At 43.7% G+C, this 57,671-nt stretch carries 59 protein-coding genes and 1 pseudogene (2 of these 60 running past the window's edge); 56 read left to right on the top strand and 4 right to left on the bottom strand.

Features of this window, described 5'->3' with window-relative positions; genetic code table 11:
* A pseudogene (locus I2F76_RS09415) lies at positions 1-426 on the bottom strand (IS30 family transposase) (its annotated part extends 88 nt beyond the left edge of the window); the annotation flags it as partial.
* Positions 427-639: 213 nt separating this feature from the next.
* Here I2F76_RS09415 and abpA point away from each other — a divergent pair.
* The 12 genes from abpA to purH all read left to right on the top strand — a co-directional run bounded on the left by abpA (position 640) and on the right by purH (position 15,278).
* A complete protein-coding gene (gene abpA, locus I2F76_RS09410; RefSeq protein ID WP_118398219.1) occupies positions 640-1,248 on the top strand; it encodes an amylase-binding adhesin AbpA in 609 nt (202 codons plus the stop codon).
* 88 nt (positions 1,249-1,336) lie between these two features.
* Positions 1,337-2,185 carry a class B sortase, LPKTxAVK-specific gene (gene srtB / locus I2F76_RS09405; protein ID WP_049490639.1) on the top strand — a complete coding sequence of 283 codons (849 nt, stop codon included), beginning with the start codon at positions 1,337-1,339 and terminating at the stop codon, positions 2,183-2,185.
* Positions 2,186-2,339: 154 nt separating this feature from the next.
* The gene (locus I2F76_RS09400; RefSeq protein ID WP_150904989.1) at positions 2,340-3,521 is read left to right on the top strand and encodes a pyridoxal phosphate-dependent aminotransferase; all 1,182 of its coding nucleotides are present in this window, start codon (positions 2,340-2,342) and stop codon (positions 3,519-3,521) included.
* Complete coding sequence (recO, locus tag I2F76_RS09395) at positions 3,505-4,284, top strand: DNA repair protein RecO (protein WP_049486261.1); 780 nt, start codon at positions 3,505-3,507, stop codon at positions 4,282-4,284. The genes I2F76_RS09400 and recO overlap by 17 nt, the downstream gene beginning before the upstream one ends.
* Positions 4,281-5,276 (top strand): phosphate acyltransferase PlsX, encoded by a 996-nt coding sequence (plsX, locus tag I2F76_RS09390; protein WP_021154191.1) that lies wholly within the window; start codon positions 4,281-4,283, stop codon positions 5,274-5,276. Before recO ends, plsX begins: the two co-directional genes overlap by 4 nt.
* Before the next feature lie 3 nt (positions 5,277-5,279).
* The gene (locus I2F76_RS09385; RefSeq protein WP_021154192.1) at positions 5,280-5,528 is read left to right on the top strand and encodes an acyl carrier protein; all 249 of its coding nucleotides are present in this window, start codon (positions 5,280-5,282) and stop codon (positions 5,526-5,528) included.
* Between the two features lie 150 nt (positions 5,529-5,678).
* Positions 5,679-6,386 (top strand): phosphoribosylaminoimidazolesuccinocarboxamide synthase, encoded by a 708-nt coding sequence (gene purC / locus I2F76_RS09380; protein ID WP_070675986.1) that lies wholly within the window; start codon positions 5,679-5,681, stop codon positions 6,384-6,386.
* 124 nt (positions 6,387-6,510) lie between these two features.
* Positions 6,511-10,236, top strand: coding sequence for a phosphoribosylformylglycinamidine synthase (locus I2F76_RS09375; RefSeq protein ID WP_195487734.1), 3,726 nt, complete (start codon positions 6,511-6,513; stop codon positions 10,234-10,236).
* Between the two features lie 12 nt (positions 10,237-10,248).
* Positions 10,249-11,688: an amidophosphoribosyltransferase gene (purF, locus tag I2F76_RS09370; protein WP_195487733.1), complete on the top strand. Its 1,440-nt coding sequence runs from the start codon at positions 10,249-10,251 to the stop codon at positions 11,686-11,688.
* Positions 11,689-11,898: 210 nt separating this feature from the next.
* The gene (gene purM, locus I2F76_RS09365) at positions 11,899-12,921 is read left to right on the top strand and encodes a phosphoribosylformylglycinamidine cyclo-ligase (RefSeq protein ID WP_031574112.1); all 1,023 of its coding nucleotides are present in this window, start codon (positions 11,899-11,901) and stop codon (positions 12,919-12,921) included.
* A gap of 184 nt (positions 12,922-13,105) precedes the next feature.
* Positions 13,106-13,654, top strand: coding sequence for a phosphoribosylglycinamide formyltransferase (purN, locus tag I2F76_RS09360; protein ID WP_195487732.1), 549 nt, complete (start codon positions 13,106-13,108; stop codon positions 13,652-13,654).
* A 76-nt stretch (positions 13,655-13,730) separates the two neighbouring features.
* Positions 13,731-15,278, top strand: coding sequence for a bifunctional phosphoribosylaminoimidazolecarboxamide formyltransferase/IMP cyclohydrolase (gene purH, locus I2F76_RS09355; RefSeq protein WP_195487731.1), 1,548 nt, complete (start codon positions 13,731-13,733; stop codon positions 15,276-15,278).
* A 53-nt stretch (positions 15,279-15,331) separates the two neighbouring features.
* Here purH and I2F76_RS09350 read toward each other — a convergent pair whose 3' ends face one another.
* Positions 15,332-16,351 carry a GBS Bsp-like repeat-containing protein gene (locus I2F76_RS09350; RefSeq protein ID WP_195487730.1) on the bottom strand — a complete coding sequence of 340 codons (1,020 nt, stop codon included), beginning with the start codon at positions 16,349-16,351 and terminating at the stop codon, positions 15,332-15,334.
* A gap of 182 nt (positions 16,352-16,533) precedes the next feature.
* Here I2F76_RS09350 and purD point away from each other — a divergent pair, with 182 nt between their 5' ends.
* The 7 genes from purD to purB all read left to right on the top strand — a co-directional run bounded on the left by purD (position 16,534) and on the right by purB (position 22,570).
* On the top strand, positions 16,534-17,796 hold the full coding sequence (gene purD, locus I2F76_RS09345) for a phosphoribosylamine--glycine ligase (RefSeq protein WP_195487729.1): 1,263 nt from the start codon (positions 16,534-16,536) through the stop codon (positions 17,794-17,796).
* A gap of 298 nt (positions 17,797-18,094) precedes the next feature.
* Positions 18,095-18,586 carry a 5-(carboxyamino)imidazole ribonucleotide mutase gene (purE, locus tag I2F76_RS09340; protein ID WP_195487728.1) on the top strand — a complete coding sequence of 164 codons (492 nt, stop codon included), beginning with the start codon at positions 18,095-18,097 and terminating at the stop codon, positions 18,584-18,586.
* On the top strand, positions 18,573-19,664 hold the full coding sequence (gene purK, locus I2F76_RS09335; RefSeq protein WP_045760091.1) for a 5-(carboxyamino)imidazole ribonucleotide synthase: 1,092 nt from the start codon (positions 18,573-18,575) through the stop codon (positions 19,662-19,664). The genes purE and purK overlap by 14 nt, the downstream gene beginning before the upstream one ends.
* 1 nt (position 19,665) lies before the next feature.
* Positions 19,666-19,923, top strand: a complete 258-nt coding sequence (locus I2F76_RS09330) for a hypothetical protein (RefSeq protein ID WP_195487738.1) — start codon at positions 19,666-19,668, stop codon at positions 19,921-19,923.
* Positions 19,924-20,026: 103 nt separating this feature from the next.
* On the top strand, positions 20,027-20,977 hold the full coding sequence (locus I2F76_RS09325; RefSeq protein WP_000684302.1) for a ketopantoate reductase family protein: 951 nt from the start codon (positions 20,027-20,029) through the stop codon (positions 20,975-20,977).
* A gap of 8 nt (positions 20,978-20,985) precedes the next feature.
* Complete coding sequence (locus I2F76_RS09320; protein ID WP_000615432.1) at positions 20,986-21,213, top strand: hypothetical protein; 228 nt, start codon at positions 20,986-20,988, stop codon at positions 21,211-21,213.
* Positions 21,214-21,271: 58 nt separating this feature from the next.
* Complete coding sequence (gene purB, locus I2F76_RS09315; RefSeq protein WP_195487727.1) at positions 21,272-22,570, top strand: adenylosuccinate lyase; 1,299 nt, start codon at positions 21,272-21,274, stop codon at positions 22,568-22,570.
* A gap of 338 nt (positions 22,571-22,908) precedes the next feature.
* Here purB and I2F76_RS09310 read toward each other — a convergent pair whose 3' ends face one another.
* Positions 22,909-23,625, bottom strand: a complete 717-nt coding sequence (locus I2F76_RS09310) for a GntR family transcriptional regulator (protein WP_195487726.1) — start codon at positions 23,623-23,625, stop codon at positions 22,909-22,911.
* A 132-nt stretch (positions 23,626-23,757) separates the two neighbouring features.
* On the opposite strand from I2F76_RS09310, the gene I2F76_RS09305 reads away from it, so the two are divergent.
* The 29 genes from I2F76_RS09305 to I2F76_RS09165 all read left to right on the top strand — a co-directional run bounded on the left by I2F76_RS09305 (position 23,758) and on the right by I2F76_RS09165 (position 50,871).
* The gene (locus I2F76_RS09305) at positions 23,758-25,545 is read left to right on the top strand and encodes a glycoside hydrolase family 35 protein (RefSeq protein ID WP_049490663.1); all 1,788 of its coding nucleotides are present in this window, start codon (positions 23,758-23,760) and stop codon (positions 25,543-25,545) included.
* The gene (locus I2F76_RS09300) at positions 25,542-26,018 is read left to right on the top strand and encodes a PTS system mannose/fructose/N-acetylgalactosamine-transporter subunit IIB (protein WP_003009322.1); all 477 of its coding nucleotides are present in this window, start codon (positions 25,542-25,544) and stop codon (positions 26,016-26,018) included. Before I2F76_RS09305 ends, I2F76_RS09300 begins: the two co-directional genes overlap by 4 nt.
* A 26-nt stretch (positions 26,019-26,044) precedes the next feature.
* Positions 26,045-26,959 carry a PTS mannose/fructose/sorbose/N-acetylgalactosamine transporter subunit IIC gene (locus I2F76_RS09295; protein WP_003013827.1) on the top strand — a complete coding sequence of 305 codons (915 nt, stop codon included), beginning with the start codon at positions 26,045-26,047 and terminating at the stop codon, positions 26,957-26,959.
* Complete coding sequence (locus I2F76_RS09290; protein ID WP_003002374.1) at positions 26,946-27,767, top strand: PTS system mannose/fructose/sorbose family transporter subunit IID; 822 nt, start codon at positions 26,946-26,948, stop codon at positions 27,765-27,767. Before I2F76_RS09295 ends, I2F76_RS09290 begins: the two co-directional genes overlap by 14 nt.
* Positions 27,768-27,778: 11 nt before the next feature.
* Positions 27,779-28,183 carry a PTS sugar transporter subunit IIA gene (locus I2F76_RS09285; RefSeq protein ID WP_003002366.1) on the top strand — a complete coding sequence of 135 codons (405 nt, stop codon included), beginning with the start codon at positions 27,779-27,781 and terminating at the stop codon, positions 28,181-28,183.
* Between the two features lie 83 nt (positions 28,184-28,266).
* Positions 28,267-29,436, top strand: a complete 1,170-nt coding sequence (locus tag I2F76_RS09280; RefSeq protein ID WP_195487725.1) for an SIS domain-containing protein — start codon at positions 28,267-28,269, stop codon at positions 29,434-29,436.
* A gap of 81 nt (positions 29,437-29,517) precedes the next feature.
* Positions 29,518-30,558 (top strand): aldose epimerase family protein, encoded by a 1,041-nt coding sequence (locus I2F76_RS09275; RefSeq protein ID WP_195487724.1) that lies wholly within the window; start codon positions 29,518-29,520, stop codon positions 30,556-30,558.
* A gap of 355 nt (positions 30,559-30,913) precedes the next feature.
* Complete coding sequence (gene ruvB / locus I2F76_RS09270) at positions 30,914-31,912, top strand: Holliday junction branch migration DNA helicase RuvB (protein WP_021154208.1); 999 nt, start codon at positions 30,914-30,916, stop codon at positions 31,910-31,912.
* 6 nt (positions 31,913-31,918) lie between these two features.
* Positions 31,919-32,485 carry a nucleotidyltransferase family protein gene (locus tag I2F76_RS09265; RefSeq protein WP_195487723.1) on the top strand — a complete coding sequence of 189 codons (567 nt, stop codon included), beginning with the start codon at positions 31,919-31,921 and terminating at the stop codon, positions 32,483-32,485.
* Between the two features lie 173 nt (positions 32,486-32,658).
* Entirely contained in the window at positions 32,659-33,084 is a 426-nt protein-coding gene (locus tag I2F76_RS09260; RefSeq protein WP_003009377.1) for a low molecular weight protein-tyrosine-phosphatase, read from the top strand.
* Between the two features lie 28 nt (positions 33,085-33,112).
* Positions 33,113-33,517 carry a membrane protein gene (locus I2F76_RS09255; protein ID WP_049498138.1) on the top strand — a complete coding sequence of 135 codons (405 nt, stop codon included), beginning with the start codon at positions 33,113-33,115 and terminating at the stop codon, positions 33,515-33,517.
* On the top strand, positions 33,507-35,309 hold the full coding sequence (locus tag I2F76_RS09250) for an acyltransferase family protein (protein ID WP_070675946.1): 1,803 nt from the start codon (positions 33,507-33,509) through the stop codon (positions 35,307-35,309). Before I2F76_RS09255 ends, I2F76_RS09250 begins: the two co-directional genes overlap by 11 nt.
* Positions 35,310-35,711: 402 nt before the next feature.
* The gene (adhE, locus tag I2F76_RS09245) at positions 35,712-38,363 is read left to right on the top strand and encodes a bifunctional acetaldehyde-CoA/alcohol dehydrogenase (protein ID WP_070464599.1); all 2,652 of its coding nucleotides are present in this window, start codon (positions 35,712-35,714) and stop codon (positions 38,361-38,363) included.
* Positions 38,364-38,615: 252 nt separating this feature from the next.
* On the top strand, positions 38,616-39,173 hold the full coding sequence (locus I2F76_RS09240) for a hypothetical protein (protein ID WP_195487722.1): 558 nt from the start codon (positions 38,616-38,618) through the stop codon (positions 39,171-39,173).
* A gap of 13 nt (positions 39,174-39,186) precedes the next feature.
* A complete protein-coding gene (locus tag I2F76_RS09235; RefSeq protein ID WP_049472664.1) occupies positions 39,187-39,492 on the top strand; it encodes a hypothetical protein in 306 nt (101 codons plus the stop codon).
* Positions 39,492-39,815 carry a hypothetical protein gene (locus I2F76_RS09230; RefSeq protein ID WP_195487721.1) on the top strand — a complete coding sequence of 108 codons (324 nt, stop codon included), beginning with the start codon at positions 39,492-39,494 and terminating at the stop codon, positions 39,813-39,815. Before I2F76_RS09235 ends, I2F76_RS09230 begins: the two co-directional genes overlap by 1 nt.
* A gap of 163 nt (positions 39,816-39,978) precedes the next feature.
* A complete protein-coding gene (locus I2F76_RS09225) occupies positions 39,979-41,031 on the top strand; it encodes a zinc-dependent alcohol dehydrogenase family protein (RefSeq protein WP_195487720.1) in 1,053 nt (350 codons plus the stop codon).
* 79 nt (positions 41,032-41,110) lie between these two features.
* Positions 41,111-42,022: a helix-turn-helix domain-containing protein gene (locus I2F76_RS09220; RefSeq protein WP_195487719.1), complete on the top strand. Its 912-nt coding sequence runs from the start codon at positions 41,111-41,113 to the stop codon at positions 42,020-42,022.
* A 163-nt stretch (positions 42,023-42,185) separates the two neighbouring features.
* Entirely contained in the window at positions 42,186-42,509 is a 324-nt protein-coding gene (locus I2F76_RS09215) for a hypothetical protein (RefSeq protein ID WP_195487718.1), read from the top strand.
* A gap of 74 nt (positions 42,510-42,583) precedes the next feature.
* On the top strand, positions 42,584-43,078 hold the full coding sequence (locus I2F76_RS09210) for a hypothetical protein (protein WP_205012044.1): 495 nt from the start codon (positions 42,584-42,586) through the stop codon (positions 43,076-43,078).
* A gap of 108 nt (positions 43,079-43,186) precedes the next feature.
* A complete protein-coding gene (locus I2F76_RS09205; protein ID WP_195487716.1) occupies positions 43,187-43,573 on the top strand; it encodes an ABC transporter permease in 387 nt (128 codons plus the stop codon).
* 170 nt (positions 43,574-43,743) lie between these two features.
* Positions 43,744-44,442 (top strand): N-acetylmannosamine-6-phosphate 2-epimerase, encoded by a 699-nt coding sequence (locus I2F76_RS09200; protein ID WP_003015341.1) that lies wholly within the window; start codon positions 43,744-43,746, stop codon positions 44,440-44,442.
* Between the two features lie 139 nt (positions 44,443-44,581).
* On the top strand, positions 44,582-45,898 hold the full coding sequence (locus tag I2F76_RS09195; protein WP_031572788.1) for an extracellular solute-binding protein: 1,317 nt from the start codon (positions 44,582-44,584) through the stop codon (positions 45,896-45,898).
* Between the two features lie 182 nt (positions 45,899-46,080).
* On the top strand, positions 46,081-46,968 hold the full coding sequence (locus tag I2F76_RS09190; protein WP_003009412.1) for a carbohydrate ABC transporter permease: 888 nt from the start codon (positions 46,081-46,083) through the stop codon (positions 46,966-46,968).
* A 15-nt stretch (positions 46,969-46,983) separates the two neighbouring features.
* Complete coding sequence (locus I2F76_RS09185) at positions 46,984-47,823, top strand: carbohydrate ABC transporter permease (RefSeq protein ID WP_009731989.1); 840 nt, start codon at positions 46,984-46,986, stop codon at positions 47,821-47,823.
* A 74-nt stretch (positions 47,824-47,897) separates the two neighbouring features.
* The gene (locus I2F76_RS09180) at positions 47,898-48,350 is read left to right on the top strand and encodes a YhcH/YjgK/YiaL family protein (protein ID WP_003015325.1); all 453 of its coding nucleotides are present in this window, start codon (positions 47,898-47,900) and stop codon (positions 48,348-48,350) included.
* Positions 48,351-48,371: 21 nt separating this feature from the next.
* Positions 48,372-49,019 carry a YesL family protein gene (locus tag I2F76_RS09175; RefSeq protein WP_003009419.1) on the top strand — a complete coding sequence of 216 codons (648 nt, stop codon included), beginning with the start codon at positions 48,372-48,374 and terminating at the stop codon, positions 49,017-49,019.
* 31 nt (positions 49,020-49,050) lie between these two features.
* Entirely contained in the window at positions 49,051-49,968 is a 918-nt protein-coding gene (locus I2F76_RS09170; protein ID WP_195487715.1) for a dihydrodipicolinate synthase family protein, read from the top strand.
* 15 nt (positions 49,969-49,983) lie between these two features.
* Positions 49,984-50,871: an ROK family protein gene (locus I2F76_RS09165; protein WP_195487714.1), complete on the top strand. Its 888-nt coding sequence runs from the start codon at positions 49,984-49,986 to the stop codon at positions 50,869-50,871.
* Positions 50,872-50,968: 97 nt separating this feature from the next.
* Here I2F76_RS09165 and I2F76_RS09160 read toward each other — a convergent pair whose 3' ends face one another.
* The gene (locus tag I2F76_RS09160) at positions 50,969-51,808 is read right to left on the bottom strand and encodes a MurR/RpiR family transcriptional regulator (protein WP_195487713.1); all 840 of its coding nucleotides are present in this window, start codon (positions 51,806-51,808) and stop codon (positions 50,969-50,971) included.
* A 293-nt stretch (positions 51,809-52,101) separates the two neighbouring features.
* Between I2F76_RS09160 and I2F76_RS09155 the strand changes: the two genes are divergently transcribed.
* From I2F76_RS09155 to I2F76_RS09120, 8 genes are all read left to right on the top strand, one after another.
* Positions 52,102-52,425 (top strand): hypothetical protein, encoded by a 324-nt coding sequence (locus I2F76_RS09155; protein ID WP_003009429.1) that lies wholly within the window; start codon positions 52,102-52,104, stop codon positions 52,423-52,425.
* The gene (locus I2F76_RS09150) at positions 52,415-54,376 is read left to right on the top strand and encodes a V-type ATP synthase subunit I (RefSeq protein WP_195487712.1); all 1,962 of its coding nucleotides are present in this window, start codon (positions 52,415-52,417) and stop codon (positions 54,374-54,376) included. The genes I2F76_RS09155 and I2F76_RS09150 overlap by 11 nt, the downstream gene beginning before the upstream one ends.
* Before the next feature lie 30 nt (positions 54,377-54,406).
* Positions 54,407-54,886 (top strand): V-type ATP synthase subunit K, encoded by a 480-nt coding sequence (locus I2F76_RS09145; RefSeq protein ID WP_003009435.1) that lies wholly within the window; start codon positions 54,407-54,409, stop codon positions 54,884-54,886.
* A gap of 70 nt (positions 54,887-54,956) precedes the next feature.
* On the top strand, positions 54,957-55,547 hold the full coding sequence (locus I2F76_RS09140) for a hypothetical protein (protein WP_070675926.1): 591 nt from the start codon (positions 54,957-54,959) through the stop codon (positions 55,545-55,547).
* A gap of 9 nt (positions 55,548-55,556) precedes the next feature.
* On the top strand, positions 55,557-56,576 hold the full coding sequence (locus I2F76_RS09135) for a V-type ATPase subunit (protein ID WP_195487711.1): 1,020 nt from the start codon (positions 55,557-55,559) through the stop codon (positions 56,574-56,576).
* Complete coding sequence (locus I2F76_RS09130) at positions 56,557-56,877, top strand: V-type ATP synthase subunit F (RefSeq protein ID WP_003009443.1); 321 nt, start codon at positions 56,557-56,559, stop codon at positions 56,875-56,877. Before I2F76_RS09135 ends, I2F76_RS09130 begins: the two co-directional genes overlap by 20 nt.
* Positions 56,874-57,578 (top strand): GNAT family N-acetyltransferase, encoded by a 705-nt coding sequence (locus tag I2F76_RS09125; protein WP_195487710.1) that lies wholly within the window; start codon positions 56,874-56,876, stop codon positions 57,576-57,578. Before I2F76_RS09130 ends, I2F76_RS09125 begins: the two co-directional genes overlap by 4 nt.
* A gap of 33 nt (positions 57,579-57,611) precedes the next feature.
* On the top strand, positions 57,612-57,671 hold the start of the coding sequence (locus I2F76_RS09120) for a V-type ATP synthase subunit A (RefSeq protein ID WP_195487709.1). The gene runs 1,731 nt beyond the window's last position; the window shows 60 of its 1,791 coding nt (coding positions 1-60); the start codon lies at positions 57,612-57,614; the stop codon falls past the right edge of the window.

Raw genomic sequence — 57,671 nt, 5'->3', positions numbered from 1 at the left:
ATAGCCTTTGTATAGTCCTCTAAAAGATTCTGATTTAGTTCTTTTAACGAAGCCCTCTTCGGAATGAACTCTCTTAGTAGTCCATTGTCGTTCATAAGATGAATAGGCATGTGCAAAATAAACATCTAACCCTCTATCTTACTCAATGATGAAAATTCGTTTCTATTATCTGCAGTTATGGACTTAATGGGATAAAGTTTCATACACTCTAAGACTGCTTGATTGACATACTCTGCTTTCTTTTTCACGAGTTTCTTTGTGACAACATAGCGTGTCTTTCGTTCTACTAAGGTCAGAATAGAAGGTTCTCCTATTGTCTTTCCACCCAGAATCGATTCCCCAATCTCCAAAACGGGAACGATTATTGCTTTCTTCTGGTCTTTCTTCAATTGTCTTTCCTAGATGTTTCTTGGTAGAGGGGAGCTTGCCCTCTTTTTACGGTTTTAGAACCATGAATTAAAGTAGAAATACAATAAAATTTTATATCTGTAAAGAAATATTCATTTGAAACAGGAAAAAAATCGATAGTTTTTTTCAAAAAAAATAAGAAAAGTCTTGACATAGGCAGAATATCCTAGTATACTAGTTTTAGTTACGAAGTAACGAATAATTTTTGAAAAGAAAAAAGGAGATAAAACAATGAAAAAAGTTTTATTATCATCAGTAGCAGCTCTTGCAGTATTTGCAGCAGCAGCACCAGCATTTGCATCTGACAACTACTACAGCTCAAATGCTTTGATCCAAAAACACTATGTTTCTGAACGCGATATCGCTGACGAAGCAAACACACAAGTAGCAGCACACGAAGCTGATATCCAAGCTGAAGTTAATGCTTACCCAACAGTTGTTGCAGCACAACAAGCTCTTGATGCATACGGATCAGGACATGAATACGAAGCTTACAAAGCTAAAGTTGATGCAGCTCGCGCTGAAGCATACAACATCATCCGTAACAAATATGTAGCTAACCTTCAAGATACTTACCGTAAAGCAGCTATCGCATCAGGTAAATACTGGAACGATCCAACTGGTGTTCAAGATAACAAAACAAAAGATATGCGTGATGCAGAAGATAAAGCTCTTAACCATGGTGGTTCTGCTGATGCAGCTAATGCAGCTGGTGCTAACGGTCAAGCTACAAGCGAAGCTAAATCTAACGAAAACAAAGGTGGAGACGCAGCTAAAGCTGGTAAAGCTGATTCAAAACAAGCTGGTAAAGCTCTTCCAAAAACAAGCGCAGTTAAATAATTTGATTATTAATTAGCTCGTAAAATATCACTGGACCTTCGGGTTCAGTGTTATTTTTTAGAAAAAATCATCAAGAGGAGATCGATCAATGAAAAGAGCTGGGGAAAAAAGTTCAAATAAATTGGGTCTTGTGATTGCTGCTCTTGTTGCAGTTGTTGTTCTTGTTGCTGGATTTATTTTCTTTAATCCATTTGGAGGAACTAAGTCATCTAGCACGGCTAAAAAAACAACTGGAACAAGTTCAACCAAGCAAGAAACTAAATATGAACCAAGTCAAGAAGAAAAAGATTACTTGAAAAATCGTTTTGCTCAGTTAACAGCTGTTAACCCTGAGGCAATCGCTTATGTCTATGCACCGGGTACTGAGTTGGATGAACCTGTTGTACAAACCACTGACAATGAAACTTATTTGAATAAGACGTTTGATGGTGGAAATGAACCATACATGGGGACAGTCTTCATGGATATGGACAACAAGAAAGACTTCAGTGATCGTTTGACTTGGTTGTTTGGTCATGCTCGTGGTAGTAAGGTCGGCGATCATCGCATGTTTAATGATGTCAACTACTATGACAAACAAGAGTATTTAGACCAACATCCGTATGTTGTGATTGAGACACCAGAGCGGAAATATTATTATGAAGTAATGGGATTGGTCATTGTCCCAGAGGACACCGCTTTCTACCGTACAAGCTTTACTGATGACAATGATTTTACGACACAATTGAAGAATATCTATGAGTCAGCTCGTACGAAGAATCCTAATATCAAGATCAAAGCATCTGATAAGTATTTAGTATTGTCAACTTGTCGTGAAGAGGATGAAACCATTCGTTCTAACCTCTACCTTCGTCAAATTCCTGATTCAGAAATGAAGGATTTTGTGGCAAAACATGCGGATCAATTGAAATATGTGGCAACACGTGGTCAACAATAATGGCTTGAAAGACTTAGCATTGCTAAGTCTTTTTTTCATGGAAGGATTTTTGAAATGTCCTTTGGTGGTCAGCAAAAGGTGGGGATCTGGCTTGTTCTTTTGCGATGGGGTCCTATTTATAGTATAATGAATATAAGTGTTTTGGAGGTGTTCTATGGATTTAACGAAACGTTTTAATAAAAATCTGAATCGGATCGAAGTTTCTTTGATTCGTCAGTTCGATCAATCAATTTCTTCCATTCCTGGTGTCTTGCGTTTGACTTTGGGGGAACCGGATTTTACAACTCCTGAACATGTAAAAGAAGCAGGAAAGGCTGCCATTGATGCGAATTTTAGCCATTACACTGGGATGAGTGGTTTGCTGGCTTTGCGTGAGGCTGCGAGTCAGTTTGTGGCTGATAAATATGGTATTTACTACCGTCCTGAAGATGAGATATTGGTGACGATCGGTGCGACTGAAGCCCTATCTGCAACCTTGACAGCAATCTTGGAACCTGGAGATGTAGTGCTTCTTCCGGCACCAGCTTATCCTGGTTATGAACCGATTGTGAATTTGGTTGGGGCGGAGATTATTGAAATTGATACGACAGCAGATCGTTTTGTCTTGACTCCTGAAAAGTTGGAAAAGGCCATTCTAGAGCAGGGTGAAAAATTGAAGGCTGTTATTCTTAATTATCCAGCTAATCCAACGGGTGTCACTTATTCGTGCGAACAGATGGCAGAATTAGCTGCTGTCTTAAAAAAATATGAAGTCTTTGTGATTTGTGATGAAGTCTATTCAGAGTTGACTTATACTGGAGAAGCGCATGTCTCTATGGCCTCCTTTATTCCTGAGCAGACTATTGTCATTAATGGCTTGTCCAAATCTCATGCCATGACAGGCTGGCGGCTTGGCTTTATCTTTGCGCCTGCTGCATTGACGGCCCAACTCATCAAGAGCCATCAGTATTTGGTAACGGCTGCTGGAACCATGAACCAGTATGCTGCGATCGAAGCTTTGACGGAAGGTCGGGATGATGCGGAGCCAATGAAGAAGGAATATGTGAAGCGTCGGGATTATATTATCGAACAGATGTCCGCGCTTGGGTTTGAGATTATTAAGCCAGATGGAGCTTTTTATATTTTTGCTAAAATCCCAGCTGGTTATAATCAAGACTCCTTTGCTTTCTTGCAGGATTTTGCGCGTGAAAAAGCAGTTGCTTTTATTCCTGGTGCTGCTTTTGGTCAATATGGTGAAGGCTATGTGCGTTTGTCGTATGCAGCCAGCATGGAGGTTATCAAGGAAGCAATGAAACGCTTGAAGGAGTATATGGAAGAACATGCTGGAGTCAATTGAGACCCGGGGAATTGTCCTGTATAATCGGGAGTTTCGTGAAGATGACAAGCTGGTCAAAATTTTCACGGAGAAGTCAGGGAAGCGGATGTTTTTTGTGAAACATGCGGGAAAATCACGGTTGAATCCCATGTTGCAACCTTTGGTAACGGCAGATATGTTGTTGAAAATCAATGATGATGGGTTGAGTTATATTGATGATTTTCAAGATGTGCAGGTTTATAAAAAAATCAATGCAGATCTTTTTGCCCTTTCTTATGCGACCTATGTTCTGGCGCTTGCAGATGCAAGTATTCAGGATAATCAGGTGGATCCAGCCCTGTTTGCTTTTTTGGAAAAGACCTTGTCTTTGATGGAAGAGGGACTGGATTATGAGGTTTTGACCAATATTTTTGAGATTCAGATTCTATCACGATTTGGAGTTATCTTGAATCTGCATGAATGCTGTTTCTGTCATCGGGTTGGACTTCCTTTTGATTACTCTTTTCGCTATAGTGGGGTCCTTTGTCCGGATCATTATGATCAGGATGAGAGACGCGCTCACTGGCATCCGAATGTTCTCTATTTATTGGATCAGTTTCAAGCAGTACGATTCAATGAGTTAGAGACGATTTCTCTACAAGCAGAGATGAAAGCAGCTCTGCGTCAGGCAATTGATCAGTTGTATGAGGAGTATGTAGGGATCCATTTAAAAGCTAAAAAGTTTATCGATTCCTTGAGTGATTGGGGAGCGATTATGAAAGATTCATCTGGAGGTGAAACATGAAAAAAATTGCAGTAGATGCAATGGGGGGCGATAATGCACCTCAAGCCTTGGTAGAAGGTGTGAATCAAGCCATTCGTGATTTTGATGATATTGAGATTGTCTTGTATGGCGATGAGGCAAAAATCAAAGACTATTTAACCGCAACAGAACGTGTATCGATTGTGCATACGGAAGAAAAAATCGATTCAGATGATGAGCCAACGCGGGCCATTCGTCGGAAGAAACAGGCTTCGATGGTCTTAGCTGCCAAGGATGTGAAGGATGGTGAGGTCGATGCCATGCTATCTGCGGGGAATACAGGTGCCTTGTTGGCAGCAGGTTTCTTTATTGTTGGCCGCATCAAGGGCGTGGAACGTCCAGGTTTGATGTCGACACTTCCGACGGTTGATGGTCGTGGGTATGACATGTTAGATTTGGGTGCTAATGCGGAAAATACACCGGAGCACTTGCATCAGTATGCTGTGATGGGGTCCTATTATGCTGAAAATGTTCGTGGGATTCAAAAACCGCGCGTGGGTCTATTGAACAATGGGACAGAAGCTAGTAAGGGAGATCCTTTGCGCAAGGAAACCTACCAATTGTTATCTGAGGATGAGTCGATTCATTTTGTTGGAAACGTGGAAGCGCGTGACTTGATGGATGGCGTTGCTGATGTCGTTGTGGCGGATGGTTTCACGGGAAACGCTGTCTTGAAAACGATGGAAGGAACGGCTTTTGGGATCTTGAAGCAATTGAAACAAGCAATTGCCACAGGAAACTGGAAGGCGAAATTAGGAGCTTTTCTGCTCAAGGACCGTTTGAAATCATTGAAGCAAACCTTGGATTTCTCAGATGTTGGAGGAGCGGTCTTGTTTGGTCTTCAAGCACCTGTTGTTAAAACGCATGGTTCGAGTGATGCCAAAGCTGTCTATAGCACGATTCGTCAGATTCGGACCATGTTAGAGACAGATGTTGTTGGAAAATCAGTGAAGGAATTATCGAAGGAAGGGTAATGTATGAGTAAACAAAACGAAATTTTAGTTACAATTGAGGAATTTCTCAAAGATCGCAAGGGTCCAGACTTTCAAGTATCTTTGGAATCTGACTTACGTAAGGATTTACAGGCGGATTCTGTTGAATTGATGGAATTTATTATCAATCTTGAGGATGAATACCAAATTGAGATTCCGGACAAGGCTATTGATGAATTTAACACAGTAGGGGATGTTGTCGACTATATCGAAAAACGAACTGCTGGTCACTAATGAAAAAGGGATCGTTCAGAGATTATTCTGGATGGTCTTTTTTTCTGTTCTTTTTATTCGGATTCTGCTTATATTGTACGGAATTTTATTGAAAATACACTTTGTATGTGATAGAATGAAGGTGATAAAATACGAAAGGCGAACAAAGTCATGACCAATCAACTTATTTATACTGGAAAAGCTAAGGATATCTATACTACTGAGGACGAACATGTGATTAAGTCGGTCTATAAGGACCAGGCAACCATGCTAAATGGGGCTCGTAAAGAGACTATTAAAGGAAAAGGTGTGCTAAATAATCAGATTTCGTCTCTTATTTTTGAAAAATTGAATGCTGCGGGTGTAGCTACTCACTTTATCGAACGTATTTCTGACACAGAACAACTCAACAAGAAAGTAAAAATTATTCCTTTGGAAGTTGTTCTTCGTAACGTGACTGCGGGTTCCTTTTCTAAACGTTTTGGCGTGGAAGAAGGTTTGGAATTGAAAACTCCAATCGTTGAATTTTACTACAAGAACGATGAGTTGGATGACCCATTCATCAATGATGAGCATGTGAAGTTTTTGGATATTGCCAATGATGAACAAATTGCTTATATTAAGGAAGAAACGCGTCGTATCAATGAATTGCTGAAGGATTGGTTTGCACAAATTGGTCTTCGCTTGATTGACTTCAAATTGGAATTTGGTTTTGATAAGGATGGCAAGATCATCTTGGCGGATGAATTCTCTCCAGATAACTGCCGCCTTTGGGATGCTGAAGGGCACCATATGGACAAGGATGTTTTCCGTAGAGATTTGGGCAGTTTAACGGATGTATATCAGGTTGTGTTGGAGAAATTACAGGGCTTGAAGTAATCTTGGTAGCTTGATAGATGTTTATGAAGTTGTATTGGAAAAATTGCAAGGTTTGAAGTGATCTTTTTGAAATAGAAAACCTTCGTCTTCGATAACATGTTTGAATAGAAATAAAGGAAATAAAATGGATAAACGTATTTTCGTTGAGAAAAAAGCTGATTTTCGTGTAAAATCGGACTCTTTAGTAAAAGAATTGCAGCATAATCTTCAGTTGAAAACCTTGAATGATCTTCGTATTGTTCAAGTTTACGATGTCTTTGGTTTGGCAGAGGACTTGTTTGCGCGTGCGGAAAAACATATCTTCTCTGAGCAAGTGACCGATACTGTTCTGGATGAAGCTGCGGTTCAGGCTGATTTTGAGAAATATGCTTTCTTTGCGATTGAAAGTTTGCCGGGTCAATTTGACCAACGTGCGGCATCTTCACAAGAAGCTTTGCTTTTGCTTGGTAGTTCAAATGACGTAACAGTGAATACAGCGCAATTGTACTTGGTTAACAAGGATATCGATGCGAATGAGTTGGAAGCTGTTAAAAACTACCTTTTGAACCCAGTGGATTCTCGTTTCAAAGATATCACTGTTGGTATTGCGAAACAGGATTTCTCTGAGTCTGACAAGACCATTCCAAGCTTGGATTTCTTTGAAACTTATACGGCAGAAGATTTTGCACAGTATAAGGCTGAGCAAGGATTGGCAATGGAAGTGGATGACCTTCTCTTCATTCAAGATTACTTCAAATCCATTGGACGTGTACCAACTGAGACTGAGCTTAAGGTTTTGGATACTTATTGGTCTGACCACTGCCGTCACACAACTTTCGAAACTGAGTTAAAAAACATCGATTTCTCAGCTTCTAAATTTGAAAAACAATTGCAAGCGACTTATGACAAGTATATTGCCATGCGTGATGAGTTGGGACGTACAGAAAAACCTCAAACCTTGATGGATATGGCGACTATTTTTGGCCGTTATGAGCGTGCTAATGGTCGTTTGGATGACATGGAAGTGTCTGATGAAATCAATGCCTGCTCAGTTGAAATTGAAGTGGATGTCAATGGTGTCAAAGAACCATGGCTTCTTATGTTCAAGAATGAAACACACAACCACCCAACGGAGATTGAACCATTTGGTGGTGCGGCTACTTGTATCGGTGGTGCCATTCGTGACCCATTGTCAGGTCGTTCCTACGTTTACCAAGCTATGCGTATCTCAGGTGCTGGTGATATTACAGCTCCAATTTCAGCGACTCGCGCTGGTAAATTGCCACAACAAGTGATTTCTAAAACAGCGGCTCATGGTTATTCTTCATACGGTAACCAAATTGGTCTTGCAACAACTTATGTTCGTGAATACTTCCACCCAGGTTTCGTTGCTAAGCGTATGGAGCTAGGTGCAGTTGTCGGTGCGGCTCCTAAAGAAAATGTTGTCCGTGAAAAACCTGAAGCAGGTGATGTCGTGATTCTTCTCGGTGGGAAAACTGGACGTGACGGTGTCGGTGGTGCGACAGGTTCTTCTAAAGTTCAAACAGTTGAATCTGTTGAGACAGCTGGTGCTGAGGTTCAAAAAGGGAATGCCATCGAAGAACGTAAGATTCAACGTCTTTTCCGTAATGGGGAAGTGACACGTTTGATCAAGAAATCAAATGACTTTGGTGCTGGTGGTGTCTGTGTGGCGATCGGTGAATTAGCAGATGGACTTGAAATTGATCTAGACAAAGTGCCATTGAAATACCAAGGTTTGAACGGTACAGAAATTGCTATCTCAGAATCTCAAGAACGGATGGCTGTAGTGGTTCGTCCAGAAGATGTAGATGCCTTCGTTGCAGCATGTAACAAAGAAAATATTGATGCTGTTGTCGTTGCGACAGTGACGGAGAAACCAAATCTTGTCATGCACTGGAATGGTGAAACCATCGTTGATTTGGAACGTCGTTTCCTTGATACAAACGGTGTACGTGTGGTTGTGGATGCTAAGGTGGTTGACAAGGATGTCAAGCTTCCAGAAGAACGTCAAACATCTGCTGAAACCCTTGAAGCGGATACTCTTGAAGTCTTGGCTGACCTGAACCATGCCAGTCAAAAAGGGTTACAAACCATCTTTGATAGCTCAGTTGGTCGTTCAACAGTCAATCACCCACTTGGTGGTCGCTACCAAATCACACCAACGGAAGCTTCTGTACAGAAATTGCCAGTTCAACACGGCGTGACAACAACTGCTTCTGTTATGGCGCAAGGGTTTAACCCTTATATCGCCGAATGGTCTCCATATCATGGTGCGGCTTATGCGGTCATCGAAGCAACCGCTCGTTTGGTTGCTGCTGGTGCAAACTGGTCTAAGGCTCGTTTCTCTTACCAAGAGTATTTCGAGCGGATGGATAAACAAGCAGAGCGCTTTGGCCAACCAGTATCAGCTCTTCTTGGATCCATTGAAGCTCAGATTCAACTTGGCTTGCCATCTATCGGTGGTAAGGACTCTATGTCTGGAACCTTTGAAGAATTAACAGTTCCACCAACCTTGGTTGCTTTTGGGGTGACAACTGCAGATAGCCGTAAGGTTCTTTCTCCAGAATTCAAAGCTGCTGGTGAAAATATTTACTACATCCCAGGTCAAGCATTGGCACAAGAAATTGACTTCGATCTTATTAAATCTAACTTTACTCAATTTGAAGCCATCCAAGCTGACCACAAAGTGACAGCAGCATCAGCTGTTAAATATGGTGGTGTGGTTGAAGCTCTTGCCCTTGCAACATTTGGTAACCATATCGGAGCTAACGTTGAATTAGATGATCTTGACACTAGCTTGACAGCCCAATTGGGTGGATTCGTCTTCACATCGCCTGAAGAAATTGAAGGTGTTGCCAAGATTGGACAAACAGTGACTGACTTTACACTTACTGTCAACGGTGTAACGATTGATGGACACAAACTTGACAGTGCCTTCCAAGGTAAATTGGAAGAGGTTTACCCAACGGAATTTGCACAGGCAACTGAGTTGGAAGAAGTACCTGCTGTAGCATCAGATGCTGTGATCAAAGCTAAAGAAACAGTTGATACACCAGTGGTTTACATCCCAGTATTCCCAGGTACTAACTCTGAGTACGATTCAGCTAAGGCCTTTGAAAAAGAAGGTGCAAAAGTCAACTTGGTACCATTTGTCACACTGAATGAAGAAGCTATTGTCAAGTCTGTTGACACTATGGTTGACAATATCGAAAAAGCTAACATTATCTTCTTTGCAGGTGGCTTCTCAGCAGCGGATGAACCAGATGGATCAGCTAAATTTATCGTGAACATCTTGCTCAATGAAAAAGTACGTGCAGCCATTGATAGCTTCATCGAACGTGGTGGTTTGATTATTGGTATCTGTAACGGATTCCAAGCCCTTGTTAAATCAGGTCTTCTTCCATACGGTAACTTTGAAGATGCAAGCAGCACGAGTCCAACCCTCTTCTACAATGATGCCAACCAACACGTGGCTAAGATGGTTGAAACACGGATTGCCAACACCAACTCACCATGGCTTGTCGGAGTAGAAGTTGGTGACATCCATGCCATTCCAGTATCACACGGTGAAGGTAAATTTGTCGTGACAGCTGAGGAATTCGCAGAGCTTCGTGACAATGGTCAAATCTTTACCCAATATGTTGACTTCGAAGGGAAACCAAGCATGGATTCAAAATACAATCCAAATGGTTCTGTCCATGCGATCGAAGGTATTACCAGCAAGAACGGTCAAATCATCGGGAAAATGGGTCACTCAGAACGTTTCGAAGATGGTCTCTTCCAAAATATTCCAGGAAATAAAGACCAACATCTCTTTGCATCAGCGGTTCAATACTTTACTGGAAAATAAAAGGTATACAAAATGACATACGAAGTTAAATCTCTTAATGAAGAATGTGGTATTTTTGGGATCTGGGGACACCCAGATGCTGCAAAACTGACTTATTTCGGATTACACAGTCTTCAACACCGTGGTCAAGAAGGGGCGGGGATCCTTTCGAATGATGCGGGTCAACTAAAACGGTATCGTGATACGGGTCTTCTCTCAGAAGTATTTCGAAATCCTGCTAACTTGGATAAGTTAACAGGAACGGGAGCGATTGGCCATGTTCGCTATGCAACAGCTGGGGAAGCTTCGGTGGATAACATCCAGCCCTTCCTCTTTCGCTTTCATGATACCCAGTTTGGACTAGCCCACAACGGGAATTTGACCAATGCCAAGTCCCTCAAACGGGAGTTGGAAAATAACGGAGCGATCTTTAGCTCAACTTCTGATTCAGAAATCTTGGCCCACTTGATTCGTCGGAGCCACAACCCTTCTTTCATGGGTAAGGTGAAAGAAGCCTTGAATACGGTGAAAGGTGGATTTGCTTACCTTCTCATGCTGGAAGATAAGCTGATTGCGGCCTTGGATCCAAATGGTTTCCGTCCTCTTTCGATTGGGAAAATGGCCAATGGCGCTATCGTAGTTTCCTCTGAAACCTGTGCCTTTGAAGTGGTTGGTGCTGAGTGGATCCGCGATGTGAATCCAGGTGAAGTCGTGATCATCGATGATAACGGCATCACTTACGATAACTATACAACGGACACCCAATTGGCTGTTTGCTCGATGGAGTATATCTACTTTGCCCGTCCGGACTCCAATATCCAAGGGGTCAATGTCCATACAGCACGTAAACGTATGGGCGCTCAATTGGCACGTGAATTCAAACATGAAGCAGATATTGTGGTCGGTGTACCTAATTCATCACTTAGCGCAGCCATGGGATTTGCGGAAGAATCTGGCCTACCAAATGAAATGGGCTTGATTAAAAACCAATATACCCAACGGACCTTTATTCAACCAACACAAGAACTACGGGAGCAAGGGGTTCGGATGAAGCTCTCTGCCGTATCCGGTGTCGTGAAAGGCAAACGGGTTGTCATGATTGATGATTCTATCGTACGTGGGACAACATCACGTCGAATTGTGAAGTTATTGAAAGAAGCAGGAGCTACAGAGGTCCACGTAGCAATCGGTAGCCCAGGCCTTGCCTACCCATGTTTCTACGGGATCGATATTCAAACACGTAAGGAATTGATTGCTGCCAATCACACAGTAGAGGAAACACGCGATATTATTGGTGCAGATAGCTTGACGTATTTGTCAATCGATGGCTTGATTGATTCTATTGGAATTGATACAGATGCTCCAAATGGCGGTCTTTGTGTGGCTTACTTTGATGGAAAATATCCAACGCCTTTATATGACTACGAAGAACGCTATGTGGAAAGTTTGAAAGAACATACTTCTTTCTATTAAGAGCAGTGCAAAAGAAAAGGAATGAAACAAATGACAAATAAAAATGCTGATGCTCCACGTCTCACTACTGACTAAAAGCTAAAGCATTTGTCAGTAGACGCTTTGCCCTATTGGACCAAAGCTAGAGACCTGACTAGTATTTTTAGATAAAATAATTGTTTATCTAAAAATACGTCGCACTCTTTCTCAAAAAAAGAAAAGGATTAAAAAATGACAAATAAGAATGCATACGCTCAATCTGGTGTAGACGTTGAAGCGGGTTATGAAGTTGTTGAACGGATCAAAAAACACGTTGCTCGTACGGAACGTGCGGGTGTCATGGGAGCTCTTGGTGGTTTCGGAGGCATGTTTGATCTTTCAAAAACAGGTGTCAAAGAGCCTGTTTTGATCTCAGGTACAGATGGTGTTGGTACTAAGCTGATGCTTGCCATCAAGTACGACAAACACGATACGATCGGTCAAGACTGTGTGGCCATGTGTGTTAACGATATCATCGCTGCAGGTGCGGAGCCCCTTTACTTCCTTGACTATATCGCAACTGGTAAAAATGAACCTGCTAAATTAGAGCAAGTCGTTGCTGGTGTTGCAGAAGGTTGTGTGCAGGCTGGTGCAGCCCTTATCGGTGGAGAAACGGCTGAAATGCCTGGTATGTATGGTGAAGATGACTATGATTTGGCTGGGTTTGCTGTCGGTGTTGCAGAAAAATCTCAAATCATTGACGGTTCAAAAGTAGCTGAAGGGGATGTGATTCTTGGACTTGCTTCAAGCGGTATCCACTCAAATGGTTACTCACTTGTTCGTCGTGTCTTTGCGGATTACACAGGTGAAGAAGTTCTCCCAGAATTGGAAGGGAAGAAACTTAAAGACGTTCTTTTGGAGCCAACTCGTATCTACGTCAAAGCAGCATTACCACTCATCAAAGAAGAATTGGTCAACGGAATTGCCCACATTACAGGTGGTGGTTTCATCGAAAATGTACCACGGATGTTCTCAGATGACTTGGCTGCTGAAATTGACGAAAGCAAAGTCCCAGTTCTTCCAATTTTCAAAGCTCTTGAAAAATATGGCCAAATTAAACATGAAGAAATGTTTGAAATCTTTAACATGGGGATTGGTCTCATGCTTGCAGTGAAACCAGAAAATGTGGAACGTGTCAAAGAACTTCTTGACGAACCTGTTTATGAAATTGGTCGGATTGTGAAGAAAGATGGCGCAAGTGTGGTGATTAAATAATGGTGCTATCACCATTTTATACGGAGAAATTGTAGAAAGGAGTGTTTAGTTAGCTAGCCTAACTGAACACGGGACTTATTTTCTAGGAAAAAAGAGAAATCATTTTGTGTGCAAGCACCCAGCAATGATTTCCTATTTTTCTACGAAACTGTTCGGCTAGCCGAAACGTCCCTTTGTATCGAATATGAAAATTGCTGTTTTTGCCTCTGGCAACGGCTCAAACTTTCAGGTGATTGCGGAACAATTTCCAGTAGAATTTGTCTTTTCCGATCACCGGGATGCCTATGTCTTAGAACGTGCCAAAAACCTTGGCGTGGTGAGCCATGCCTTTGAACTCAAGGAATTTGATAATAAAGCAGCTTATGAAGAAGCTATCGTTAAACTCTTGGATGAGCACCAGATTGACCTAGTTTGTTTGGCCGGCTATATGAAAATCGTCGGTCCAACCTTGCTAGCAGCTTATGAAGGCCGTATCATCAATATTCACCCGGCTTATCTCCCTGAATTCCCTGGTGCTCATGGTATTGAGGATGCTTGGAATGCAGGCGTTGCTGAGAGCGGTGTGACCATTCACTGGGTGGATTCTGGTGTGGACACTGGTAAGGTCATCAAACAAGTCCGTGTGCCACGTCTAGAAAGTGATACCCTTGATACTTTCGAAACTCGCATCCACGAAACAGAGTACAAGCTCTATCCAGAAGTCTTGGAACGTTTGGGAGTAGCACGAAAATAAGGAAGCCATTGATTGGAAAGAACATTTTCGACTGTAGCAGATAAAGAACTTTTTAAAAAAGGAAAAGAAAGAAAAAATGACTAAACGCGCACTAATTAGTGTTTCAGACAAAGCGGGTATTGTTGAATTTGCCCAAGAACTCAAAAAACTCGGTTGGGACATCATCTCAACAGGTGGGACTAAAGTTGCCCTTGACAATGCTGGGGTAGATACCATTGCCATCGACGATGTGACTGGTTTCCCAGAAATGATGGACGGTCGTGTGAAGACTCTTCATCCAAATATCCATGGTGGTCTGCTCGCTCGTCGTGACCTCGATAGTCACCTAGAGGCTGCTAAGGACAATAATATCGAGTTGATCGACCTTGTTGTGGTCAACCTTTACCCATTCAAGGAAACGATTCTCAAACCGGACGTGACTTACGCTGACGCGGTGGAGAACATCGATATTGGTGGACCATCTATGCTTCGTTCAGCAGCTAAAAACCACGCTAGCGTAACAGTTGTGGTAGATCCTGCTGACTATGCTGTGGTTTTGGACGAATTGGCAGCCAACGGCGAAACAAGTTACGAAACTCGCCAACGCTTGGCAGCGAAAGTCTTCCGCCACACAGCAGCCTATGATGCTTTGATCGCAGAATACTTCACTGCTCAAGTGGGTGAAGAAAAACCTGAAAAACTCACTCTGACTTATGATCTCAAGCAACCAATGCGTTATGGGGAAAACCCTCAACAAGACGCAGACTTCTATCAAAAAGCTTTGCCAACGGATTACTCTATTGCTTCCGCTAAACAGTTGAATGGGAAAGAATTGTCCTTCAACAATATCCGTGATGCGGATGCCGCTATCCGGATCATCCGTGATTTCAAAGACCGTCCAACCGTTGTGGCTCTTAAACACATGAACCCATGTGGGATTGGTCAAGCTGACGACATCGAAACTGCTTGGGACTACGCTTATGAGTCTGACCCAGTATCCATCTTCGGTGGTATCGTCGTTCTCAACCGCGAGGTAGATGTTGCGACAGCTAAGAAGATGCATGGTGTTTTCCTTGAAATCATCATTGCACCAAGCTACACAGACGAAGCGCTTGAAATCTTGACTACCAAGAAGAAAAACTTGCGGATTCTTGAGCTACCATTTGACGCTCAAGATGCTAGTGAAGTGGAAGCAGAATACACTGGTGTTGTTGGTGGTCTCCTCGTTCAAAACCAAGACGTGGTGAAAGAAAGTCCAGCTGACTGGCAAGTGGTGACGAAACGCCAACCAACTGAGACAGAAGCGACAGCTCTTGAGTTTGCTTGGAAGGCGATCAAGTACGTCAAATCAAATGGGATCATCGTGACCAATGACCACATGACCCTTGGGGTTGGCCCAGGTCAAACCAATCGTGTGGCATCTGTCCGCATCGCTATTGACCAAGCCAAAGACCGTCTTGATGGTGCTGTTCTTGCTTCAGATGCCTTCTTCCCATTTGCAGATAATGTGGAAGAAATCGCTAAAGCAGGGATTAAAGCGATCATCCAGCCAGGTGGATCAGTTCGTGACCAAGAGTCAATCGAAGCGGCTGATAAATACGGCTTGACCATGATCTTCACAGGAGTGAGACATTTTAGACATTAATCAAAAAAGGCACGCATCAATGGATGGTGCCTTTTTTGTTGGTTAAGAAGACCTTAATCTGGGTAGATGTAGGTGACGGTTCCCCAGATAGGGTTGGTCGGATCGAACCAACCGCGGAAGTTGTCGATATAGCGATGGCCGTTGTAGTTAGCCTCTTGGATCTGAATTTTTTGGTCATGTTCGACGTCCGTAACCAAGGCGACATGGCCATATCCTCCATTGTCCCAACAGGCGATAGCGCCGACCTCTGGAGTGTCTCCTGTCCGGAATCCAGCAGCGCGTGCACTAGTTGCCCACATGCCGCCATTTCCCCACCAGTTGTGGGCCCAAGGGGCTAATTCTTTGGCTCCCCAGGTGCACTCACCAATGGGATAGGTGTTTCCCGGATGTGTTGCGAGTGGAGTGAGCTTTAGCTTTGCCTTTTCTACTTGAAATGTAGTGGGGAATAGCCCTTTTAATTGTCCCTGGCTTTTCTGGTATACGTGGAGATGAAATAGACCACTTCCCTTGTGTTTTTGAGCCTGAAAGCGAAGTTGGAAATGTCCAGGTGCAATCTTCTTTGCGGGGTACCAGACCAGATCATCCTGCCCATTTTCTTCAGACCAGATGGGGAAGACAATTTCGTCAACGTCTTCGAATAACTTCAGGTCTACCTCAAATTCTTGTGAGGAGATGGGTGTGATCGTGATTTTGGGCTGGGAAGAAGCCAGGTCTTTTTGCTGGACGCTGGTCGTGAGAGGGTAAAGACTGGTTAACTGTTCATTTGCCTCCACCCCATAGACATGGACATGATAAAGTCCGGCTTGATCAGAATGGTTGGTCAATGGCACTTGTAGGTCAAATCCCTTGTCACTGCGTTGCACAGGATACCAAATCAGGTCATCTTGACCATTTTGGTCAGACCAGACGGGAACTTGGATCTTTTGATATTTATCCGGGACGTTTCCAAGATGAATCATCAGCTGCCCTTTTTCGGCATAGATAGCATTGGTCGCTTGATCTGCATGAGCAATAGAGGCTTGCATCCCCCATGTCGCACAAGTCAGTACGACAAATTTTTTGATTGTTTGCATAATACTCCTTTTCGTCAATTAGTAGGTCTCACCTATACTATTCGGAAAAAAATGAGAAATAGGAGAAAATAGCAAAAAATGTTTGGATTCTACTGAAAATAGGAGACTTTTGCTGAAATCATTAGAATAAAACGAACGATTATGATATAATTTAATAAAATAATTCGCAAAAGAGGTTCGAGATGAAACTTTTGGTTGTTGGATCTGGCGGTCGTGAGCATGCGATTGCTAAGAAATTGTTGGAGTCTACAGACGTTGAGCAGGTTTTTGTGGCTCCTGGTAATGATGGGATGCGATTAGACGGTCTGGATTTGATCAATATCGGAATTTCCGAACATTCTAAGCTGATTGATTTCGCAAAAGTCAACGATATTGCTTGGACCTTTATTGGTCCAGATGATGCCCTTGCAGCTGGAATTGTGGATGACTTCAATGCAGCTGGTCTCAAAGCCTTTGGTCCGACCAAGGCTGCGGCTGAGCTGGAGTGGTCCAAGGATTTTGCTAAGGAAATCATGGTCAAATACGACGTTCCGACAGCAGCCTATGGCACATTTTCAGATTTCGAAGAAGCCAAGGCCTACATCGAAGAAAAAGGAGCTCCAATCGTCGTCAAGGCAGACGGCTTGGCCCTAGGGAAAGGTGTCGTCGTTGCGGAGACAGTTGAGCAAGCCATCGAAGCCGCTCACGAGATGCTTTTAGACAATAAATTCGGTGATTCAGGTGCGCGTGTGGTCATCGAGGAATTTCTTGACGGGGAAGAGTTTTCTCTCTTTGCCTTTGTCAATGGAGATAAATTCTACATTATGCCAACGGCTCAGGACCACAAACGTGCTTATGATGGGGACAAGGGCCCTAACACTGGTGGGATGGGTGCCTATGCGCCAGTTCCTCACTTGCCACAGAGCGTGGTTGACACAGCGGTTGACACCATTGTCAAGCCAGTTCTTGAAGGCATGATCAAAGAAGGGCGTCCGTACCTAGGTGTCCTTTACGCGGGGCTTATCTTGACAGCTGATGGACCGAAAGTCATCGAGTTCAACGCTCGTTTTGGAGATCCTGAAACGCAAATCATCTTGCCTCGTTTGACATCTGACTTTGCACAAAATATCACTGATATTTTGGATGGCAAAGAGCCAGCCATCACGTGGACGAACAAGGGTGTGACACTAGGCGTGGTTGTGGCCTCAAACGGCTACCCACTCGCTTATGAGAAGGGTGTCAAACTTCCAGCCAAGACAGATGGTGACATCATCACTTACTATGCTGGTGCCAAATTCGCTGAAAATGGTCAAGACCTTCTCTCAAACGGCGGACGCGTCTACATGCTGGTTACCACAGCAGACACCGTCAAAGACGGCCAAAACATCATCTACAACCAACTCGACAAACAAAACACAGAAGGCCTCTTCTATCGTACGGATATCGGTAGCAAGGCTAACAAATAAAACTCTTTGAAAACCTTCGATTGCCTGTGTTAAAGCTCCTTGCTGAACGTTAGTTCTATCTTCGTCGCTTTGCCTTGTCACTCTGTGGTTTTCTTCGAGTTTTTGAATATTAGTGCTATATTAGGCGACGAAGTCGCCAAACACGATAATGGTCGCCGTGGTGAAAAGACCAGAACAGCATCTGTTCTGGTCGGGGGAAACTTTGAGACCTTAGGCTCAAAGTTTAGGAATGAAACCGAAGGTTTGCTTCCGTCCCCACCACCTAAGACCATTATCAAAAAAAGAAAAAGGAAAAATTATGACTAAACCAGTAATTTCCATCATCATGGGCTCAAAATCTGACTGGGCAACCATGCAAAAAGCAGCTGAAGTCCTCGATAACTTCGGTGTCGCTTACGAAAAGAAAGTTGTTTCCGCCCATCGGACGCCTGACCTCATGTTCAAACATGCCGAAGAAGCACGTAGCCGTGGCATCAAGGCCATCATCGCGGGTGCAGGTGGCGCAGCTCACTTGCCAGGGATGGTCGCAGCCAAGACTACCCTTCCGGTTATTGGGGTACCCGTCAAGTCTCGTGCCCTTAGTGGTGTGGATTCGCTCTACTCTATCGTTCAGATGCCAGGTGGGGTACCTGTTGCAACCATGGCGATTGGTGAAGCTGGTGCGACTAACGCCGCCCTCTTTGCCCTCCGTCTTCTTTCGGTAGAGGACCAGGCTATTGCGACAGCGTTAGCGGATTTCGCAGAAGAACAAGGAAAAATCGCAGAGGAGTCTACAAATGAGCTCAACTAAAACCATTGGGATTATCGGTGGTGGCCAGCTCGGTCAGATGATGGCAATCTCAGCTATCTACATGGGGCACAAGGTTATCGCACTGGATCCAGCAGCTGATTGCCCAGCCTCTCGTGTGGCGGAAATCATCGTAGCTCCTTACGACGACGTGGATGCCCTTCGTCAGTTGGCAGATCGCTGTGATGTTCTCACTTATGAATTTGAAAATGTGGATGCTGATGGTTTGGATGCCGTTATCAAAGATGGACAACTCCCACAAGGGACAGACCTGCTTCGCATCTCCCAAAATCGCATTTTTGAGAAGGACTTTCTTTCCAAGAAGGCACAAGTCACTGTGGCTCCTTACAAGGTCGTGACCTCAAGCAAAGACTTGTCAGATATCGACCTCTCGAAAAACTATGTTCTCAAGACGGCGACCGGTGGTTACGATGGCCATGGTCAGAAGGTCATTCGTTCAGAAGAAGATTTGGAAGAAGCCTATGCGCTAGCTGACTCGGCAGACTGTGTCTTGGAAGAATTTGTCAACTTTGATCTTGAAATTTCGGTCATCGTGTCTGGAAATGGCAAGGACGTGACGGTTTTCCCCGTTCAGGAAAATATCCACCGCAACAACATTCTTTCAAAAACCATTGTGCCTGCTCGCATTTCAGAAAGTCTAGCTGAAAAAGCCAAGGCCATGGCAGTGCGAATCGCAGAACAACTGAACTTGTCTGGAACTCTTTGTGTAGAAATGTTTGCGACAGCTGATGATATCATCGTCAACGAAATCGCGCCACGTCCACACAATTCAGGGCACTACTCAATTGAAGCATGCGACTTCTCTCAGTTTGATACCCACATCTTGGGTGTTCTCGGAGCACCACTCCCAGCAATCCACCTTCATGCGCCTGCTGTCATGCTTAATGTACTCGGCCAACACGTCGAAGCTGCTGAAACATATGTGACAGAAAATCCAAGCGCTCACCTCCACTTATATGGTAAACTAGAAGCAAAGCACAACCGCAAAATGGGACATGTGACTTTGTTTAGTGATGAGCCTGATGAAGTTGAGGAATTTGGGAAAGGGATTGATTTTTAAAATGGTAGAAGAATTCGATGATGTATTCGAAGATGATATTACTACTCTAACATTTACTTATGCGGACGATGTAGGGATTCCAGAAATTCCTGATGCAGAAGGGATCCATGTTGTAGAGATAACAAATAATCAATTAGTTATAAAGCATATCCGCGATGATGATGAGGTCTATGATTATATAAAGAGTTTTGGATTAACAAGTCGCCCTATAAAACTTTCGATTGAATTTTGTGTTTACGAAGATTCTGAGGAAGAATAGTATTTAAATTGAATGGGGAGAATTTAGGATTCAACTCATCGTCAACTCATTTGTTAAACAAGAGAAGCCAGACAACTACTGAAGGAAAGGAATTGATTTTTAAGTGAAAATAGCGATTTTAGGACTTGGAGTGATCGGGACGACGTATGCCTACGCCTTCCAAAAAGCAGGTCATCAGGTGGAACACGTACTGAGAGATAGTAGGAAAACCACTGCTACGAAGGAGTTGTCAGTTGATCTGCTAGATGGTCGCTATCATTCCAAGGGTGAAAATAAGCACGACACCTATGAGGTTCGTGTGGCAGAAGTCGATTCGGAATATGATTTTATTTTTCTCAGTGTGCGCCATGGATTTGTCAAAGAAGCTGTGGAGACCTTGCAAAAGAATAATATCAAAGGCACTCTCGTTTTCTTCTGCAATTTCTGGGATACTCGAAAAGAGGTCCAAGAGTGGGCAGGGGATTACGACTATATTTTGGCCTTTCCGACAGCGGGCGGTCACATGCAAGAGGACCATTTGGATGGTGTCCTATTTGATCATTTAATGTTAGAAGGTGAGCAAAAAGCACACATTTCTAACTATGGTGATCTGACGACTTTACTGACTTCTGCAGATTTGAAGTGGGAAGTGCCTCATGATATGGTCGAGTGGATTTGGATTCACATGGCGATTAATGCAGGTGTCACTTCGACAGCTGCGCGTTCGGGGAATTTGGAAAATCCAGAACAGCTGGCTCTGAACTTGATGAATAGTTCTTCGGAATTATCATTGGCCATCAAGGTCATTCGAGAGGCTTTGAAAGTCGTAGAAGCACGTGGTGTAAATTTGAAGCTTTATAAAGCTGAACTTTTACCTTACAAAATTCCCGCTTGGATTGCAGGAAAAGCCATGAAAATCATGTTTGCGAAAAATGAGCTGACACGAAAAATCATGACCTTACACAATGATAAACAGGATATTTTCTACTGTTGTCAAAGTGTCTATCAGACTGGTAAGGAGTTAGGTGTCAAGATGCCTATTCTGGAAGCAAATATGAAGGGCATTTCGATTTAGGAGGTTTTATGATACAACTCATCGTCAACGCATTTGTCGAAAAAGAGAAGACTGGAGCAGTCGTCGAAGTTTTGTATGCTAGTAGCAATCACGAAAAAGTGAAAGCGAAGTATGAAGAGCTAGTTGCACAATATCCTGATAACTATTTAGCTATCTATGATGCCCCGCTGGATACGGATTTGAATACACTAGATCATTATCCATCTGTGTGGATTGGGAAAGAAGAATTTGAATAAGATTTCCATCGGTTGCTTAGCTGATGTGAAATATCAACAGAAAGGAAAATAAAACAACATGATCGAACGTTACTCTCGCCCCGAGATGGCGAATATTTGGACTGAAGAAAATAAATACCGTGCTTGGCTTGAGGTGGAAATCTTGGCTGACGAGGCATGGGCTGAGTTGGGGGAAATCCCTAATGAAGATGTGGCTTTGATTCGCGAGAAAGCGGACTTTGACATCGACCGTATTTTGGAGATTGAGCAAGAGACTCGCCACGATGTGGTGGCCTTCACACGTGCGGTTTCTGAGACTCTTGGTGAAGAGCGCAAGTGGGTCCACTATGGGTTGACTTCTACCGACGTGGTGGATACGGCCTACGGTTACCTCTACAAGCAGGCTAACGACATCATTCGTCGTGACCTTGAAAACTTCCTTAATATCATCGCTGACAAGGCCAAGGAGCACAAGTTCACCATCATGATGGGGCGTACCCACGGTGTGCATGCGGAGCCGACAACTTTTGGTCTTAAATTGGCCACTTGGTATAGCGAAATGAAACGTAACATCGAGCGTTTCGAGCATGCGGCTGCTGGTGTGGAAGCTGGTAAGATTTCTGGTGCGGTTGGTAACTTTGCCAACATTCCACCATTCGTTGAAAAATACGTCTGCGATAAATTGGGTATCCGTGCTCAAGAAATCTCTACACAGGTGCTTCCTCGTGACCTTCATGCTGAGTATTTTGCAGTTCTTGCGAGCATCGCAACTTCTATCGAGCGTATGGCTACAGAAATCCGTGGTCTTCAAAAATCTGAACAACGGGAAGTGGAAGAGTTCTTTGCCAAAGGTCAAAAAGGATCTTCGGCAATGCCTCACAAACGGAACCCTATCGGTTCTGAAAACATGACCGGTCTTGCGCGTGTGATCCGTGGTCACATGGTGACAGCTTATGAAAACGTAGCCCTTTGGCACGAACGTGATATCTCTCACTCATCAGCTGAGCGGATTATCGCACCAGACACAACCATCTTGATTGACTATATGCTCAACCGTTTCGGAAACATCGTTAAGAACTTGACAGTCTTCCCAGAAAACATGATCCGCAACATGAACTCTACATTTGGTTTGATCTTCAGCCAACGTGCCATGTTGACTTTGATTGAAAAAGGGATGACACGTGAGCAAGCTTACGACCTTGTTCAACCGAAGACTGCCCAATCATGGGATAACCAAGTAGACTTCAAACCACTTCTTGAAGCAGATCCAGAAGTAACTTCACGTCTCACTCAAGAAGAAATCGATGAAATCTTCAACCCAACATACTACACCAAACGGGTGGATGAAATCTTCGAACGCATCGGTTTGGGTGACTAATCGCAACGAAAAAGGGAATTTGAAAAATAGACGAAAGAGGCTGGGACAAAAGTCCTAGCCTCTCAATTATTTTTGTATTGTCGAGCAAGACGCAGTGGTTGAGTGGGCTCTAATACGCTGATTTCATCAGCTTTTACAGCCCTACTCAACTGTGCGGAGGTGGGACGACGAAATCGAATTCTAACGAATTACCGATTTCTGTCCCACTCTCTTTTTAAACTTTTTATAGCTAAACTATCACTAATTATATATATTTTTAAAGAGGTCTTCAGAAATCGTTTTCAACATGCTATACTGGAGCTATAAAAAAGACCGAGATGTCTCAGTCTTTTTGGTTCTTAGTGATCGCGGTCACAGGAGATGAACTTGATCTTGTAGTAGTCACCGCGTTTATAGGTTTCCGTGTATTCAAGGATTTGGCCAGTCGCTTCTAGCTTGGTCATCTTCACTTGTTTGACTGTTGGGAAATTTTCGTCGATCTTCAATACCTTAGCAATCTTGCTTGGTGTAGGAAAGACGATTTCGTTGACTTCTTCGAAGTGCTCGTCATTCATATGAATGTGGTAGTCTTCTTTGAAGCGATCATAGATAGAGCTGTAGTATTCCAAATTTGGATAGTTTGGATTGATGTATTGTTCGGGAACATAGGTTTGGTGGAAGATATAGGTATCATCCCCTGTCTGGCGAGTCCGTTCGATTTTATAATAGAATTGCGTTGGGTTGAGGCCTAGTTTGTCTAGGATGCTTAAGGTATTTCCACGTTTAATAGAGAGAACTTTGACTTTGGCCTTTTGGATGGGGAAGGTTTCAACATCTGAAAATTCTACCAGTTTGTGTTTTCGAGCACGAGAAACAAAGGTTCCCTTTCCTTGCTGACGGACAATGTAGCCATCGGCGGCGAGGTCGTTCAAAGCACGGACAACGGTGATAGAGCTGACATCATAAATTTTGATGAGTTCAGCTTCCGTATAAAATTTATCTCCATTTTCAAATTTTCCTGAGATAATTTGCTGCTTCAATTCATCTTTGATGTGTTGGTACTTTGGAATTGCCATAGTGCTACCTCTCTTTAGATTTCTCTTATTTAACCCTATTTTAACATATTTTTTATAAAAGTGTTGACATTTTTTAAATAATTTATTATATTAATAAATGAAAAGGGTTACATATAAGAAAGGGGGGCATTTATGGGAGTTTTTGAGATTCGCGATGCTTTCTATTTAAAAGATCAACCCTTCAAGATTTTATCCGGAGCGATCCATTATTTCCGAATTGACCCAGCAGACTGGTATCATAGCTTGTATAATCTAAAGGCTTTAGGTTTTAACACGGTTGAGACCTATGTCCCTTGGAATGCGCATGAACCCCGCAAAGGGCAGTTTGACTTTAGTGGTCGATTGGATCTAGAGCGTTTCATTCAAACAGCCCAGTCCCTAGGACTTTACATGATTGTAAGGCCGTCGCCCTTTATCTGTGCAGAGTGGGAATTTGGTGGATTACCAGCCTGGCTCTTGGAAGAAGACCTGCGAATCCGCTCATCAGACCCAGCCTTTATCGAAGCGGTGGATCGTTATTATGATCGCTTGCTTGGCTTGTTGACACCCTACCAAGTGGATCAAGGTGGTCCAATCCTCATGATGCAGGTGGAAAATGAGTACGGCTCTTATGGAGAAGATAAGGATTATCTGCGTGCCATTCGGGATTTGATGAAGGAAAAAGGCGTGACCTGTCCTCTCTTTACATCGGATGGGCCATGGCGAGCAACGCTAAGAACAGGAACCCTGATTGAAGAAGACCTCTTTGTGACGGGAAACTTCGGTTCCAAAGCAGCCTATAACTTTGGTCAGATGAAAGAATTCTTTGACGAATACGGCAAGAAATGGCCCTTGATGTGTATGGAATTCTGGGATGGCTGGTTTACCCGCTGGAAGGAACCCGTGATTCGAAGGGACCCAGAGGAGTTGGCAGAAGCTGTACATGAGGTCTTGGAGCTCGGCTCCATCAATCTCTATATGTTTCATGGCGGAACCAATTTCGGCTTCATGAATGGTTGCTCAGCTCGGGGTACGCTTGATTTGCCACAGGTGACATCCTATGACTATGGGGCTTTGCTCAATGAGCAGGGCAATCCGACGGAGAAGTATTATGCTATTCAAAAAATGATGGCGACCTATTATCCGGAATACCCACAGCAAGAACCACTCATCAAAGAGTGTTTGCCAGAGCAGACTTTACATTTGGCAACCAAGACTAGTCTTTTTGGGAATCTGGACAATTTGGCTCAAGTCAAAACCAGTCTCTATCCGGAAAAGATGGAAGGGTTAGGGCAAACCACAGGTTATCTGCTATATGAGACAGACCTTGAGTTGGATGCGGAAGAAGAAAAACTGCGCATCATTGATGGCCGGGATCGGGTACAGATTTACCTGGATGATCAACATGTAGCAACGCAATACCAAACAGAGATCGGTGAAGATCTTTTTATCAAAGGAAAAAAGAAAGCGGTTACGAATTTAAAAATCTTGCTTGAGAATATGGGACGTGTCAACTACGGCCACAAGCTCTTAGCTGATAGCCAGCACAAGGGCATTCGCACAGGTGTCTGTGTGGATTTGCATTTCCACCTTCATTGGAAGCAGTACCCACTGGATTTACAAGATCTCAGTCAGCTCGATTTTTCAAAGGAATGGCAGACAGGTGCTCCAGCCTTTTACCGATATGATTTTCAGCTGGACCACACCCTTGACACTTATCTGGATATGACAGGATTTGGGAAAGGGGTCGTCTTTGTCAACGGCCATAACCTTGGTCGCTTCTGGGAGGTCGGACCGACCACTTCACTTTACGTGCCTCATGGCTTCCTCAAAGAAGGAGCCAATAGCCTGATCGTCTTTGAGACAGAAGGGCGGTACCAAGAGACACTTCAACTTGTTCAACAACCTACATTCAAAGAAGTAAAGGGGGAAAACTTATGACTATTGTAGGATGCCGTATCGATGGACGTTTGATCCACGGGCAGGTAGCCAATCTTTGGACTACCAAACTAAATGTTTCACGTATCATGGTGATCGATGATGAAGTCGCTCAAAATGATATTGAAAAAAGTGGCTTGAAACTAGCGACACCACCTGGTGTTAAGCTCAGTATCTTGCCAGTCGCAAAGGCTGCGGAAAATATCTTGGCTGGAAAATATGATAGCCAACGACTCTTTATCGTAGCTCGCAAACCTGATCGTTTCCTTCGTTTGATCGAAGCAGGTGTTCAGCTTGAAACGCTGAATGTCGGCAATATGTCTCAATCTGATGAGACACGTGCGATTACCCGCTCGATCAATGTGGTGGACGCGGACGTGGAAGACTTCAACAAGATCCACGAAAAAGGTGTAAAGATTACGTCTCAGATGGTGCCAAACGACACTGCAGAAGACTTTATGAAGTTATTAAAGTAAAAGAAAATTTTTAGGAGGAAATTGTCATGATACAATGGTGGCAAATTTTACTACTTACTTTGTACTCAGCTTATCAAATCTGTGATGAGTTGACGATTGTTTCATCAGCAGGCTCACCAGTCTTTGCTGGTTTCATTACAGGACTTGTTATGGGGGATTTAGGAACAGGTCTCTTTATCGGAGCGTCTCTCCAATTGACAGTGCTCGGTGTAGGTACTTTCGGTGGAGCTTCTCGTATTGACGCCACTTCTGGTGCCGTTCTTGCAACTGCCTTTTCAGTAGCGCAAGGTATTAAACCAGAAATTGCGATTTCAACTATTGCCGTTCCCGTAGCTGCTCTCTTGACCTATGCAGATATCCTTGGCCGTATGAGTACTACTGCCTTTGCACACCGTATTGATGCGGCGATCGAACGCTTTGATTATAAAGGAATTGAACGCAACTACCTTCTTGGTGCTGTTCCTTGGGCTCTCTCTCGTGCTCTTCCAGTCTTCTTGGCTCTTGCCTTTGGTGGTGCTTTTGTCCAATCTGTTGTTGACTTTGTTGCAAAATATCAATGGTTCGCAAACGGCTTGACTCTTGCAGGACGTATGCTTCCTGGTCTTGGATTTGCGATCTTGCTTCACTACTTGCCTGTGAAACGTCACCTTCACTATCTTGCCCTTGGTTTTGGCTTGACAGCGATGTTGACAGTGCTTTACAGCAATGTTCAAAGTGTTGGTGCTGCAATTTCTGCTATGCTTGGAACAGATGCGTTTGCAAAACTTCCAAAAGAACAAATGGTTGCCTTCACAAACAACTTCAAATCTGTATCTATGATCGGGGTTGCCATCATCGGTATCTTCCTTGCAGTGCAACACTTTAAAAACAGCCAACGTACAGTTGTAGCTGCTCCAGCAAGCAATGTAGAAAGCGGGGAAATTGAAGATGACGAATTCTAATAACTACAAACTCACTAAAGAGGATTTTAAACAAATCAACAAACGTAGCCTCTTCACCTTCCAATTAGGTTGGAACTACGAACGGATGCAGGCTTCTGGTTACCTTTACATGCTTCTTCCACAATTGCGGAAAATGTATGGAGATGGCACACCTGAATTGAAAGAAATGATGAAATTGCATACGCAATTCTTCAATACTTCTCCATTCTTCCACACCATTATCACTGGTTTTGATTTGGCTTTGGAAGAAAAAGATGGTGTCAACTCTAAAGATGCGGTTAACGGGATCAAGACAGGTCTCATGGGACCATTTGCCCCTCTTGGAGACTCTATCTTTGGATCTTTGGTTCCAGCTATTATGGGATCTATTGCAGCAACCATCGCGTCACAAGGTCAACCATGGGGTATCTTCCTTTGGATTGCTGTGGCAGTTGCTTATGATATCTTCCGTTGGAAACAGTTGGAATTCGCTTATAAAGAAGGTACCAACTTAATCAACAACATGCAAAGTACCTTGACAGCTTTGATCGAAGCAGCTTCTGTACTTGGTATCTTCATGGTCGGTGCCTTGATTGCAACGATGATCAATGTGGATGTAACCTGGATGCCACACATCGGGGACAAAGCCATCGATATCCAAGACATGCTCAATTTGATCTTCCCACGCTTGGTTCCAGCTATTATCACAGGTGTGATTTACTGGTTGCTTGGACGTAAAGGAATGAACTCAACTAAAGCTATCTTGTTGATTATCGTCGCAGCGATTGCCTTCTCTGCCTTTGGTCATTTCTGCTTCGGCATGCAGTAATGGAGTAGGGTATGGCAAAAGAGTTAGTACTGGTCAGCCATGGTCGCTTTTGTGAAGAGCTCAAAGCGAGCACAGAGATGATTATGGGACCACAAGAATCCATCCATACGGTTGCACTCTTACCAGAAGAAGGACCAGAAGACTTTACTGCTAAATTTGAAGCAACAGTCCAAGGTCTAGAAGACTATATTGTATTTGCAGATCTCTTGGGAGGAACTCCTTGCAACACCGTGAGCCGCTTGATCCTTGAAGGGCGTGCGATTGACTTATACGCAGGGATGAATCTTCCGATGGTCATCGAATTCATCAATAGCAGCCTGACTGGTAATGAAGGGGACTACCCTGAACGTGCAAAAGAAAGTATTGTCAAGGTCAATGACCTCTTGTCAAACCTTGATGATGATGAAGATGAGTAGGTTGGTATGGGAGTCTGGGAGCATCATCTCAGGCTCCTTTCCCATTTATCAACGTTAGATTGTAGAAAGGAACAACAGGTTCTATGTTAGACTATACAAAAAAAGACTTGCAGGAGCTAGGAGCAGAGATCACAACACGTGAGATCTACCAACAACCAAGGGTTTGGAAAGAAACAGCCCGCTTGTATCAAGAAAGAAAAGCGGAAATCAAAGCTTTCTTAGAAAAGATTGGCCAAGAGCATGACTATATCAAGGTCATCTTGACAGGGGCAGGGACCTCAGCCTATGTGGGAGATACCTTGGTTCCATACTTGCAGGAAGTGCACGATGAACGCCACTGGAATTTCCAATCCATTGCGACGACGGATATCGTAGCTCATCCTCAAACCTATTTGAAAAAAGAGGTTCCGACGGTTTTAGTATCTTTTGCCCGGAGTGGCAATTCGCCAGAAAGTGTCGCCACCGTGCAGTTGGCTCAAGACTTGGTTGATGAGCTCTATCAGATCACCATTACCTGTGCGGAAGAAGGAAAGCTGGCCCAGCAAGCCCACGGAGATGAGCGCAATCTTTTGTTTCTCCAACCTAAAGAAACCAATGATGCTGGCTTTGCGATGACCTCTAGCTTCACCTCCATGCTCTTGACAGCTCTCTTGGTCTTTGATCCAAGTGAGGAAGAGATCAAGGAAAAACGAGTAGAAGAGCTGGTTGATCTGTCTGAGCAAATCTTGGAGAAGGACCGTGAGGTCAAGGAAGTGGTCGATCTAGACTTTGAGCGCGTGATTTATCTGGGAGCAGGACCTTTCTTTGGTCTAGCCCATGAAGCCCAGCTCAAGATTTTGGAATTAACCGCAGGCAAAATCGCGACTATGTATGAGAGTCCTGTCGGCTTCCGTCACGGTCCAAAATCCCTCATCAATGACCAAACCCTCGTCTTGGTCTTTGGCTCCATTGATCCTTATACCCGTCAGTATGATCTGGACTTGGTTCGAGAAGTTGCAGGGGATCAAATTGCCCGTCAAGTTGTCCTCTTGACGGATCAAGTTGCAGGGATTGAGCATGTACGGGAAGTGTTAGTAGAAGCATCAGCAGACTCACTAGATATTTACCGTGCCTTCCCATACATTATCTATGGTCAATTGATTTCTCTCTTGACTTCGCTCAAGGTGCAAAATCGCCCAGATACGCCTTCACCGACTGGTACCGTCAATCGGGTTGTGCAAGGGGTGATCATTCATCCATTTCATAAAGAATAGCCACTAATTTTCTATAAAAAGTGGAGTGTTTCTTCTTGTGAAACTGATACAATGGAGAAAAACAGTGAGAGGAGAAGGTTTGTGAAACAGTATCAAGAAAGCGTGTTTGGAGAATGGCAGAATCAAGAGGTTCGGGCTTATCGCCTCGAAAATGACAAGGGCTATCAATTATCTGTCATGACCTATGGGGCGACGATCTTAGAATATGTGACGCCTGATAAAGAAGACCAGTTTGCTAATATTATACTAGGCTTTGATCGCTTTGAGGACTATGTGGGTAATAGCCCTAAATATGGGGCTAGTATTGGCCCGGTAGCAGGCCGGATTGCAGGAGCCAGCTTTGAACTCAATGGTCAAACCTATCGTTTGGAAGCTAATAACGGTGCCAACTGCAACCACAGTGGACCGACGGGTTGGGACAGCGCCTTGTTTAGCGTGGAGTCGGTAACGGATCAGGAAATCACTCTCTACACAGAGCGTGCAGAGGGTACCGGCGGTTTCCCTGGAAATCTCAAGATCTGGGTAACCTATGGTTTGACGGAAGATGGTGAACTCGAGATTGCCTATCGGGTAGAAACGGATCAAGATACCTTGGTCAACCCGACCAACCACAGCTATTTCAACCTATCTGGGAACTTCACCCAACCGATCAACAACCATGTCTTTCAGATCAACCATCAAGGGCTTTACCCTATCCATCCTGACGGTGTCCCTCTTCAGACCGTGGATAGAGAAAGTCCGGTTGTCCAGCATCTCTATCAAGCTATGCTCTTGGAGGATCTTTTTAAGGACTCTGATCCGCAAATCCGCCTTGTAGAAGGATTAGACCATCCATTTGCTCTGCCAGAAGGGCATGAAAATGCTGGCTTTCTTTACCATCAGCCATCTGGACGCTTTTTGACCTTCAAGTCAGAAGCTCCCGCCTTGGTGGTGTATTCAGCCAATTTTGTAGATGAAACCGTCCATCTGCAAGGCCAACCAATGGTTCAACACAATGGCCTGGCCTTAGAATTCCAAACAGTGCCAGATGCCATTCACAGTGCCCAAGCTGAAAAGGTCATCTTGAGGGGAGGTCAAGTCTTCACTAGCAAGACCAGCTACCACGCTATCGCTAAGAAATAATATGAAAAGGGGGGGCCCAAACAAGGATGTAAAATTCTTGATTGGAGCTCCCTCTTTTTCTCGAAAAAAATTTTTTAGAAAAACTATAAGGAAAGTTTAAGCTTCCTGTCGTATACTAATACCATCATCAAAGACCTCCTAACTTTGAATGATAAAACTCCTAAAACTTTTTCATAATAATCTCCCTATAAGAGCCACCAAAACCGGTGGCTTTTTTCTACGTTCCTTATTCTTTACGAGCATCAGCGAGTTTAGGTACGTTGACGCAGTTCGAACGCTAGTGAGAACTAGGATCTTTAAAAAACACATTCTATTTGTGGTACCGAAGGTATCATTTTTTGCTATAATAGACTGTATGAGTAGAATTTTAGACAATGAAATCATGGGCGATGAAGAGGCCGTTGAACGGACGTTGCGCCCGCAATATTTACATGAATATATCGGTCAAGATAAGGTCAAGGACCAGCTGAAAATCTTTATTGAGGCGGCTAAGCTTCGGGATGAGGCGCTGGATCATGTCCTTCTTTTTGGCCCTCCGGGGCTTGGGAAAACCACCATGGCCTTTGTCATTGCCAATGAACTGGGTGTCAATCTCAAGCAGACTTCTGGTCCTGTCATTGAAAAGGCTGGTGACTTGGTAGCTATCCTTAATGACTTAGAGCCGGGGGATGTCCTCTTTATCGATGAGATCCACCGTCTTCCTATGTCAGTCGAAGAAGTGCTTTACAGCGCCATGGAAGATTTTTACATCGACATCATGATTGGCGCTGGTGAGAGCAGCCGGAGTGTCCATCTGGACCTTCCTCCTTTTACCTTGATTGGGGCGACGACGCGAGCTGGTATGCTGTCCAATCCCTTGCGCGCTCGCTTTGGGATTACGGGGCACATGGAATACTATGAGCAAGATGATTTGACAGAGATTGTCGAGCGGACCGCCGAAATCTTTGAGATGGAGATTACCCACGAAGCTGCCGAAGAGCTTTCTCTTCGTAGTCGTGGGACCCCTCGGATTGCCAACCGTTTGCTGAAGCGGGTGCGCGATTTTGCTCAGATCATGGGCGATGGCTTGATTGACGATACCATTACCGACAAGGCCCTCTCTATGCTGGATGTGGACCATGAAGGACTGGACTATGTCGATCAAAAGATCCTGCGCACCATGATTGAGATGTACGGCGGTGGCCCGGTTGGCCTTGGAACTTTATCGGTCAATATTGCCGAAGAGCGAGAGACCGTAGAAGATATGTATGAGCCTTACTTGATTCAAAAAGGCTTTATCATGCGGACCCGGACAGGGCGCGTGGCGACCCGCAAGGCTTATGAACACCTGGGTTATCCCTACAATGGAGACTAGAAGAAGATGCTGACGGAAGAAGCAATAGTAGAACAAATCCAAGCGGATCCGGAGATGATGAAAGTCTTGGCTATCATTCGGGATCTCAACTTGGCAGATGCCTGGTTAGCGGCGGGCGCGGTGCGAAATTTCATCTGGAACCAGCTCTCTGGAAAACCAGGGTTTGATGCGACGACCGATATGGATCTGGTCTTTTATGATCCTGAGATCAGCTATGAGGAGACTCTCCAGATCGAGCAGGAATTAAAGAAGACCTATCCCCAGTACGCATGGGAAGTGAAAAATCAAGTCTATATGCACCAGCATAGCCCGGGGACGGCTCCATATCATAGTGCCTGTGATGCGGTTTCTAAATACCCCGAGCAGTGTACGGCTCTTGCGGTTCGCTTAAGGAAAGAGGGTCAGCTAGAGCTCTTTCTCCCTTATGGGACAAAGGATATCGAAGACTTCATCGTTCAGCCGACTCCGCATTTTTTAGCCAACCCAGAGCGTTTAACGGTTTATACAGAGCGGATGAAAAAGAAAAATTGGCAGAGTAAATGGCCTCCATTAGAGGTTCGTTTTCCAAAATAGAGAAACAGATCAGATTTGAAAAAGGAATCTGATTTTTCTTTAAAATGATGGAGCCCCTTTGTCATCTTTCTGTCACATTTTTGTTATAATAGTAATAGTATGCTGGTTTTCCATAGTGGAAAGCGAAGAGCTCAGCTAGGTTGGGCAGTCCGAACAAGGAGTTAGGTGGAATCATGAAAAAAATCGTCTTTGTCTGCTTAGGAAATATTTGTCGGAGCCCCATGGCGGAGTTTGTCATGAAGGATTTGACGGATCAGTATGAGATTGAAAGTCGGGCCACCTCGAGCTGGGAACATGGCAATCCCATCCATAGGGGAACCCAGAAAATCTTTCGACAACACCAAGTCCCTTATGATCCAGCCAAGACGTCCTTACAGATCAAGGAAGAGGATTTTTACAACTTTGATTTGATCCTAGGGATGGACGAAAACAATGTAGCAGATCTGAAGCAAATGGCTCCTTCGGGGACAGAGCACAAGATTCATCTTTTTGCTGCTGAAAGTGTGCCAGATCCGTGGTATACCGGTGATTTTGAGGAGACCTATTCCAGAGTCCTGAGTGGCTGTAAGGCTTGGTTAGATCAGTTAGCAACTTCTTAAGAGTTTGATATGTGAGAGAATACAGAATATGAAAGAATTTTATGAGACTTATAAGGTCTATCTGACGCGAAAAAATTTAGAAATAGCAGCATTAGTCGTGATTATTCTATCTGCTTTGCTGGTTTTCCTTTCAGCCATTCCAGGTCAGGGCGTCTTGACCTTGGACAAGGGGGCGATCCGTTACGACGGAAGTTTGGTCCGTGGCAAGATGAATGGCAAGGGAACCGTCACCTTTAAAAATGGGGATACCTATACAGGTAACCTCGTCAACGGCACTTTTAGTGGTTATGGAAAGTTCAAGTCTAAGGATGGATGGACCTATGAAGGGCAGTTTGTCAACGGCCAGCCGGAGGGCAAAGGCACCTTAACCACAGAAGCCAACGTCGTATACAAAGGAACATTCAAGCAGGGGATTTATCAAAATGCGCATTAAATGGTTTTCACTAGTCCGTGTTACAGGACTCTTATTGGTATTGCTTTACCATTTCTTCCAAAAAGCCTTTCCTGGAGGCTTTATTGGGGTAGATATTTTCTTCACCTTCTCAGGATTTTTGATTACAGCGCTCTTGATCGATGAATTTGCGCGCAAGCAAGGAATCGACTACCTGGCATTCTTGAAACGGCGCTTTTACCGGATCGTACCACCCCTTGTCTTTATGGTCTTGGTCGTGATGCCCTTTACCTTTATGGTCCAACGGGACTATGTGGCTGGTATTGGGACTCAGATTGCGGCGGTCTTTGGTTTTGTGACCAATTTCTTTGAGATGGCAACGGGTGGTAGTTACGAAAGCAACTTCATTCCGCATCTCTTCCTTCATACCTGGAGTTTGGCCCTAGAAGTGCATTACTATGTGCTCTGGGCACTTTTGGCATGGTTCTTGGCTAAGCGGGCTAAGACGGTTGGAAAGTACCGAGGCATGCTCTTCCTGGCATCCAGTGGGCTCTTTCTCTTCACCTTCTTGTCCATGTTCATCCGCGCCTTTCTGACAGCTAATTTCTCCACCATCTATTTTTCTAGCTTCACTCACATCTTCCCCTTCTTTGCGGGATCATGCCTAGCAACGGTGACAGGGATTGCCAATGTCAGCCCGAACTTTACAAAGCTGGTGCAGTCTTGGAGCATGAAAAAGACCTTATCGGTCTTGGGTGGAAGCTTTGCCTTCTTGTTTGTGCTCAGTCTTTTCTTGCCATTTGATAGCTTGTGGACCTATCTGTTTGGCTTTTTAGCAGCGACAATCGCAGCTTGTGCCATGATTCTGTCGGCCCGCATTCTCCATGAGAAGACGCCGGATAAAAAGGAACCAGCCATCCTCAATTTCTTGGCAGATACCAGTTATGGTGTCTACCTTTTCCACTGGCCTTTCTTTATCATCTTCTCTCAACATTTGGGAAATATGATGGCAGCCCTTGTGACGACGATCGTTTCCTTGATTCTAACGGCTCTGTCCTTCTATATTTTGGAGCCAACCATTGCAGGCAAGGAGCCTCGTGTCTTTGGTATGAAGATGGATCTCAGCTTTTTGACCAAGCCAATCTTTTACCTCATGATTCCATTAGCTCTCTTGATGATCGGGATCTCTGCCTTTGCACCAACCGTCGGAGCTTTTGATGAGAGTTTGGTAGTGAGTGGGCTCAATCAAGCAGACAGCAAAATGCAGGTCACACGGACGCAGGTAGACAATGCGACTGCAACAGACTATAACGTCTCAAATGGTGTGACCATGATCGGTGATTCGGTTAACTTGCGAGCGCAGGACTACCTGATTAAAGCCATCCCTGGCATCCAGATCGATGCAGTGGTGAGCCGTCAGTTAGAAAATGGAATGAAGGTCTTTGAGACCGATATCTCCAATAAAGTTCTCCTAAAAAATGTGGTCATTGCCCTAGGAACCAATACTGTAAGTAACTACAAAGAATTGCTGGATCAGTATGTTGAGAAACTTCCAAAAGGCCGTCGCCTGATCCTTGTGACACCATATGATGGTCGCTATGCCAACGATCAGTCCAGTGAATCGGTTCAAACGCGTCTTTATGAGTTGGAACTAGCTAAGAAATACGACTTTATCACGATTGCGGACTGGTACCAAGTAGCAATTGAAAATCCAAACATTTGGGTGGGAACAGACTCTGTTCACTTCAATATGGAAACCAATGGTGGGGAACTCTATGCTCAAACAGTCAAAGAAGCCCTTGATAAGGCCGAAAAAGGTCCGGTCAAGAAGTAAAACTGCTTCTCTGAAACTGAAACAAAACAAATCCTAACAAAATAAAACAAAAAGCAACTTTTTACTTGTAAAAAGTTGCTTATTTTAGTAAGATTAAGAAAACGCTTACAAAAATCAATTGAAAACATCTCTTTGTGAAGAAAAAATTTTTTTAATTATTTTTTCACAATTTTGCTAGATGATTGCTTTCACAGCAATAGGATTGATAAAATTTTCACAAGCTTCAAAAAATTCTTTGTGAAAGTTGCTTGGAAGTGTTTACAAAAATCTCAAAATAGAGTACAATTATATTGTGAATTAATTAACAAATCGAAATTTCTTACACTATTCTTGAAAATTTCCGAAAACATGAAAAAGTTCTAGAAAAGGATAAGGGTTTCAAACATTGGAGGAAAGCATCAAATGGCTGATAAAAAAACTCTCTCACCTGAAGAAAAGAAACTCGCTGCTGAAAAACACGTAGACGAGTTGGTGCAAAAAGCGCTGGTGGCGCTTGAAGAAATGCGCAAATTGAACCAGGAGCAAGTGGACTACATTGTAGCGAAAGCATCTGTAGCTGCTCTTGACGCACACGGTGAGCTTGCTCTTCATGCTTATGAAGAAACTGGTCGTGGGGTCTTTGAAGACAAGGCAACAAAAAACTTATTCGCTTGTGAACACGTTGTGAACAACATGCGTCACACCAAGACAGTTGGTGTCATTTCAGAAGATGACGTCACTGGTTTAACGCTGATTGCAGAGCCAGTCGGAGTTGTCTGCGGGATCACTCCTACAACCAACCCTACTTCAACAGCAATCTTTAAAGCATTGATTTCCTTGAAGACACGGAACCCTATTGTATTTGCCTTCCACCCATCTGCTCAAGAATCATCTGCTCATGCGGCACGAATCGTACGTGATGCAGCAATTGCAGCTGGAGCACCTGAAAACTGTGTGCAATGGATTACCCAACCTTCTATGGAAGCAACCAGTGCCCTTATGAACCATGAAGGAGTTGCGACCATCCTTGCGACCGGTGGTAACGCCATGGTAAAAGCTGCTTATTCTTGTGGAAAACCAGCTCTTGGGGTAGGTGCCGGAAACGTACCTGCTTATGTTGAAAAATCAGCTAACATCCGCCAAGCAGCACACGATATCGTCATGTCTAAATCATTTGACAATGGTATGGTCTGTGCGTCTGAACAAGCGGTCATCATCGATAAAGAAATCTACGATGAGTTTGTTGAAGAATTCAAATCTTACCACACTTACTTTGTTAACAAAAAAGAAAAAGCCCTTCTTGAAGAGTTCTGCTTCGGCGTAAAAGCCAACAGCAAGAACTGCGCGGGTGCGAAATTGAATGCGGACATCGTTGGGAAACCAGCAGCATGGATCGCTGAACAAGCTGGCTTCACTGTACCAGAAGGAACCAATATCCTTGCGGCAGAATGTAAAGAAGTTGGTGAAAAAGAACCGTTGACTCGTGAAAAATTGTCACCAGTCATCGCTGTTTTGAAATCTGAAAGCCGTGAAGACGGAATTAACAAAGCTCGCCAAATGGTTGAATTCAACGGTCTTGGTCACTCAGCAGCCATCCATACTGCTGATGAAGAATTGACCAAAGAATTTGGTAAAGCAGTCAAAGCCATTCGTGTGATTTGCAACTCTCCTTCGACTTTCGGTGGTATCGGGGATGTTTACAATGCCTTCTTGCCATCATTAACACTTGGATGTGGTTCTTACGGACGCAACTCTGTTGGGGACAACGTTAGTGCCATCAACCTCTTGAATATCAAAAAAGTCGGACGCCGGAGAAATAACATGCAATGGATGAAACTTCCTTCAAAAACATACTTTGAACGTGATTCAATTGAATACCTACAAAAATGTCGTGACGTTGAACGTGTCATGATCGTTACAGACCACGCTATGGTAGAGCTTGGTTTCCTTGATCGTATCATCGAACAGCTTGACCTTCGTCGCAACAAGGTGGTTTACCAAATCTTTGCAGACGTAGAACCAGATCCAGATATCACAACTGTTGAACGTGGTACAGAGATCATGCGTGCCTTCAAACCAGATACGATCATTGCTCTCGGTGGTGGATCACCAATGGATGCGGCCAAAGTTATGTGGCTCTTCTACGAACAACCAGAAGTGGACTTCCGTGACTTGGTTCAAAAATTCATGGATATCCGTAAACGTGCCTTTAAGTTCCCATTGCTTGGTAAGAAGACGAAATTTATTGCGATCCCAACAACATCTGGTACAGGATCTGAAGTAACTCCATTTGCCGTTATCTCTGATAAAGCAAACAACCGTAAATACCCAATCGCAGACTACTCATTGACTCCAACAGTTGCCATTGTAGACCCTGCCTTGGTATTGACAGTTCCTGGATCTGTTGCGGCTGATACTGGTATGGACGTTTTGACGCACGCTACAGAAGCTTACGTATCACAAATGGCTAGCGACTTCACAGATGGTCTTGCTCTTCAAGCTATTAAACTTGTCTTTGAAAACTTGGAAAGCTCAGTCAAGAATGCGGACTTCCATTCACGCGAAAAGATGCACAATGCGTCAACGATCGCAGGTATGGCCTTCGCCAATGCCTTCCTCGGTATTTCTCACTCCATGGCCCACAAGATCGGTGCGCAATTCCACACCATCCACGGACGGACCAATGCCATCTTGCTTCCATACGTTATCCGCTACAATGGTACACGCCCAGCCAAGACAGCTACATGGCCTAAGTACAACTACTACCGTGCAGATGAAAAATACCAAGATATCGCTCGTATGCTAGGACTTCCATGCTCTACTCCAGAAGAAGCCGTTGAAGCTTACGCAAAAGCTGTATACGAACTTGGTGAACGCTGTGGTATCGAAATGAACTTCAAAGCACAAGGCATCGATGAAAAAGAATGGAAGAAACATTCTCGTGAATTGGCCTTCCTTGCTTACGAAGATCAATGTTCACCAGCGAACCCACGTCTTCCAATGGTAGACCATATGCAAGAAATCATCGAAGATGCTTACTATGGTTACAAGGAACGTCCAGGACGTCGTAAATAAGACGCCAAGGAACAACTGATGTTTATCAGCTATCCCTCGCTCGTAAGAGTGGGGGATTTTTGCTATTTGGGTCCAAAACTCGTTTTTTCATAAAAAATTAGACTTTTTTTCAGAAATTGTGTTATTTTTATAGCATTCCGAGCTATTTTATGTTACCCTATAGTGTGTGAATCTGCCTGTAGCTGAAGGGTTATGATCCTTTTTCAGTTATAGGAAATGAAAAAACAAATCCAAGAAAGGAGGCCATCTCAAATGGAGTTAGAAGGTGACGTGCAAGGAAGACAAGATCAGGCACAGAAAATTATTGAAATGCCCCAACGAGATCGGGAAGCTTCCACTTCAGAAAATCAGCCATCATCTGCTTCGGTGGTCTCCATGTATGGGCAGGAAAGACCAAGCATTTCTAGCCTCCATCAGCAACTAGCGAGCGCGTCTGGAACCCAGACCATTCAATTGCGGGAGGAATTGGTGCTGGCAGTAGCACAGAATGCTTCAGCGCAAGCAACTGTCTTTGAGGCAGAAGTTAAGGATAAGCTGGAAGAGGCCAAGGAGACGGTTTCCCATAAGGTTGCTGAGGTGTCTCAAATGGCCCACAGCATGGCCCAATTTTTAACAGATGCAGAAGTGGAGCAACTATTAGGAGAGTTCTCCATGGATGCTTGTTGGGACCAAGCGGTAGAGGCGGAAAACCTCGCCCAAGCAAAGGCCTATTCCACTCGCTTGTCAGATTTGGCAGGTCAGTTGGAGGCAGCATCAGCTCAATTGGTGGACTTGGACAAGGGACAAGCGACGGCCTTTGATTTTTCATAAGTAGGAGAAAAAGATGTTAGAGATCCTGGGAGAGGACAGAGAACGAATTGAGGAGCTCCATCGAGAGATTAAAAAGGAGCAAGAGCGGATTGCGATCAGAAGTTTGATTGCAACGCAAAAAGCCTTGATGATGTTGGAAGGGATGAGTTTGCAGGTAACCTTGGGCGGTCAATCCGAAAAGATGCGCTCTTTTGCTACAACGACTCTGGTTAGTGATTTGAAAGATGGATTTACAGGAGGAGCAGCGGACGCGGTAGAGACAGCACTGAAAGCAGTGAAGAAGCCGATTTTATTGAGTCCGATTAAAGGAGGTATGTGATGTACCATTCAGGAAATAGTGAATTAGAACAACTAGAAGATCGACATTACCGCTTCAATCAAAAGCTTAGCGAGTTGGAGTGGGATTATGCGGATATGCGTATGGATGTCCGTCAACATACAGAAAATTTAGTGGACTGGCTGAGTGCCTTTCATTTTCAAGCGCCAAGTGCGGAGGCTCAAAGTGGCTTGGAGCGTTTATTTGCCTTGCAAGAAGAGTTTGAGGCAGAACTCAAGCGCTATGAAGAGCGTTTAGAAGAAGAACGTGAGCGCGAGCAGCAAGAGTACTATAAGCAGCGCCAACAATTAGAACAAGGTGATTGAAACATTCCTCTGGTAGAGATAAGAGGAATGTTTTTGTTTGCTCAAAAAACTTTTAAAAATGTGCTCATAAAATCTTGTAAGCGTTTACTTAATATGTTATAATATTCACAAAGAAACGAAAATAAAATGGTTTTATCAAACCAACAAAGAAAAGGAGTCGCTTATGAAAGCTGCAACCTATGTCTCTGCAGGCAATCTGCAACTGATTGACCAACCAAAACCAGTGATCAAAAACTCAACGGATGCCATTGTGCGTGTCTTGAAGACAACCATCTGTGGGACAGACCTTCATATCCTAGGAGGAGATGTTCCAGCTTGTAAAGAAGGCACGATTTTAGGTCACGAAGGAATCGGGATCGTCGAAGAAGTCGGTGATGCGGTTACCAACTTCAAGGTGGGCGACAAGGTCATTATCTCTTGTGTCACAGCTTGTAATACCTGCTACTACTGTAAACGTAGTCTGCCTTCTCACTGTGAAGATGGTGGTTGGATTTTGGGTCACTTGATCAACGGAACCCAAGCAGAGTATGTCCACATTCCACATGCGGATGGCAGTCTTTATCATGCGCCTGAAACGGTGGATGACGAAGCCTTGGTCATGCTCTCAGATATTCTCCCAACGTCTTATGAAATTGGGGTGCTTCCATCTCATGTGAAACCAGGGGACAATGTCTGTATCGTTGGAGCTGGTCCGATCGGTCTTGCGGCTCTCTTGACTGTTCAATTCTTCTCACCAGCTACGATTATCATGGTGGACTTATCTGAATCTCGTCTTGAAGCAGCTAAGAAATTTGGAGCTACTCATACCATCTGCTCCAGTGATATCGCTGAAATCAAGGCCTTTATCAATGAAGTGACTGAAGGCCGCGGTGTTGATATCTCCATGGAATGTGTGGGTTATCCTGCTACCTTTGATGTCTGCCAAAACGTCATCTCTGTCGGAGGTCATATTGCCAATGTCGGTGTTCACGGAAAACCAGTTAGCTTCAATTTGGACGAATTGTGGATCAAGAACATTACCCTCAACACCGGTCTCGTCAATGCCAACACCACTGAAATGTTGCTCAATGTCTTGAAATCAGGCAAGATCGATGCAACCAAGCTCATCACCCACCACTTCAAACTCTCAGAAGTCGAAAAGGCCTATGATGTCTTTAAACATGCGGGTGAAAACCATGCTCTCAAGGTGATTATCGAAAATGATATCAGTAAATAAGGTGGGAGTTACTCTTTGTTCATAGTTTTTTTAGTAGGGCTGGGAGGTAACTTCTAGCCCTTTTTCAGAGGATTAAGAGATGAGAGATATAAAAAGTGAAATTGGGAAAAAACTAAGACGATTAAGAGAAGAAAAGGGGTTGACGAGAGAAGTACTTTGTAACGATGAAAGTGAATTAACAGTTCGTCAGTTAGTACGTATTGAAAAGGGGGAGTCTTTGCCTAGCTTAAAAAAATTAGAATATATTGCGAATATGCTGGGTATTCCAGTATCGAATATTGTAGATCATGATAAAGCGGTGTTACCTCGTAGATATCTAGAGTTGAAATTTCTAGTTACTCATTTTATGACATATGGGGATGAAGAACGGATAAGACTAAAGGAATCCTATTTTGATGAGATTTACGAATCGTATTTTGAAGATTTACCAGAAGAGGAACAAGTTGCTATTGAAGCTGTAGATGCAGCGTTAAATGTTTTTTCAACTGAGAAAGCTGAATATGGAGAAAATTTGATTGAGGAATATTTTGGGCAATTGATGACTAAAAAAGAATTTTCTCAAAATGATCTATTAATCATCAAATTATTTTTGTTCAAGTGTCTCGCGAGAGCCAAGGATAAAAGAGATGCCATGATTTTAGTTGATAAAATGATTGCAACCAAAGATTCATCTGATAAAACGAGCCTATATTTAATAACCAGAAATTTGATAGCGATGACTTCTATCTTATATCAAGATGAAGATTATGAACAGTTGGGTCCATATATAGATGAATTGGATAAATTGGTACAAGAAACTCAATATTTTCAACAACAGCCGGGTATAGATATGATGAAAGGAACCTATGCATTCTACGTGGAAAAAGATATAGAAAAAGCAAAAGTATTTTATCACCAAGCGATGGTTTGTGCTCATTCATTTGGCGAATTTGATCTTGAAAATAAAATAAAAAAAGAAATGGAAAAACATATAAAAATAAAATGGACATGACATTTATGTCATGTCCATTTTATTTTTAAAGTGATACTATTACTATCGAAAGCGAATAAAGGAGGATAAGCCAGATGTTGGGAGTAATTGTAACTGTACTATCTTTAGTATTTTTAGTTGATTAAAAATACTAATTTAACAATTAAGTAGAGAAGGTGATGATATGAAAAATATTAAAAAAATGATACTTCTTTCGATTATAGGATTCTCCTTAATAGGATCTTTTGTATCTCCAGTTAGTGCCAATGCTATAAAGCCCATTGAAGCAACAATTTCACGGGACCGTGGTGTTTGTGGAGATATGAATAAAAACAGTACAACCTATAAGCGCTATTGTCTCAAAGATGGTAATGCTTCAGCTCATTTGACTCAACGACAAATAGATTGTATTTGGTCTTTGTTTGGAGTTGCTGTGTCCCCAGCTGGTGGGTGGGTATCTGTAATTAGAGAACTTGGTAACGTAGCGTACAAGTGCTATAATGTATGATTAAAAGGAAATAGTTTATAAGATTACGTTAAAATAATCCTCCTTTGTTTGTTATTATTAATATGGTTCGTGAAATGAATTTTAAGAAATTTAGTAAATTAATGCTAGGTATTATTCTTCTATGCCAGTTAAATGCTTGTGTTTTATCATCAGGATTGGCTGATAAAGAAAATTTACAATTAACAAAAGTTGAAATCGATAAAGATTATGAATTAAAAATGAAAAGATTGTATCGCTCTATAGTAACAAATTATACAAAAGTAAGTGCTGGAAATATCATAGATAGAAATTTAAAAAATAACAGTTTTGTATATATAGGCAGAGAATCTTGTCCATTTTGTAGAGAGTTTGTGCCAATGTTAAATGAGCTTTTATTAAAGTCAAATAACAAAGTCTACTATTTAGATACTGAGTCAGATTCAAAAAATCCTAGAATACAGGAGTTTTATCAAAAATTTAGTATAGATGGAGTACCTGCTTTGTTATATTTTAAAAAAGATGGGGCATACGAAATATTACATGAAGATGATGTTTTATCTGAGTGGATTAATAAAATGATAGAAAATTAATATCATATATAAATTTATAATTTTCACTTCATATTGCTTGTAAATAACCTATTATAGTCTTATAATATAAGTGCAGAAAACGATTACATAATAGAAAGGTGTGATCTTATGAAAGGCTTTCGTTACCATCATGAATTCTGGATGGACTTCCATTTCTGGCTCTTGGTCTTGCTTTTAGCAGCTGTAGCTTTGATGATGCAGGCTCCGCTTTCGGTAGTTAGCCTAGCTTATCTTGCTTTTGTAGGGATTTTGATTCTGTTGCAGGTCTTTCAACCGCCTGTATCGACACGTCAGTACCCAGAAGGTAGCTACCATTTCAATTGGAACTTCTACCGGGATACCCGACTGTATATCGATCTCTTTTTATTAGCACGTCTCTTGGCAGGGCCAATTGTTTCGTCAGATGTGCTCTATTGGATCTTGCTTGGTGCCGTCGTCGGCTCTATTGGCTTTGTATTTGTCGTAAAGGAAAAAGCGACTCAAAAGATGGCTTAGGGAATCACCATGTCCTAGATCTCTGAAACTAGTTTCAGAGATCTTTTTATTTTTGCCTAAAATGTGAAACTATAATCCAATTGCACGATTAATATTGTAAGCGCTTTAAAAATAGATTATAATCAATTTACAAGTACTCGAGTTGCCTTATTATCAAAGGAGAAGGAGTTATGTCAAAGATTACAAAAGATGAACTGATTGAACAAATCAAAGACGGCATCATTGTTTCTTGTCAAGCTCTCCCTCATGAACCGCTCTATACAGAAGCAGGAGGAGTCATTCCTCTCTTGGTCAAAGCGGCTGAACAGGGTGGAGCTGTCGGAATCCGAGCCAATAGTGTCCGGGATATCAAGGAAATCAAGGAAGTGACCAAGTTACCAATTATTGGGATTATCAAACGTGATTACCCACCTGAAGAACCCTTTATCACGGCTACTATGAAAGAAGTCGATGAGCTGGCAGCTTTGGATATCGCGGTCATTGCGCTTGATTGTACCAAACGTCCGCGTCATGATGGACTTTCGATTAGTGACTTTATCCATCAAGTCAAAGAGAAATATCCAGATCAACTCTTGATGGCTGATATCTCTACTCTGGAAGAAGGATTGACAGCTGTCGAAGCGGGCGTGGACTTTGTCGGAACGACCCTTTCGGGCTATACGGACTACAGTCCAAAGGTTGATGGTCCAGATTTTGAACTGATTCATCGTCTCTGCCAAGCAGGAGTAGATGTCATCGCAGAAGGCAAGATCCACTACCCTGATCAGGCCAAGAAAATCCATGATCTCGGTGTTCGTGGTATCGTCGTAGGTGGCGCCATTACTCGACCAAAAGAGATTACAGAGCGCTTCGTCGCAGCCTTAAAATGAGAAAACAAAACAGTAGATTGAAGGAGGAGGAGACCGAATAGAGAGTAGTCGAATCTGAAACATGAACAAGAATAGGCGTCCTCATTGAGGATAACCCCCTGTAAGAGTAATCTTACCGTAAATTGTGAGGAGAAATCACATGAAAATGAAAAAAGTATTGTGCTCGTTGGTAGCTGGTGCAGCTCTTCTAGCACTCGCAGCTTGTGGCTCTAGCGGAGGATCAAAATCAGAATCTTCTGGTGGAAATTCTGGTAAAACAGAAATCACTTGGTGGGCCTTCCCAGTCTTTACTCAAGAAAAAGCAGAAGATGGTGTCGGAACCTACGAAAAATCAATTATTGCAGCTTTTGAAAAAGCAAATCCAGATATCCACGTGAATTTGGAAACGATTGACTTCAAGTCAGGTCCTGAAAAGATCACAACGGCTATTGAAGCAGGAACTGCTCCAGATGTGCTCTTTGATGCACCTGGACGGATCATTCAGTATGGTAAAAATGGAAAATTGGCTGATTTGAACGATCTCTTTACCGAAGATTTTGTCAAAGATGTCAATAATGAAAATATCATTCAAGCCAGCAAGGCAGGCGACACAGCTTACATGTATCCAATTAGTTCAGCACCATTCTACATGGCGATGAATAAGAAGATGCTCAAAGATGCAGGCGTGTTGGATCTTGTCAAAGAAGGCTGGACAACAGACGACTTTGAAAAAGTATTGAAAGCTTTGAAAGACAAAGGTTACACACCAGGATCACTCTTCAGTAACGGTCAAGGTGGAGACCAAGGAACTCGTGCCTTCATTGCCAACCTTTATGGCGGTTCTGTTACTGATGAAAAAGTAACCAAGTATACAACAGATGATCCAAAATTTGTCAAAGGTTTGGAAAAAGCTTCTAAATGGATCGATGACGGCTTGATGATGAATGGTTCTCAATTCGATGGTGGAGCAGACATCCAAAACTTTGCGAATGGTCAAACTTCTTACACTATCTTGTGGGCGCCTTCACAAAACGGTATCCAAGCTAAATTGTTGGATGCAAGTAAGGTCGAAGTAGTAGAAGTGCCATTCCCATCTGACTCAGGCAAGCCAAAATTGGAATACCTTGTCAATGGATTTGCAGTCTTCAATAATAAAGATGAAAAGAAAATTGCTGCTGCTAAGAAATTTGTACAGTTCATCGCAGACGACAAAGAATGGGGACCAAAAGATGTTGTGCGTACAGGAGCCTTCCCAGTTCGTAGTTCATTTGGTAAGTTGTACGATGACAAACGGATGGAAACCATCAGCACTTGGACAAAATACTACTCACCATACTACAACACGATCAACGGTTTTGCAGAAATGCGGACCCTATGGTTCCCAATGTTGCAATCTGTTTCAAACGGGGATGAAAAAGCAGAACCAGCTTTGAAGACCTTTACTGAAAAAGCAAACGAAACCATTACGAAAAAATAATCAGTCTATGAAGCAGACCTAAGTCTTTCATAGAAACGAGAATTTGCAGGCCTCTTCGAATCCGTATTTCTCTTTTTGGAATGGAACGAAGGGGTCTTCATTCTTTCTGGATCTTCTTTTCTTAAGTCGTAAGATATGTTTAGAAAAGAAAATAGAAAAAGAACACTAGGAGGTGCCTTACTGTGAAGGTAAACAAAATCCGAATGAGGGAGACACTCGTTTCCTACGCATTCCTAGCACCCATTTTAATCTTCTTTACAGTCTTTGTCCTAGCACCCATGATTATGGGCTTTGTGACAAGTTTCTTCAACTATTCTATGACATCCTTTAAGTTTGTCGGTTTAGAAAATTATTCCCGCATGTTTGCGGATAAGGTCTTTGTGAAGTCCTTGATCAATACTGTCATCATCGTTATCGGATCGGTTCCGATCGTCGTATTGTTCTCCTTGTTTGTGGCTTCTCAGACCTACCATCAAAATGCGATTGCGCGTTCCTTCTATCGTTTCGTCTTCTTCCTTCCAGTTGTTACAGGGAGTGTAGCGGTAACGGTTGTATGGAAATGGATCTATGATCCACTATCAGGGATTTTGAACTTTGTATTGAAATCTGGACATGTCATCAACCAAAACATTTCTTGGTTGGGGGACAAACACTGGGCTTTGATGGCCATCATCATTATTTTGTTGACCACTTCAGTTGGTCAACCGATCATCCTCTACATCGCTGCTATGGGAAATATTGATAATTCTCTCGTAGAAGCCGCGCGTGTGGATGGTGCGACAGAATTTCAAGTTTTCTGGAAGATCAAATGGCCAAGCTTGTTGCCAACAACTTTGTACATTGCCATCATTACGACCATTAACTCTTTCCAATGTTTCGCCTTGATCCAATTGTTGACATCCGGTGGTCCTAACTACTCAACGAGTACCCTTATGTACTACCTCTATGAAAAAGCCTTTAAACTCTCTGAATACGGTTATGCCAACACCATGGGTGTCTTCCTTGCGGTGATGATTGCCATTATCAGTTTTGCGCAATTCAAGATCCTCGGAAACGACGTAGAATACTAAAGAAAGGAGCCTCAGATGAAACCAACACAAAAGAAACCCATCACTGCCTTTACAGTGATTTCAACCATCATTTTGCTCCTTTTGACAATCTTGTTCATTTTCCCTTTCTATTGGATTTTAACAGGAGCTTTCAAGTCTCAACCGGATACGATTATGATCCCACCTCAGTGGTGGCCAAAGACACCAACCATGGAAAATTTCCAACAGTTGATGGTACAAAACCCAGCTCTACAATGGCTGTGGAACAGTGTCTTTATTTCCCTTGCAACCATGCTTTTGGTATGTATGACCTCTTCTTTGGCGGGTTATGTCTTGGCTAAGAAACGCTTCTATGGGCAACGAATTCTCTTTGCCATCTTCATTGCAGCTATGGCCCTTCCGAAACAAGTTGTCTTAGTTCCATTGGTACGGATTATTAACTTTATGGGAATCCATGATACCCTTGCAGCGGTTATTCTACCATTGGTTGGATGGCCATTCGGGGTCTTCTTGATGAAGCAATTTAGTGAAAACATCCCAACAGAACTCTTAGAATCTGCTAAGATCGATGGTTGTGGAGAGTTGCGGACTTTCTGGAGCGTTGCCTTCCCAATTGTCAAGCCAGGATTTGCAGCCCTTGCCATCTTTACCTTTATCAACACCTGGAACGACTACTTTATGCAATTGGTAATGCTGACCTCTCGTCAAAACTTGACTATTTCACTAGGGGTTGCGACCATGCAGGCTGAAATGGCCACAAACTATGGCTTGATCATGGCTGGGGCAGCCCTAGCTGCAGTGCCAATCGTTACGGTCTTCCTGGTTTTCCAAAAATCCTTCACACAAGGGATTACCATGGGAGCGGTCAAAGGATAAGTCGTCCGCTTGGACAAACGATAGTTGTGTACAGATCGGTTTTCTAGGCTGAGAAGTATCGAAAGGATGAGAATATGATATTTGATGATTTAAAAAACATCACCTTTTACAAAGGAATCCACCCCAATCTAGATCAGGCCATTGACTTTCTCTATGAGCATCGGAAGGATTCTTTTGAATTGGGGAGATACGATATTGATGGGGATAAGGTCTTTCTCGTCGTTCAAGAAAATACCCTCAACAAAGCAGAAAATGATCGCTTTGAACACCACAAAAGATATGCCGATTTGCATTTATTAGTAGAAGGGCATGAGTTTTCGAGTTATGGATCTCGTGTGACAGGTGAGGCTATCGCATTTGATGAAGCATCGGACATCGGTTTTGTCCATTGCCAGGAGTCTTATCCGCTTCATCTAGGCTATCATAATTTTGCGATTTTCTTTCCAGGGGAACCTCACCAGCCCAATGGCTATGCAGGGCAAGAAGATATCGTGAAAAAATATCTATTTAAAATTGCGATCGATTGATCACGTTAGAAAGGAGTGCCTATGTCATCTAAGGGAGCAGGATTGATCAAAACCGTTTTTAACACGGACAATGTAGTGATGCGTATCAGTGAGAAGGTCCTCGACTTGGTAACCGTTAATCTTTTATTTGTGCTAAGTTGTTTACCAGTTCTCACGATTGGAATTGCGAAAATTAGTTTGTATCAGACCTTATTTGCCATTAAGCACCAGCGTCGAGTTCCGGTGATTCGTAGTTATGCGAAGGCTTTTCGGGACAATTGGAAAATAGGCTTGCAACTAGGAAGTTTAGAACTGATTGTTGCAGGTATTTGTCTCTTTGATTTATTCTTATTTTGGGGGCAAACTTCCCTAGCTTTCCAAGCTTTGAAAACCATTTGTTTAGGCCTCTTTCTCTTTCTTGTGTTGATCTTATTGGCTGCTTATCCTATTGCGGCCCGCTACCAATTGGATTGGAAAGAGTGTTTGCAAAAAGCCATGATTGTGACAGGCTTGCATTTTCCTTGGTTCTTCGTCATGGGAAGTGCTCTCTTGCTTCTATGTATGGCTCTTGCAAGCTCAGTTTTAGCTTTCCTATTGGGGCTTATGATCTTTTTCTTGTTCGGCTTTTCAAGCTTGGCTTTTGCACAAGTTGGATTAATGGAAAAGATTTTCGCCCAGTACCAAGAATAAAATGAATTTATTAGTGACAAAAGGAGAAAAAATGTCAGATTTAAAAAAATATGAAGGAGTCATCCCCGCTTTTTACGCCTGCTATGATGACCAAGGAGAAATTAGCCCGGAGCGGGTACGTGCGCTGGTAGAATATTTTATCGCGAAAGATGTGCAGGGCTTGTATGTCAACGGATCCTCTGGCGAATGCATTTACCAGAGCGTGGCCGATCGCAAGCTGATTCTAGAAGAAGTGATGGCAGTAGCTAAAGGGAAATTGACCATCATTGCTCACGTAGCCTGCAACAACACCAAGGATAGCGTGGAATTGGCACGACATGCGGAAGAACTAGGAGTGGATGCCATTGCGGCCATTCCACCGATCTATTTCCGCTTGCCAGAATACAGTGTGGCCCACTACTGGAATGAAATCAGTGCAGCCGCACCCAATACAGACTTTGTCATCTACAATATCCCGCAATTGGCAGGGGTCGCTTTGACACCGAGCCTTTACAAGGAAATGTTGAAAAACCCACGGGTGATTGGGGTCAAGAATTCTTCGATGCCTGTTCAGGACATTCAAACCTTTGCTTCTTTAGGAGGCGACGACCACATCGTCTTTAATGGTCCGGATGAACAATTCTTAGGTGGCCGTCTCATGGGAGCGCATGCTGGGATCGGTGGCACCTATGGTGCGATGCCAGAACTTTTCTTGAAGCTCAATCAGCTGATTGCTGAGAAAGACTTGGAGACTGCGCGTGCCTTGCAGTTTGCCATCAATGATATTATTGGAGTCTTGACATCTGCTCATGGCAATATGTATGCGGTCATCAAAGCGGTTTTGCGCATCAATGAAGGTTTGGACTTGGGATCTGTTCGCTCCCCTTTGACGCCAGTAGTAGAAGCGGATCAAGAAGTGATTCAACGTGCTGCTCAACTCATTCAGGACACAAAAGCCAGATTCCTTTGATCAAAGGAGGTCTAGATGAATCCATATGTTGTAATTGATATCGGAGGGACCAGTATCAAGTATGGTCTAGCCGATGCAAAAGGGCAACTCCTAGAGACCCATGAAATGCCAACGGAGGCCCAAAAAGGAGGACCTCACATTCTTAACACAACAAAGGAAATCGTAGCCCGTTATTTGAAGAAGCATCCCTTGGCAGGGGTTGCGATTTCTTCGGCCGGAATGGTCGATCCTGATAAGGGAGAAATCTTTTATGCTGGTCCGCAAATTCCCAACTATGCAGGCACCCAATTCAAAAAGGAAATCGAAGAGACCTTTCAGATCTCTTGCGAGATTGAAAATGATGTCAACTGTGCCGGTCTCGCAGAGGTCACTACAGGTCATGCAAAAGGTTCGAACAATGCTGTTTGCTTGACGATTGGAACAGGGATCGGCGGTTGCCTCTTGCTTGATGGTCAGGTCTTTCATGGTTTTAGCAATTCAGCCTGTGAGGTTGGCTATCTTCATTTGCCAGACGGTGCCTTTCAGGATCTAGCTTCAACGACGGCTTTGGTCGAGTATGTGGCAGAACATCATGGTGATCCTGTGGAACAGTGGAATGGTCGCCGGATCTTCAAGCAGGCAACTGAAGGAGATAAAATCTGTATGGCTGGAATTGATCGAATGGTGGCCTATCTCGGAAAAGGACTGGCCAATATCGCCTATGTGGTCAATCCAGAGGTCATCGTTCTTGGAGGGGGAATTATGGCTCAGGAAGCCATCCTGAAACCTAAAATCTATCAAGCCCTGTGTGCCGAACTGGTTCCTAGCCTAGCAGATAAGATTCGTTTGGAGTTTGCCCACCATCAAAACGCTGCGGGTATGTTGGGGGCCTACTACCACTTTAGACAAAAACATGGAACATAAAACAAGTCGCGTTGGCGACTTGTTTTTGATTCATCAAAAAAAGCATGAAAGATGAAGAAAATCTGATCTTTCATGCTTTTTAAATAGGGAGACCATATTAAGATTTTCGAGAACGTTGACTAGAAAGTTTTTTGTTTTCCCAGTAACTATTAAAGACAATTTCCTTTTGTTCTCGACTTTTATTAAGAAAGTGAGCATAGATCAAATCGACCACAATGAGGAGTGGTAAAATAGCAGAGATTCGATCGATATAGGTACTACTAGGAAGAGGTGTGGCCGGTAACACTTCTGTGAATCCTTGGTGGATGGCAGCCGGGTTAGCAGTCACAAGAACCGTTTTAGCCCCTTTTTCTTTGGCGTCCAGGAGACTGTCTGTAATGGAGTTGGTGCCTCCTGACAATGAGAAACCGATGACTAAACAAGAGGAATCGAGAATACTGGTCGTCCAAGCAAAGCCATCTTGATCAGTCAGAGCTTCACAAACGACGCCCAGTCGCATAAAGCGCAATTTCATTTCTCGGGCGACTAAACCGGAACTACCGATCCCGAAGAAATAGACTCGGTCTACTTGATCGATTAGTTCAGCTACCCGATCTAATTGGGAATCTTTTACCAGACTTTCAGTGACGTTACTGATATGGTGGTAGCGTTGCAAGACGCTGAGAGTGAGTTCGTCATGCACTTGCACCTGTTTTTGATTTTTGGTTTCTTCGTTAAAGTGATAGATAAATTCCCGATAGCCAGTGAAGCCACATTTTTGAGAGAAACGCGTCAAAGCTGCCTTTGAGACATGGAGTAACTCCGTTACACGAGAAGAGGACAGGGAGTGCTGTCGTGCTTCGGATGATAAAAAATATTGGGCAATGTCGCGTTCCATATCTGTTAACTCAGCTTCATGGCTGGCGATAATGGCGCGTAAATCTTGATCTTGTTTCACAGCAATCCTCCTTTCTCGCGAGATGAAATAACAGGATGCTCCTATAATATATTACACATTATAACATGGGTAACCGCTTTATTCAAGTAAAAGAAATCAAGAAATACTGAAACTAGGAACAGGATATAAGAAAAGAAGAGAACGCTACCAATCTTGGCAGTAGGGGCTTGTTGGTTGTCCAAAATTTTCTGAAAATTCCCGGTTGGGCCTGAACAAACGATATGAATTGTGGTATAATTTAAGATAATTGTACTGTTGTTGGAAGAACAATAGTTGAATAAGGAGGTGTGACGATGTCGAATGCAACACTCGAGATGATGCAAGAGATCGAGCAAGCTGCTCAGGGCGTGATCGTAGGTTATGAAGCTCAAGTTGAACAAATCCGAACGGATTCGCGCGATCGCCTTGCAACAGTGGCACAGCATTACGATGAGGAAACCAAGCAATTGGTCACAGAGGCAGAAAAAAACGCCCAGGAAAGACTCGTCCGTTTAACGAAAGATCTGGAAGAAACGGTTGCGCGCAATGATGCCAAGGTACAACAGGCGATGACCGACAAGCGAGCTGGGTTAGTTGAAGCCATTGTAGAAAAGGTGGTAGCAAGCTATGGCCGTTAGTCAGATGCAAAAACTGTCCCTCATCTTGCCTAAAGATGACTTGGACAGTCTCCTACTAGCGCTACAGTCTGAGGCAAAAATCCAGATTTATGACCTTAGTGAGCATGAAGAGTGGCAGGCTGCTTTTGAGGCAAAGACCTTGTCTCAACCCTTGACAGAGGACAATCGTCAAGCCTTGGTAGAGCTGCAAAAACGTCAAGAACAAGTTGAAAAAATGATTCAGACTCTAGAGCCCTATATGCCTGAGAAGAAGGCCCTGCAAGCTCTGAAGGAAGAACCCTTAAGCTTGTCTTTTGATGACTTGCAGGCCCACGGGATGATTCGAGACGAGGATCTTCTATTGACCAAGTTGAAACGCCAATTGCGTGTGTTAGACAAGGCCCGGCAGAAGATTGCGGATGCAAAGGGAGAGATAGAGCGCTTAGAAAAATGGCGACCGTTAGAGGTAACGCCAGCTGCTCTCGCTAATTTTCACTATGTGCATGGCTTGATCGGGACCATCCCAAATAGCGATACAGACGCTGTTCGTTCTTCCTTAAAAGCTCATCCTGAGCTGGAGCTAGAAGAAGTCTTTACGTCTGAAACCGAACACGGCTATATCATCTTGTATCGTTCGGGAGATCGTGTAGCTGTTCAGGAGCTTCTAGAAGACCATGGGTTCAAAGAATTGGGCTATGAAGAAGAGCAGGTCCCGGCCGTCTACTTGGATCGCCTAGAAGGGGAAATCAAAGAGCAAGAAGCTGTAGTTGCAGCAACCCTAGCAGAGTTGCAAAACTCCCAGAATGAGTTGGACCAGCTCAAGTACCAGATGGATTACTTGCTGAGTTCGGGAGCTCGGGAGGAAGCCAAGTCGCTTCTTGCCAGCACGCAAAGCTTGGTAGCTCTAGAGGGGTGGATTGAAACCTCCCAAGTGGCCTCATTGCGAGACTTCTTGCAAGAAGGTTTTGGTTCTCGGATCTTACTAGAGACACGAGATGTAACGGAAAAAGATTGGGATGACGTTCCGATCCAGTTGCGAAATAATGCCTTGGTAGAGCCCTTTGAATTAGTCACAGAGATGTACGCCCTGCCTAAGTATTACGAGAAAGATCCGACACCGATCGTTTCTCTCTTCTACTTTGTTTTCTTTGGCATGATGGTCGCAGATATCGGTTATGGACTGTTGCTAACGGTGGCGACAGGCTTTGCCCTTAAAGCCTTTAAGCTCAAGCCTAGTACAGCCAAGAACCTTCGTTTCTTCAGCCTCCTCGGAATTTCAGTTGCCCTTTGGGGTGTGGTCTATGGCTCTTTCTTTGGATTTGAGATGCCTTTTGCCTTGATCAGTACGACCAGCAACGCCATGACCATCCTGATCCTCTCAGTGGTCTTTGGTTTTATCACCGTCTTAGTGGGCCTCTTCCTAGGAGGAATGAAAAATGTTCGCCTCAAAGACTACACGGAAGCCTATAATGCTGGCTTTGCTTGGGTCTTGATCCTACTTGGTTTAATGCTTCTAGCAGTAGGCAATATCTTGCCAGGGATGAGCATTTTAGTTCCGATTGGCAAGTGGCTGGCTATTTTGAATGCCATTGGGATCTTGATTGTTTCCATTGTCAGTGCCAAGAAGCTGTCCGGCTTAGCCTCTGGTCTCTTTAACCTCTACAATGTTAGTGGCTATGTTGGAGACTTAGTCAGCTTCACCCGTTTGATGGCTTTGGGCTTGTCTGGAGCGAGTATCGGTTCGGCCTTCAACCTCATTGTCAATCTCTTTCCACCGCTTGGACGGTTTACGGTAGGGCTTGTGCTCTTTATCGTCCTACATGCCATTAATATGTTCCTGTCCTTCTTGTCGGGATATGTGCATGGAGCCCGTCTGATCTTTGTGGAGTTCTTCGGTAAGTTCTACGAAGGAGGAGGCAAGCCATTTCGTCCTCTCAAACCTTCTGAACGCTATATTAAAACAAAAAAATAAGTATTATCTTTAATAAATAGGAGTATATTCATGGAATCTTTAGCATCATATTTTTCAGCCCATGGGGGCGCCTTCTTTGCAGCATTTGGTGTGGCGATCGCCGTTGCACTTAGTGGAATGGGATCTGCCCTTGGGGTTGGTAAAACGGGTCAAGCAGCAGCAGCGCTCTTGAAAGAACAACCTGAGAAATTTGCCCAAGCCTTGATTTTGCAATTGTTGCCAGGTACACAAGGTTTGTACGGTTTCGTTATCGGGATCTTGATCTGGTTGCAAATTAAGCCAGATATGCCACTTGAAACAGGGGTTGCTTACTTCTTTACAGCTCTTCCAGTTGCGATCGTTGGTTATTTCTCAGCAAAACACCAAGGAAATGTTGCGACAGCAGGGATGCAAATCTTAGCCAAACGCCCTGAAGACATGATGAAAGGGGTTATCCTTGCGGCCATGGTTGAAACTTACGCCATCTTGGCCTTCGTTGTGTCCTTCCTATTGACCCTACGCGTCGGCTAAGAGCTAGCTTTGATGGATTCGCCTTACGAGGCGAAAAACACAAGACGCATGCAATAGGAGAAAAAACGATATGGATGAACAAACCCAATTAAAGGATTCGATCTTGGCCCAAGCCCACGAAAAAGGGCGTAAACTCTTAGAAGAGGCCAAGGAAACCATCCTAAAAGAAGAGACTGCGCAAGAAGAGCGTTTGATCCAAGACAAACTTAATCAACGCTCCGAGCAGCTCAAGCGGATTCAACGTCAATTGCAACGTGAAACCCAACAAATCGAAAATAAAAAACGCCAATCCACCCTTGTCACCAAGCAACGAGTCTTAAAGGATCTCTTTGCAGATGCTTATGAAGCGATGGTGGCTTGGCCCCTTGAAAAGGAAATGCAGTTTGTAGATGCGGTCTTAGAGCGCTATCAGGGACAAGTTGTGACCCTGACCTTTGGGGCGGTGAGCGCTGCTAAATTTGATTCAGCAGCTCTTGAGAGATTGAAGCAGACGCATCAGAATGTGACAGTTGCAGATGCAACGATCCCAGCTCAAGCAGGCTTTGTCCTGTCGGTTGGGAAGATTGATGACAACTATCTCTACTTTGATTTGGTGGATTCCATTTGGGAGCAAGAAAGCTACCAGATGGCAGCCAGCATTTTCACAGATGAAGAGAACTAGGAGGTTGCAATGAGCGAACGGACCTATTCTCAAGTCAATACAGGAATCAGCGTACGTGAGGCTAGTTTTGTCAGTCCCAGTCAGTTTGAGCAGTTGCTTGCAAGTCCCTCAAGCGAGAGCCGAGAAGGCTTGCTACAAGGGACACCTTATGCTTTAGATAGCCAGGAGATCAAGGATTTATCAGTCCTTGAAGCCCGTCTGATGGCAGCCTTGTTGGCAGAATACCAATGGGCTTTTGAGGTAAGCCCTCAGTCAGACCTGGTTAGCCTTTTTACCTTGAAGTACACCTATCATAATCTCAAGGTTTATCTAAAACACAAGGCGACAGAGCGCAAGTTGGGGCACTTATTGATCCCTATCGGTCCTTATTCTCTTGATGTGCTCGAGCATTTGGTGGCGACCTTTTCTGCGGAGCATTGTCCGGCCTTTATGGCGGAAGAAGTGGCTGCAACCTGGCAAGAATTCCAAGACTATCAGGACTTGCGGGTCCTCGAAATCGGGATGGACTTAGCTTATTTTAAACACCTGAGATGCTTAGGGGACAGCCTAGATCATCCGATTCTGAAGCAGTTGGTGGACGTGACCATTGACTTTTACAATGCGATTACAGTTAAGCGGGCCTTGGATCAGCAAAAACCGCATAGCTTTATGCACCAATTGCTCTCAGATGAAGGGAGCCTCAGTGCCCATCAGGTGATCGACCTGCTAGAATCCGGTCAGTGGTTGACCTGGTTTTATCAAGTCAATCCGCTAGAGTACGATCTCGCTTTAGAGACTTATGAAGAAAAGATGCGCACCGGTCAACTAAAGACCGTAGAGTTGGAGTATTTAGAGAGTTTGGTGAAATTCAGTCTTCTAGACGCTGGCCGTTTTGAAGTTGATGGACCACTCCCTCTTGTTCGTTATCTTTACGGAAAAGAGTTAGAGGTGACCAACCTTCGTTTGGTCCTCTCTGGTTTGGACAATGGTTTTCCGCTAGCAGACATCAAAGAAAGGATGAGACCGATTTATGGACAAACAGACCTATAAGATCGCCGTTGTGGGCAATCGGGACGCCATCCTTCCTTTTCGCCTGATTGGCTTTCAAACCTATCCGGTCACAGAGCCACAAGAAGCGATCAATACCCTGCGAAAACTCAGTCGGGAAAACTTCGGGATTATCTACCTGACAGAGGATATTGCTCAGGCTATTCCAGATACAGTGGCTTTTTACGACCAGCAGCTGACTCCGGCTCTGATCCTTATCCCGACCCATAGAGGAACTACGGGACTGGGCCAACAGCGGATTCGTGATAATGTCGAAAAAGCAGTAGGACAGGATATTTTATGAGAACAAATGAATTTGGCCAAGCGATTGGCGATGCACTGCCGGATTTTACACCGGGGCGTCTGCCAGCTATTGAGCGGATCGAAGGTCGCTATACTGTGATCGAGCGCCTCTCAAAAGAAAAACATGGAGCAGATCTTTATCAGGTCTACGGGCCGGACTCTCCAGCAGCTATGTGGACCTTTCTGTTCAAAGGCCCTGCCCGCAATGAGGAGGAGTGGGACCACTTATTAGATGATCTCATGACAGCCCAAGGTCGCTTTTACTATGCGATTGTAGACAAAGATTCAGGCAAGGCTTTGGGGACTTTCTCTCTTATGCGGATCGATCAAGCCAACCGGGTGATCGAAGTTGGAGCAGTGACCTATTCACCAGCGCTCCAAAAGACACGCATGGCTACGGAAGCCCAGTATCTGTTAGCGCGCTACGTGTTTGAAGATTTAGGCTACCGCCGCTATGAGTGGAAATGCGATGCCTTAAACCAAGCATCTCGCAAAGCAGCTGAGCGCTTGGGATTCACCTATGAAGGCTGTTTCCGTCAGGCTGTTGTTTATAAAGGTCGTACCCGCGATACAGACTGGTTGTCTATCATTGACCAAGAATGGCCAGCAATCAAAGAGCGCTTCGAAGCCTGGTTGGATCCAACTAATTTCGATGCCAATGGCCAACAAAAGCAATCTCTAAGAGAGATAGCACAAAAGTAAAACAAAGAAACAAAGGATTCCCAGGAGGAATACATGACTCAAGGAAAAATTATCAAAGTTTCCGGTCCCTTGGTGGTTGCATCAGGGATGCAG

The organism is Streptococcus parasanguinis, assembly GCF_015557775.1.
In the GTDB taxonomy this organism is placed as follows: Bacteria; Bacillota; Bacilli; order Lactobacillales; family Streptococcaceae; genus Streptococcus; species Streptococcus parasanguinis_AA.
The sequence above is the reverse complement of the archived record's forward strand: the minus strand, read 5'-3'. Positions and strand labels throughout refer to the sequence as shown.

Coding starts and splice junctions, on each gene's coding strand:
- abpA (WP_118398219.1), top strand. CDS start 640: ATGAAAAAAGTTTTATTATCATCAGTAGCAGCTCTTGCAGTATTTGCA.
- srtB (WP_049490639.1), top strand. CDS start 1,337: ATGAAAAGAGCTGGGGAAAAAAGTTCAAATAAATTGGGTCTTGTGATT.
- I2F76_RS09400 (WP_150904989.1), top strand. CDS start 2,340: ATGGATTTAACGAAACGTTTTAATAAAAATCTGAATCGGATCGAAGTT.
- recO (WP_049486261.1), top strand. CDS start 3,505: ATGCTGGAGTCAATTGAGACCCGGGGAATTGTCCTGTATAATCGGGAG.
- plsX (WP_021154191.1), top strand. CDS start 4,281: ATGAAAAAAATTGCAGTAGATGCAATGGGGGGCGATAATGCACCTCAA.
- I2F76_RS09385 (WP_021154192.1), top strand. CDS start 5,280: ATGAGTAAACAAAACGAAATTTTAGTTACAATTGAGGAATTTCTCAAA.
- purC (WP_070675986.1), top strand. CDS start 5,679: ATGACCAATCAACTTATTTATACTGGAAAAGCTAAGGATATCTATACT.
- I2F76_RS09375 (WP_195487734.1), top strand. CDS start 6,511: ATGGATAAACGTATTTTCGTTGAGAAAAAAGCTGATTTTCGTGTAAAA.
- purF (WP_195487733.1), top strand. CDS start 10,249: ATGACATACGAAGTTAAATCTCTTAATGAAGAATGTGGTATTTTTGGG.
- purM (WP_031574112.1), top strand. CDS start 11,899: ATGACAAATAAGAATGCATACGCTCAATCTGGTGTAGACGTTGAAGCG.
- purN (WP_195487732.1), top strand. CDS start 13,106: ATGAAAATTGCTGTTTTTGCCTCTGGCAACGGCTCAAACTTTCAGGTG.
- purH (WP_195487731.1), top strand. CDS start 13,731: ATGACTAAACGCGCACTAATTAGTGTTTCAGACAAAGCGGGTATTGTT.
- I2F76_RS09350 (WP_195487730.1), bottom strand. CDS start 16,351: ATGCAAACAATCAAAAAATTTGTCGTACTGACTTGTGCGACATGGGGG.
- purD (WP_195487729.1), top strand. CDS start 16,534: ATGAAACTTTTGGTTGTTGGATCTGGCGGTCGTGAGCATGCGATTGCT.
- purE (WP_195487728.1), top strand. CDS start 18,095: ATGACTAAACCAGTAATTTCCATCATCATGGGCTCAAAATCTGACTGG.
- purK (WP_045760091.1), top strand. CDS start 18,573: ATGAGCTCAACTAAAACCATTGGGATTATCGGTGGTGGCCAGCTCGGT.
- I2F76_RS09330 (WP_195487738.1), top strand. CDS start 19,666: ATGGTAGAAGAATTCGATGATGTATTCGAAGATGATATTACTACTCTA.
- I2F76_RS09320 (WP_000615432.1), top strand. CDS start 20,986: ATGATACAACTCATCGTCAACGCATTTGTCGAAAAAGAGAAGACTGGA.
- purB (WP_195487727.1), top strand. CDS start 21,272: ATGATCGAACGTTACTCTCGCCCCGAGATGGCGAATATTTGGACTGAA.
- I2F76_RS09310 (WP_195487726.1), bottom strand. CDS start 23,625: ATGGCAATTCCAAAGTACCAACACATCAAAGATGAATTGAAGCAGCAA.
- I2F76_RS09305 (WP_049490663.1), top strand. CDS start 23,758: ATGGGAGTTTTTGAGATTCGCGATGCTTTCTATTTAAAAGATCAACCC.
- I2F76_RS09300 (WP_003009322.1), top strand. CDS start 25,542: ATGACTATTGTAGGATGCCGTATCGATGGACGTTTGATCCACGGGCAG.
- I2F76_RS09295 (WP_003013827.1), top strand. CDS start 26,045: ATGATACAATGGTGGCAAATTTTACTACTTACTTTGTACTCAGCTTAT.
- I2F76_RS09290 (WP_003002374.1), top strand. CDS start 26,946: ATGACGAATTCTAATAACTACAAACTCACTAAAGAGGATTTTAAACAA.
- I2F76_RS09285 (WP_003002366.1), top strand. CDS start 27,779: ATGGCAAAAGAGTTAGTACTGGTCAGCCATGGTCGCTTTTGTGAAGAG.
- I2F76_RS09280 (WP_195487725.1), top strand. CDS start 28,267: ATGTTAGACTATACAAAAAAAGACTTGCAGGAGCTAGGAGCAGAGATC.
- ruvB (WP_021154208.1), top strand. CDS start 30,914: ATGAGTAGAATTTTAGACAATGAAATCATGGGCGATGAAGAGGCCGTT.
- I2F76_RS09265 (WP_195487723.1), top strand. CDS start 31,919: ATGCTGACGGAAGAAGCAATAGTAGAACAAATCCAAGCGGATCCGGAG.
- I2F76_RS09260 (WP_003009377.1), top strand. CDS start 32,659: ATGAAAAAAATCGTCTTTGTCTGCTTAGGAAATATTTGTCGGAGCCCC.
- I2F76_RS09255 (WP_049498138.1), top strand. CDS start 33,113: ATGAAAGAATTTTATGAGACTTATAAGGTCTATCTGACGCGAAAAAAT.
- I2F76_RS09250 (WP_070675946.1), top strand. CDS start 33,507: ATGCGCATTAAATGGTTTTCACTAGTCCGTGTTACAGGACTCTTATTG.
- adhE (WP_070464599.1), top strand. CDS start 35,712: ATGGCTGATAAAAAAACTCTCTCACCTGAAGAAAAGAAACTCGCTGCT.
- I2F76_RS09240 (WP_195487722.1), top strand. CDS start 38,616: ATGGAGTTAGAAGGTGACGTGCAAGGAAGACAAGATCAGGCACAGAAA.
- I2F76_RS09235 (WP_049472664.1), top strand. CDS start 39,187: ATGTTAGAGATCCTGGGAGAGGACAGAGAACGAATTGAGGAGCTCCAT.
- I2F76_RS09230 (WP_195487721.1), top strand. CDS start 39,492: ATGTACCATTCAGGAAATAGTGAATTAGAACAACTAGAAGATCGACAT.
- I2F76_RS09225 (WP_195487720.1), top strand. CDS start 39,979: ATGAAAGCTGCAACCTATGTCTCTGCAGGCAATCTGCAACTGATTGAC.
- I2F76_RS09220 (WP_195487719.1), top strand. CDS start 41,111: ATGAGAGATATAAAAAGTGAAATTGGGAAAAAACTAAGACGATTAAGA.
- I2F76_RS09215 (WP_195487718.1), top strand. CDS start 42,186: ATGAAAAATATTAAAAAAATGATACTTCTTTCGATTATAGGATTCTCC.
- I2F76_RS09210 (WP_205012044.1), top strand. CDS start 42,584: ATGAATTTTAAGAAATTTAGTAAATTAATGCTAGGTATTATTCTTCTA.
- I2F76_RS09205 (WP_195487716.1), top strand. CDS start 43,187: ATGAAAGGCTTTCGTTACCATCATGAATTCTGGATGGACTTCCATTTC.
- I2F76_RS09200 (WP_003015341.1), top strand. CDS start 43,744: ATGTCAAAGATTACAAAAGATGAACTGATTGAACAAATCAAAGACGGC.
- I2F76_RS09195 (WP_031572788.1), top strand. CDS start 44,582: ATGAAAATGAAAAAAGTATTGTGCTCGTTGGTAGCTGGTGCAGCTCTT.
- I2F76_RS09185 (WP_009731989.1), top strand. CDS start 46,984: ATGAAACCAACACAAAAGAAACCCATCACTGCCTTTACAGTGATTTCA.
- I2F76_RS09180 (WP_003015325.1), top strand. CDS start 47,898: ATGATATTTGATGATTTAAAAAACATCACCTTTTACAAAGGAATCCAC.
- I2F76_RS09175 (WP_003009419.1), top strand. CDS start 48,372: ATGTCATCTAAGGGAGCAGGATTGATCAAAACCGTTTTTAACACGGAC.
- I2F76_RS09170 (WP_195487715.1), top strand. CDS start 49,051: ATGTCAGATTTAAAAAAATATGAAGGAGTCATCCCCGCTTTTTACGCC.
- I2F76_RS09165 (WP_195487714.1), top strand. CDS start 49,984: ATGAATCCATATGTTGTAATTGATATCGGAGGGACCAGTATCAAGTAT.
- I2F76_RS09155 (WP_003009429.1), top strand. CDS start 52,102: ATGTCGAATGCAACACTCGAGATGATGCAAGAGATCGAGCAAGCTGCT.
- I2F76_RS09150 (WP_195487712.1), top strand. CDS start 52,415: ATGGCCGTTAGTCAGATGCAAAAACTGTCCCTCATCTTGCCTAAAGAT.
- I2F76_RS09145 (WP_003009435.1), top strand. CDS start 54,407: ATGGAATCTTTAGCATCATATTTTTCAGCCCATGGGGGCGCCTTCTTT.
- I2F76_RS09140 (WP_070675926.1), top strand. CDS start 54,957: ATGGATGAACAAACCCAATTAAAGGATTCGATCTTGGCCCAAGCCCAC.
- I2F76_RS09135 (WP_195487711.1), top strand. CDS start 55,557: ATGAGCGAACGGACCTATTCTCAAGTCAATACAGGAATCAGCGTACGT.
- I2F76_RS09130 (WP_003009443.1), top strand. CDS start 56,557: ATGGACAAACAGACCTATAAGATCGCCGTTGTGGGCAATCGGGACGCC.
- I2F76_RS09125 (WP_195487710.1), top strand. CDS start 56,874: ATGAGAACAAATGAATTTGGCCAAGCGATTGGCGATGCACTGCCGGAT.